This is a genomic window from Geothrix mesophila, from assembly GCF_022808835.1.
GTDB lineage: Bacteria > Acidobacteriota > Holophagae > Holophagales > Holophagaceae > Geothrix > Geothrix paludis.
Genome location: NZ_JAKZLD010000003.1, coordinates 448,105 through 496,483, shown reverse-complemented (window position 1 = coordinate 496,483; position 48,379 = coordinate 448,105). Strand labels below are relative to the sequence as shown.

At 70.8% G+C, this 48,379-nt stretch carries 44 protein-coding genes (1 of these 44 cut by a window edge); 17 read left to right on the top strand and 27 right to left on the bottom strand.

What is annotated here, in order from left to right:
* Positions 1-269: 269 nt before the first annotated feature.
* The gene (locus MLG87_RS12230; protein ID WP_243295450.1) at positions 270-1,364 is read right to left on the bottom strand and encodes a hypothetical protein; all 1,095 of its coding nucleotides are present in this window, start codon (positions 1,362-1,364) and stop codon (positions 270-272) included.
* A gap of 95 nt (positions 1,365-1,459) precedes the next feature.
* On the opposite strand from MLG87_RS12230, the gene galU reads away from it, so the two are divergent.
* Positions 1,460-2,332 (top strand): UTP--glucose-1-phosphate uridylyltransferase GalU, encoded by an 873-nt coding sequence (gene galU / locus MLG87_RS12225; protein WP_243295449.1) that lies wholly within the window; start codon positions 1,460-1,462, stop codon positions 2,330-2,332.
* 5 nt (positions 2,333-2,337) lie between these two features.
* On the opposite strand, the gene MLG87_RS12220 is transcribed toward galU, so the two are convergent.
* From MLG87_RS12220 to mnmG, 4 genes are all read right to left on the bottom strand, one after another.
* Positions 2,338-4,461: a heavy metal translocating P-type ATPase gene (locus MLG87_RS12220; RefSeq protein WP_243295448.1), complete on the bottom strand. Its 2,124-nt coding sequence runs from the start codon at positions 4,459-4,461 to the stop codon at positions 2,338-2,340.
* 18 nt (positions 4,462-4,479) lie between these two features.
* The gene (locus MLG87_RS12215) at positions 4,480-4,686 is read right to left on the bottom strand and encodes a heavy-metal-associated domain-containing protein (protein WP_243295447.1); all 207 of its coding nucleotides are present in this window, start codon (positions 4,684-4,686) and stop codon (positions 4,480-4,482) included.
* Between the two features lie 16 nt (positions 4,687-4,702).
* Positions 4,703-5,203 carry a MerR family transcriptional regulator gene (locus tag MLG87_RS12210; protein WP_243295446.1) on the bottom strand — a complete coding sequence of 167 codons (501 nt, stop codon included), beginning with the start codon at positions 5,201-5,203 and terminating at the stop codon, positions 4,703-4,705.
* A gap of 76 nt (positions 5,204-5,279) precedes the next feature.
* On the bottom strand, positions 5,280-7,163 hold the full coding sequence (gene mnmG / locus MLG87_RS12205) for a tRNA uridine-5-carboxymethylaminomethyl(34) synthesis enzyme MnmG (RefSeq protein ID WP_243295445.1): 1,884 nt from the start codon (positions 7,161-7,163) through the stop codon (positions 5,280-5,282).
* Between the two features lie 129 nt (positions 7,164-7,292).
* Between mnmG and pssA the strand changes: the two genes are divergently transcribed.
* Positions 7,293-8,081 (top strand): CDP-diacylglycerol--serine O-phosphatidyltransferase, encoded by a 789-nt coding sequence (gene pssA, locus MLG87_RS12200; protein WP_243295444.1) that lies wholly within the window; start codon positions 7,293-7,295, stop codon positions 8,079-8,081.
* Positions 8,082-8,142: 61 nt separating this feature from the next.
* Here the strand turns inward: pssA and MLG87_RS12195 are convergent, their stop codons facing one another.
* The 6 genes from MLG87_RS12195 to MLG87_RS12170 all read right to left on the bottom strand — a co-directional run bounded on the left by MLG87_RS12195 (position 8,143) and on the right by MLG87_RS12170 (position 12,277).
* Positions 8,143-8,643 carry a type 1 periplasmic-binding domain-containing protein gene (locus MLG87_RS12195; RefSeq protein WP_243295443.1) on the bottom strand — a complete coding sequence of 167 codons (501 nt, stop codon included), beginning with the start codon at positions 8,641-8,643 and terminating at the stop codon, positions 8,143-8,145.
* Positions 8,644-8,720: 77 nt separating this feature from the next.
* Positions 8,721-10,094 (bottom strand): NupC/NupG family nucleoside CNT transporter, encoded by a 1,374-nt coding sequence (locus MLG87_RS12190; RefSeq protein WP_243295442.1) that lies wholly within the window; start codon positions 10,092-10,094, stop codon positions 8,721-8,723.
* A gap of 9 nt (positions 10,095-10,103) precedes the next feature.
* Positions 10,104-10,460, bottom strand: coding sequence for a roadblock/LC7 domain-containing protein (locus tag MLG87_RS12185; RefSeq protein ID WP_243295441.1), 357 nt, complete (start codon positions 10,458-10,460; stop codon positions 10,104-10,106).
* A gap of 67 nt (positions 10,461-10,527) precedes the next feature.
* Positions 10,528-10,893, bottom strand: coding sequence for a DUF2752 domain-containing protein (locus MLG87_RS12180; RefSeq protein ID WP_243295440.1), 366 nt, complete (start codon positions 10,891-10,893; stop codon positions 10,528-10,530).
* Positions 10,894-10,898: 5 nt separating this feature from the next.
* Complete coding sequence (locus tag MLG87_RS12175) at positions 10,899-11,549, bottom strand: hypothetical protein (protein WP_243295439.1); 651 nt, start codon at positions 11,547-11,549, stop codon at positions 10,899-10,901.
* A 56-nt stretch (positions 11,550-11,605) separates the two neighbouring features.
* A complete protein-coding gene (locus MLG87_RS12170) occupies positions 11,606-12,277 on the bottom strand; it encodes a hypothetical protein (protein ID WP_243295438.1) in 672 nt (223 codons plus the stop codon).
* A gap of 121 nt (positions 12,278-12,398) precedes the next feature.
* On the opposite strand from MLG87_RS12170, the gene bamD reads away from it, so the two are divergent.
* Genes bamD through MLG87_RS12145 form a run of 5 tightly spaced genes read left to right on the top strand, consistent with a single transcriptional unit; the run spans position 12,399 to position 20,745 of the window.
* Positions 12,399-13,877: an outer membrane protein assembly factor BamD gene (gene bamD, locus MLG87_RS12165; RefSeq protein WP_243295437.1), complete on the top strand. Its 1,479-nt coding sequence runs from the start codon at positions 12,399-12,401 to the stop codon at positions 13,875-13,877.
* Between the two features lies 1 nt (position 13,878).
* On the top strand, positions 13,879-15,924 hold the full coding sequence (locus MLG87_RS12160) for a PDZ domain-containing protein (protein WP_243295436.1): 2,046 nt from the start codon (positions 13,879-13,881) through the stop codon (positions 15,922-15,924).
* Between the two features lie 13 nt (positions 15,925-15,937).
* Entirely contained in the window at positions 15,938-16,327 is a 390-nt protein-coding gene (locus tag MLG87_RS12155; protein WP_243288622.1) for a hypothetical protein, read from the top strand.
* A 51-nt stretch (positions 16,328-16,378) separates the two neighbouring features.
* Complete coding sequence (gene aroA / locus MLG87_RS12150) at positions 16,379-17,650, top strand: 3-phosphoshikimate 1-carboxyvinyltransferase (protein WP_243295435.1); 1,272 nt, start codon at positions 16,379-16,381, stop codon at positions 17,648-17,650.
* Complete coding sequence (locus MLG87_RS12145) at positions 17,644-20,745, top strand: sigma-54-dependent transcriptional regulator (RefSeq protein ID WP_243295434.1); 3,102 nt, start codon at positions 17,644-17,646, stop codon at positions 20,743-20,745. Before aroA ends, MLG87_RS12145 begins: the two co-directional genes overlap by 7 nt.
* Positions 20,746-20,913: 168 nt before the next feature.
* On the opposite strand, the gene mutL is transcribed toward MLG87_RS12145, so the two are convergent.
* The 5 genes from mutL to MLG87_RS12120 form a co-directional block, all read right to left on the bottom strand.
* A complete protein-coding gene (gene mutL, locus MLG87_RS12140; RefSeq protein WP_243295433.1) occupies positions 20,914-22,710 on the bottom strand; it encodes a DNA mismatch repair endonuclease MutL in 1,797 nt (598 codons plus the stop codon).
* 211 nt (positions 22,711-22,921) lie between these two features.
* A complete protein-coding gene (locus MLG87_RS12135) occupies positions 22,922-23,374 on the bottom strand; it encodes a hypothetical protein (RefSeq protein ID WP_243295432.1) in 453 nt (150 codons plus the stop codon).
* Positions 23,371-23,889 carry an FMN-binding protein gene (locus MLG87_RS12130; protein WP_243295431.1) on the bottom strand — a complete coding sequence of 173 codons (519 nt, stop codon included), beginning with the start codon at positions 23,887-23,889 and terminating at the stop codon, positions 23,371-23,373. The genes MLG87_RS12135 and MLG87_RS12130 overlap by 4 nt, the downstream gene beginning before the upstream one ends.
* Before the next feature lie 8 nt (positions 23,890-23,897).
* The gene (locus tag MLG87_RS12125; RefSeq protein ID WP_243295430.1) at positions 23,898-25,181 is read right to left on the bottom strand and encodes a porin family protein; all 1,284 of its coding nucleotides are present in this window, start codon (positions 25,179-25,181) and stop codon (positions 23,898-23,900) included.
* Complete coding sequence (locus MLG87_RS12120) at positions 25,178-26,035, bottom strand: FAD:protein FMN transferase (RefSeq protein ID WP_243295458.1); 858 nt, start codon at positions 26,033-26,035, stop codon at positions 25,178-25,180. Before MLG87_RS12120 ends, MLG87_RS12125 begins: the two co-directional genes overlap by 4 nt.
* 200 nt (positions 26,036-26,235) lie before the next feature.
* Between MLG87_RS12120 and MLG87_RS12115 the strand changes: the two genes are divergently transcribed.
* Both MLG87_RS12115 and MLG87_RS12110 read left to right on the top strand, forming a co-directional pair.
* Entirely contained in the window at positions 26,236-28,785 is a 2,550-nt protein-coding gene (locus MLG87_RS12115; RefSeq protein ID WP_243295429.1) for a TolB family protein, read from the top strand.
* A 19-nt stretch (positions 28,786-28,804) separates the two neighbouring features.
* Positions 28,805-29,983 carry a metallophosphoesterase gene (locus MLG87_RS12110; protein WP_243295428.1) on the top strand — a complete coding sequence of 393 codons (1,179 nt, stop codon included), beginning with the start codon at positions 28,805-28,807 and terminating at the stop codon, positions 29,981-29,983.
* A 1-nt stretch (position 29,984) separates the two neighbouring features.
* On the opposite strand, the gene MLG87_RS12105 is transcribed toward MLG87_RS12110, so the two are convergent.
* The 6 genes from MLG87_RS12105 to MLG87_RS12080 form a co-directional block, all read right to left on the bottom strand.
* Positions 29,985-30,566 (bottom strand): YceI family protein, encoded by a 582-nt coding sequence (locus MLG87_RS12105; RefSeq protein WP_243295427.1) that lies wholly within the window; start codon positions 30,564-30,566, stop codon positions 29,985-29,987.
* 62 nt (positions 30,567-30,628) lie between these two features.
* Complete coding sequence (locus MLG87_RS12100; RefSeq protein WP_243295426.1) at positions 30,629-31,399, bottom strand: HvfC/BufC family peptide modification chaperone; 771 nt, start codon at positions 31,397-31,399, stop codon at positions 30,629-30,631.
* Positions 31,392-32,276, bottom strand: coding sequence for an MbnB/TglH/ChrH family RiPP precursor modification enzyme (locus MLG87_RS12095; RefSeq protein ID WP_243295425.1), 885 nt, complete (start codon positions 32,274-32,276; stop codon positions 31,392-31,394). The genes MLG87_RS12100 and MLG87_RS12095 overlap by 8 nt, the downstream gene beginning before the upstream one ends.
* Before the next feature lie 10 nt (positions 32,277-32,286).
* Complete coding sequence (locus tag MLG87_RS12090) at positions 32,287-32,613, bottom strand: hypothetical protein (protein WP_243295424.1); 327 nt, start codon at positions 32,611-32,613, stop codon at positions 32,287-32,289.
* A gap of 151 nt (positions 32,614-32,764) precedes the next feature.
* Entirely contained in the window at positions 32,765-33,199 is a 435-nt protein-coding gene (locus MLG87_RS12085; protein ID WP_243295423.1) for a thiol-disulfide oxidoreductase DCC family protein, read from the bottom strand.
* Positions 33,178-33,447: a TMEM165/GDT1 family protein gene (locus tag MLG87_RS12080; protein ID WP_243295422.1), complete on the bottom strand. Its 270-nt coding sequence runs from the start codon at positions 33,445-33,447 to the stop codon at positions 33,178-33,180. The genes MLG87_RS12085 and MLG87_RS12080 overlap by 22 nt, the downstream gene beginning before the upstream one ends.
* 55 nt (positions 33,448-33,502) lie before the next feature.
* Here MLG87_RS12080 and MLG87_RS12075 point away from each other — a divergent pair, with 55 nt between their 5' ends.
* Positions 33,503-34,447: a ribonuclease D gene (locus tag MLG87_RS12075; RefSeq protein ID WP_243295421.1), complete on the top strand. Its 945-nt coding sequence runs from the start codon at positions 33,503-33,505 to the stop codon at positions 34,445-34,447.
* A 19-nt stretch (positions 34,448-34,466) separates the two neighbouring features.
* On the opposite strand, the gene uvrA is transcribed toward MLG87_RS12075, so the two are convergent.
* Entirely contained in the window at positions 34,467-37,298 is a 2,832-nt protein-coding gene (gene uvrA / locus MLG87_RS12070) for an excinuclease ABC subunit UvrA (RefSeq protein WP_243295420.1), read from the bottom strand.
* 182 nt (positions 37,299-37,480) lie between these two features.
* On the opposite strand from uvrA, the gene MLG87_RS12065 reads away from it, so the two are divergent.
* Positions 37,481-38,392 (top strand): CHAD domain-containing protein, encoded by a 912-nt coding sequence (locus MLG87_RS12065; RefSeq protein ID WP_279341248.1) that lies wholly within the window; start codon positions 37,481-37,483, stop codon positions 38,390-38,392.
* Positions 38,389-40,008: a sensor histidine kinase gene (locus MLG87_RS12060; RefSeq protein WP_243295419.1), complete on the top strand. Its 1,620-nt coding sequence runs from the start codon at positions 38,389-38,391 to the stop codon at positions 40,006-40,008. Before MLG87_RS12065 ends, MLG87_RS12060 begins: the two co-directional genes overlap by 4 nt.
* 165 nt (positions 40,009-40,173) lie before the next feature.
* On the opposite strand, the gene MLG87_RS12055 is transcribed toward MLG87_RS12060, so the two are convergent.
* From MLG87_RS12055 to MLG87_RS12040, 4 genes are read right to left on the bottom strand one after another with little or no spacing between them, the layout of a single operon-like run.
* On the bottom strand, positions 40,174-40,701 hold the full coding sequence (locus MLG87_RS12055) for a GNAT family N-acetyltransferase (protein WP_243295418.1): 528 nt from the start codon (positions 40,699-40,701) through the stop codon (positions 40,174-40,176).
* 17 nt (positions 40,702-40,718) lie between these two features.
* Complete coding sequence (gene murI, locus MLG87_RS12050; protein ID WP_243295417.1) at positions 40,719-41,510, bottom strand: glutamate racemase; 792 nt, start codon at positions 41,508-41,510, stop codon at positions 40,719-40,721.
* Complete coding sequence (locus tag MLG87_RS12045; RefSeq protein ID WP_243295416.1) at positions 41,507-42,376, bottom strand: 50S ribosomal protein L11 methyltransferase; 870 nt, start codon at positions 42,374-42,376, stop codon at positions 41,507-41,509. The genes murI and MLG87_RS12045 overlap by 4 nt, the downstream gene beginning before the upstream one ends.
* 23 nt (positions 42,377-42,399) lie before the next feature.
* Positions 42,400-43,860, bottom strand: a complete 1,461-nt coding sequence (locus MLG87_RS12040) for a sigma-54 interaction domain-containing protein (protein WP_243295415.1) — start codon at positions 43,858-43,860, stop codon at positions 42,400-42,402.
* A 119-nt stretch (positions 43,861-43,979) separates the two neighbouring features.
* On the opposite strand from MLG87_RS12040, the gene MLG87_RS12035 reads away from it, so the two are divergent.
* The 5 genes from MLG87_RS12035 to cobB all read left to right on the top strand — a co-directional run.
* Positions 43,980-44,531 (top strand): thioredoxin family protein, encoded by a 552-nt coding sequence (locus MLG87_RS12035; RefSeq protein WP_243295414.1) that lies wholly within the window; start codon positions 43,980-43,982, stop codon positions 44,529-44,531.
* 349 nt (positions 44,532-44,880) lie between these two features.
* Entirely contained in the window at positions 44,881-45,414 is a 534-nt protein-coding gene (gene thpR / locus MLG87_RS12030) for an RNA 2',3'-cyclic phosphodiesterase (protein WP_243295413.1), read from the top strand.
* A gap of 22 nt (positions 45,415-45,436) precedes the next feature.
* The gene (locus tag MLG87_RS12025; protein ID WP_243295412.1) at positions 45,437-46,081 is read left to right on the top strand and encodes a hypothetical protein; all 645 of its coding nucleotides are present in this window, start codon (positions 45,437-45,439) and stop codon (positions 46,079-46,081) included.
* Positions 46,081-47,700: an alkaline phosphatase family protein gene (locus MLG87_RS12020; RefSeq protein WP_243295411.1), complete on the top strand. Its 1,620-nt coding sequence runs from the start codon at positions 46,081-46,083 to the stop codon at positions 47,698-47,700. Before MLG87_RS12025 ends, MLG87_RS12020 begins: the two co-directional genes overlap by 1 nt.
* Positions 47,701-47,709: 9 nt before the next feature.
* Positions 47,710-48,379, top strand: the 5' portion of a protein-coding gene (gene cobB, locus MLG87_RS12015; RefSeq protein ID WP_243295410.1) for a Sir2 family NAD+-dependent deacetylase. Its footprint extends 35 nt past the window's final position; the window shows 670 of its 705 coding nt (coding positions 1-670); it begins with the start codon at positions 47,710-47,712; its stop codon lies off the right edge, out of view.

The window sequence follows — 48,379 nt, the reverse complement described above, 5'->3', positions numbered from 1 at the left end:
GTCGTATTTCTCTGAATCCCACGGACCGTCCTAGAACGTCCCGCGGAACCCTCAAAGGCTTCCTATCTTCTATCCGGTTTTCAAAGACGCCCACCACGCTTCCGCATTGCCTCAGCATGATCCAGAAAAACCTTCCGGCCCTTCCCGGCACTCCGCAGCCTCAACTGCGCAGGACGTTTAGATTACCAGGGGAGCGCTTCGGCGCAAGCGGAAATTTTTCAGAAGGGGCGCGCCAATGTTGCATCTCTGGGGAAAACCCCAGGTGACGCCTAGGAAATCCCCAGTTTCAGAAGGGTGCGCCGCTTGCCCGATTCCACCGCGGGCTGGTCGAAGGGGTCCACTTCGAGGGCCACGCCGCACAACCCGACCACCAGCTGCCAGGCCATGAGAAAGGCGCCCAGGGATGCCTCGTCAAGCGTCTCCAAGTGCCAGTGGATGACCGGCACACCGGCGTCTTCGAGCGCCTCGCGCGTTCCCTCCGCCTGGGCGCGGACCACCTCCGCACCGCCCCGTCGGCTCAGTCCCGGGAAGGGGCATTGGACCGGAGGATCGGAAGGCTCCACCACATCTCCGGAACCGACGGTGACCATCACCACGCCGACGTTGCGCGGACCGTCAAGCCAGCGCTGAAGCTGGGCATGCTGGTCCTGGGGGCCCACAGCGCGGATGGGCGTGAACCCGCGCCGGCTGCCGTTCTTCGCCTGCTTGCCGAGGCTCTCCGCGATCAACTGCACCCACCATCCGCCCACAGTCTCCAGGCGGGTGGCGTAGGGCATCATCACCCACTGATCCACGCCGCTCAGATAGCCCTTGGTCAGCGTTCCGACCATGTCCCACACGCGGCCGCCCCACAGACCTCGCCCTTGCTCCACCTGCGCCAGCACCTCGCGGGCGCCGGCGAGGAAGCGGCCGGCATCCCGGGCAGCCCAGTGGAGCGGAAGCGTCCCGATGGGCGTGAAGGCCGAGTAGCGCCCGCCCACCTCCACCGGGATCGGCAGCAGCGTCCACCCCTCGGCCCGGGCCAGCTGGGCGAGCGGGTTCTCGTCGTCCTGGGTGATGGCGATGGGCGCCCGATGCCAACGGCTCCACGCCTCTTGGGCGCGCAACCTTCCGATCCAGCTCCACAGCTCCAGCGTGCGTCCGCTCTTGGAGGCGAACACCAGCTGATCCTCCGGTTCCAGGCGCAGGCCATTGGGTTCGGGCGAGGTCAGGGGCTGCCAGCGAAGGCGGAATGGCGCATCCGCCAGAGCCTGGATGAGCGCCTCCGCCGGAAGCACGGAGCCTCCGATCCCGCACCAGAGCAGGCGGCCGGGCCCCAGGGACGCCGGCAGGGCCGGGCCTTCCACCGACCGCCATCCCGACATGGGATGTCCAACCATCTGTCTCCACAACGCCTTCGGGTCCATCCCGGATCCTCCCATCGCAGCCATCTTAGGCCATCATGATCCACGGAGCCCCTATGCGAACCCTCCGAAAAGCCGTTATTCCCGTGGCCGGGCTGGGCACGCGGTTCCTGCCCGCCACCAAGGCCCAGCCCAAGGAGATGCTGCCGCTGGTCGACACGCCCGTGATCCAGTACGTGGTGGAGGAAGCCATCCGCGCCGGGGTGGAGAGCATCGTGCTGGTGACCGGGCGCGGGAAGGGCGCCATCGAGAACCATTTCGACGTCGCCTACGAGCTCGAGGACACCCTGCGCCGGCGCGGGAAGCATGACGACCTCGACCTCGTGCGGGACATCACCCACCTCGCGCAGTTCGCCTACGTGCGCCAGGGCGAGCCGCTGGGCCTCGGCCACGCGGTGCTCTGCGCCCGCCATGCCGTGGGCGATGAGCCCTTCGCGCTGCTCCTGGGCGACGATGTCTTCGACGAGCGCGATTCGGCCCTCCAGGCCCTCATCGCGGCCTATCACGCCACCGGGAAGTCGGTGGTGGGCGTCCAGGAGGTTCCGGAGGATCACGTCTCGCGGTACGGCATTGTCAGCGCTCCCCGCGACCGCGAGTCCATCTGGGACGTGACAGCGATTGTCGAAAAGCCGAAACCCGAGGACGCGCCCAGCCGGTGGGCCGTGGTGGGGCGCTATGTGCTCGAGCCTCGCGTGTTCGATCACCTGGCCGCCCTCAAGCCCGGGGTCGGCGGCGAATACCAGCTCACGGACGCCCTGGCGCTCCTGGCCAAGGAGGGCCGCCTGGTGGCGGCCCCCATCCCCGCACAGCGTTTCGACACCGGGAACAAGCTCGACTACCTGAAGGCCAATGTGGAATTCGCCCTCAAGCGGGAGGATCTGCGGGATGACTTCGCCGCCTACCTCAAGGAGCTGGCGAAGCGCCTCTAGCGTTTCTACCGCCGCAGGCGCAGCGCATTCAGGACCACGGTCAGGGAGCTGAGGCCCATGGCCAGTCCCGCCAGCATGGGCCCGCCGAACCGCTCCAGCTGGCCGGAGGCGGCCAGGGGCACCAGCACCAGGTTGTAGCCGAAGGCCCAGCCGAGGTTCTGGCGGATCACCCGATGGGTCCGCAGGGCGAGCCGCCGCGCGGCCAGGATGGGATCGAGCCCCGGCCGCAGCAGCACCAGGGGGGCTGCTGCCATGGCCGCGCCCGTGCCTTGCTCGCCCGCCCCTGAGCCCATGGCGATGCCGCAGTCCGCCTGGGCGAGGGCCGGCGCATCATTCACGCCGTCGCCCACGAAGCCGACCACGGCGCCCTGGACCTGGAGGTCCCGGATCCGCGTGAGCTTGTCCTCGGGGCGCAGGCCCGCGGACACGGAAGCGATGCCGGCGGCCTCCGCCATGCGGGCGGCCGGCTCGGGACGGTCTCCGGTGAACAGATGGAGGCGCAGACCCTGTTGCTTGAGCTGCCCGACCACCGAGGAGCTCTCGCTCCGGAGCCTGTCGCCCAGGATGAACACGCCCTTCAGGCCCGAGCCGTCCGCCAGGCCCACCGCGATCCCATCCTCATCCACGGCGGGGAAAGTCACCCCGAGGAACGCGGCGCTGCCCAGCCGCCAGGCCGTTCCTTCGATCTCGCCGCTGACCCCTCCGCCGGGGTGGGCCCGGAAGGCGGACACCTCCTTCAAGGCACCGCCATGAGCCCCATGGGCCACCACCAGACCCCGGGCGATCGGGTGCTCGGAATCCCGCTCCAGGCTCGCCGCGAGTCGCAGCAGGTCCGCGTCGGCCATGTCCGAGGTTCCCACGATCCGGCGCAGCCGGGGTCGCCCTTCCGTGATGGTTCCGGTCTTGTCGAAGGCCAGGTCCGTGGCCTGCCCCAGGGCCTCGAGGGCAGCGGCGTCCCGCACCAGCACGCCCTTTCGCGCCGCGGAACCCAGGCCCACCATGACCGCCACCGGCGTGGCGAGGCCGAGGGCGCAGGGGCAGGCGATCACCAGGAGGGTGACGGCCGGCCGCCAGGCCTGGGCGAGGGCCCCGGTGGCCAACCACCACCCCGCCAACGTCAGCAGGGCAAGAACCAGGATGGCGGGTACGAAAACGGCGCTGATGCGATCCGCCAGATCCTGGGCCGGGGCCTTGGAGCCTTGCGCCTGCGCCACCAGCGCGGCCATGCGGGCCAGCTGGGTCTGGGCCCCCACGGCCTGGATCTCCATCTCGAGCATGGAGCCGTGCACCACGGTCCCCGCCACCAGGCCTTCGCCAGCCCCCTTGGGCACGGGAAGGGGCTCGCCGGTGAGCATGGATTCATCCACCTCCGCCTGGCCGGCGGTCACGCGGCCATCGGCCGGCACCGCGTGACCTGGGAGCACCCGCACCCGGTCGCCGGGATGCAGGTCTCCCACCGGGACCTCCACCACGGAGCCATCGGCACCGAGACGCAGGGCCGTGGGCGGCGCGAGGGCCAGTAGTTCCTTCAGCGCGTCCGTGGCCTTGGCCTTGGCGCGCGCCTCCAGGTACTTGCCCGTCAGCAGGAAGGCCACCAGGGCGGCCGCCGTCTCGAAGCTGAGGTGGTGGGCGCCATTCAGCCATTCCGCCACGGCGAACAGCCAGGCAACACCCGAGCCCAGGGCGATGAGCGTGTCCATGGAGGCCTGGCCATGCCGCGCCTGGCGTCCCGCCCGGACGAAGAAGCCCCAGCCCGCCCAGAAGACCACCGGCGCCGAGAGGACCGCCTGCAGCCAGCCCGGCAGGTGGAGCCCCAGGCCGGGGACCATGGCGAGCAGGAGCGGGGCCGTGAGGATGAGGGCCACGAGCATCCGGTTCCGGGCCGGCGCCGGATTGTCGTCTGCCTGTGCGACGACCTGATCGGCCTGGGGCCGGCCCAGGCCATAGCCCGCATCCTCGACCTGGGCCGCCAGAGTCTCGAAGCTGGCCTCGCCTTCCACCGTGGCGGTGGCGGTGGCCAGGTTGACGGAGGCGGTCCGGACGCCGGGCGTGGTGGCCAGGGCCTTTTCCACATGCCGCACGCAGGACGCACAGGTCATGCCCGTGACGGTGTAGGTCTCGACGCTCATAAGCCTTCCAGAAGGGGCCTAGGCCTGCTTTGACATCTGGTAGCCGGCCTCGGCCACCGCCGCGGCCAGGGCTTCGAAGGTCGCGGTGCCGCTCACGGTGGCGGCGTTTTGGGAAAGGTCCACCACCACGTCCGTAACGCCGGGCGTGGCGCGCAACGCCTTGTCCACGTGACGGACACAGCCGCCGCAGGTCATGCCGGTCACACGATAGGTCTGGGTGTTCATAGGTTCTCCCGGAGGTTCAGGCCCGCAGCTCCGTCAGGGCGGGCAGGCGCTTGGCTTCAGCGAGCAGGGTTTCCATCAGGTTGCAGCCGAGGTCGCTGCTCTGTCCGTCTGGGGTGCCAAGGGTGATGCGGAGGATCTCCACCAGCAGCTGGATCTCGGCCAGCTTGCTTTCGAGGGCCCTGAGCTTGCCACCCAGGGCGTCGCGCACATGGGCGCAGGGCGCGCTGTCCTGCCGCAGGGCCCGGAGCAGTTCCTGCACCTCGTCGAGGGTGAACCCCGCGGCCTGGGAGGCCTTCAGGATCCGCACCCACTGGATGGCCTGGGGGGGGAACAGGCGGTACCCCTTCGGAGACCGGGGCAGCTCGCCGAAGACCCCGGCATCGGCATAGAAGCGCAGGTTCCTGGCCGTCAGGCCCGAACGGGCCGCAAGCTGGCCGATCTTCAGCATGCGTGGCGCGGCAGACCCCGGAGCAGAGGCCGGAGCAGGTGCGGGGTGGAGGTCAACGATGGTCGACATGGGACCCTCCCGAAGACGAACACCCCCAGTCTAAGCTTCCAGTTACATGGAAGATCAAGGATAAAATCACAAAAAACTATATGCGCGAGGAACGATGAATATGCAGGTGCAGCAGGGTCACGGCGGCCGGCGTGATGCCGGGGATCCGGCTGGCCTGCCCCAGGGTCTCGGGTCGGTGCAAGATCAGCTTCTCCAAGACTTCCTTCGACAGGCCGTGGAGGTGCTCGATGCGGAAGTCCGCGGGAATCCTCACATGGTCCCAGGCCCGGTGGCCTTCGAGGAGGCGGGCCTCCCGTTCGCGGTAAGGGGCGTAGCGCAGCTCGAAGAGCAGCAGGTCCCGCTCCCGCGCCGGATCCCATCCGGGTTCCGGATCGGCCCACCCGTCCAGCAGGGCCAGGCAGGCTCCGGCCTGCTCGGGTCCCATCTGCTGCCGGCGGAGTAGGTCCGACAGGGACAGCCCGGCCTCCAACCGCAGCCCGGCAGATGCGGCCACGGGTCCGAAAGGGCTGGTCTGGGTCACCCAGGCGGTCTCGCACTGGACCCGCAGCCGTTCCCGCCGCGCCACCTTGGCCTCCACCAGGGCCAGTTCCCCGGGCTGGAGGGCCCCCAGGTCCCGGGCGACGGCGAGAAGGCGGGCGTCCGCCAGATCGCAGGCCAGGCCCAGGCGGTGCTCGGCCCGGGCCGTGAGCATGCGGTAGGGCTCGTCCGTGCCCTTGGTGACGAGGTCATCGATCATCACGCCCAGATAGGCCTGGTCCCGGCCGAGCACCACCGGTTCCCTGCCTTCCAGCCAGCGCGCGGCGTTGATGCCCGCCAGCAGGCCCTGGCCCGCGGCCTCCTCGTAGCCGGTGGTGCCGTTGATCTGGCCCGCGAACCAGACGCCCTCCAGGCCCGTCACGGAGAGGTCCTGCCGAAGCTGCAGGGGATCGAAGCTGTCGTACTCGATGGCGTAGCCGGGACGCAGGATCTCGGCGGCTTCGAAGCCCGGGAGGCTCCGCACCATGCGGAGCTGCACGTCCGGCGGCATGGAGGTGGACAGGCCCGCCAGGTAGATCTCCTCGGTCTCCAGGCTCTCGGGCTCCACGAAGATCTGGTGACGCCCCTTGTCCGGGAACTTCACGAACTTGTCCTCGATGGAGGGGCAGTACCGGGGCCCGATGCCTTCGATGTGCCCGCCGTAGAGGCTCGACTTCGGCAGGTTCTCCCGCACGATGGCCTCGGTTTCCGCCGTGGTGTGCACGATGTGGCAGGGCACCTGGGACTGGGGGATCCCTGGGCTGAAGAAGCTGAAGGGTCGCGGCGGGTCGTCGCCGGGCTGGACCTCCAGCCGCGCGAAGTCGATGCTGGCCTTGGCCAGGCGCGGGCTGGTGCCCGTCTTCAGGCGACGATGGCGCAGGCCCAGGCTTCGCAGCTGCTCCGCCAGATGGGTGCTGGCCGGCTCGCCCGCCCGGCCCGCCTCCAGGCGACGGGCTCCGATGAGCACCTGTCCGTTGAGGAAAGTGCCGCTGGTGACCACCACGGCATCGCAGGGCAGTACCGAGCCGTCCAGCAGCTCCACGCCGCGCAGGCCCCGGGTGCCTTCGGACCAGAGGAGGGCCGCCGCGATGCCCTGGCGGAGGCGCAGGTTCGGCGTGTGCTCCAGCAGGGCGCGGGCGGCGATGCGGTACTTCACCTTGTCCGCCTGGGCCCGGGGGCCGCGCACGGCCACGCCGCGGCTCTCGTTGAGAATGCGGAAGTGGATGCCCGTGGCGTCGATGAGGCGACCCATGGCGCCACCCAGGGCATCCAGCTCGCGCACCATGTGGCCCTTGCCCACGCCGCCGATGCTGGGGTTGCAGCTCATCTGGCCGATCTGGTCCAGGTTCATGGTGAGGAGGGTCGTGGGCGCGCCCAACCGAGCGGCGATGTGCGCAGCCTCTATGCCTGCGTGTCCTCCGCCAATCACCACCACCTGCTTCACCCGGGCCTCCGAAGGGTGACAGGATACCCTCCCCAATCGGCGCGCTCGGGAGCCGCCGGGATGTGAGAAAATGGCCCCATGCGACCCCGCCTGAGCCCAGAGGAACGCCGCGACCGCCGGAAGCGCGCCATGCGTCGGTCCATGTTCGTGCTGCCCTCCAGCATCACCATGGCCTCCATCTTCTGCGGCTTCTCCAGCGTGGTCATGTCCATCAACGCCGCCGGCGCCACCCCCGAGCGCTATTTCCTCTGGGCCGCGGGCCTGCTGGTGCTGGCGGGGGTCTTCGACGGCCTGGACGGCCGGGTGGCCCGGGCCACCAACACGGCCACCGAATTCGGCGTGCAGCTGGACAGCCTGGCAGACGTGGTCAGCTTCGGCATGGCCCCGGCCATCCTCGCCTACCGGTACGGCTTCTTCCACCTGGGCATCCAGGATTCCCACCTGCGGGCCGTGGGCTGGGCGGCCTGCTTCGTCTTCACGGCCTGCGGCGCCCTGCGCCTGGCGCGCTTCAATGTGCAGGTGGGCGCCGTGGATCCCCGCTACTTCGTGGGCCTTCCCATCCCGGCCGGGGCGGCCTGCGTGGCCTCCGTGATCATCTGGAGGCCCACGCCCCCTGCGGTGGCCCTCCAGGCCTACGCGTTCGCCGCGGAGCTGTTCCTGGTCGGCCTCCTGATGGTCTCCACGATCCGCTTCCCCAGCTTCAAGAAGCGCGCTGGCAGCCCCCGCGCCGCCATGCTGACCAGCTTCACCATCGTGCTGATCTTCGCGCTGATGATCCTTCTGCAGCAGCGGTTCTTCGTGGGCTTCTTCGCCGCCTACATCACCCTGGGCCTTCTGCTGAACCTGGCCTGGAAGGCCGGCTGGCGCGGGATCGAGCCGCCGAGGGACGGAGCCGAGGATCTGGCGCACGTCCACTGATCGGGATCGACGAAAAGGGGCTGCCAGGCAGCCCCTTTTCTGTCGATGTCCAGCCGGGAGGTCAGAAGGTGGTCGCGCCCGGGGGCACCGACACGCCCACCACATTCGCGACCTTGACGTTGGCCAGCAGTCGGCCCCCGGTCCCGGGTCCGATGGCCAGGACGGCCCCCTGCTTCACGGCCGCCTCGGTGGTGGCCACGGTGGGGATCTTCTGGATCGCCATGCGCTGGATGATGAAGCTGGCCACGGACGAGCCGTCCCCCGCCACATGATCGCCCGCCAGGAGCACGACCGCGTCCGGCTTCCGGCCCGACAGGGCGGCGACCGCCCGGCCCACGTCCTGGGGCCCCTTGACGTCCACGACCAGGACCTTGAAGCCGTCCCCGGCCGCGGTCAGGGCCGCGACGGCCTTCTTGCTGCCTGCCGCGTCGCAGACCACGGCGAGGGTCTTCACCTGGGGCCAGGCCTTCCCCATGGTCCCGACGAGGGCGTCATAATCCCCGGCCGCGAGCGGCAGAGAGACGAGGGCGCACGAGCACACCAGGGTCCTGAAACGGGCCATCCAAACCACCTCCAGCCCTTCCACTCTATCCCTGGATAACAGTTGTTGGAATATCGATTTTTTCGTATTGTTTTTTTCTAGGTCAAGATCCCCGCGATGCAGGCGCTCAGGAAGTTGGCCAGGGTGCCAGCCAGCATGGCCCGCAGGCCCAGGCGGGCCAGGTCGCCCCGGCGCTCGGGCACCAGGGCCCCGATGCCCCCCACCTGGATGGCGATGCTGCTGAAGTTGGCGAAGCCGCAGAGGGCGAAGGTCGAAATCAGCCGGGCCTTGGCGGAGAGGTTGCTCATGGCGCCCAGGTCCAGGAAAGCCACGAACTCGTTCACCACCATGCGCTTGCCCAGGAGGGACCCCACCTGGCCGGCCTCGATCCAGGGCACGCCCATGAGGTAGGCGAAGGGCTTGAACACCGTGCCCAGCACCACCTCCAGACTGAAGCCTGGATGGATGGCCTTCATCAGCCCGTTGATCAGGTAGATCAACGCGATGAAGGCGATGAGCATGACCGCCACATTGAAGGCCAGCTGCCCGCCCTCGAAGGCGCCCCGGGCCGCCGCGTCCAGCACATTGGCGTCGTGGGTGGGGATGTCCACCTTGACCTCGCCGGCGGTCTCGGGGGCCTCGGTCTCGGGCTCCAGGAGCTTGGCCATCATCACCGCCCCGGGCGCCGTCATGATCACGGCCGTGAGCAGGTGCACGATGTCCACGTGGGCCACCTGGACGTAGGCCACCATGATGCTGCCGGACACATGGGCCATGCCGGCGGTCATGATCACCATGAGCTCGCTGCGGGTCATGCGGGCCAGGAAGGGGCGGATGGTGAGGGGCGCCTCGGTCTGACCCATGAGGATGCTGGCGGCCACACTCACGCTCTCGGCCCCCGAAACCTTGAGGAAGCGCCCCATGGCCCGGGCCGCCGCGCCCACCACCCACTGCATGACGCCGACGTAGTAGAGCACTGCGAAGATGGAGGCCACGAAGATGATGGTGGGCAGCACGGCGAAGGCGAACACCATGCCCACCTTGCCGCCTGGCCCGTCGGAGAGCGAGCCGAAGACGAAGCTGGCGCCTTCGTGGGCGTAGGCCATGAGGTGCTCGACCACCACCCGCATCTTGTCGAAGGTGGAGCCCACCAGGTTGCCCCGGAGCAGCCCCAGGACGATGACGCCGAACAGGCCCCAGTTGAGGGGCCTGTTCTCGTAGGATGCGAACCGCCGGAGCAGCATGGGCGTGAACATCAGCAGCAGCACCACCCAACCGGCCCCCTTGGGGAAGGGCAGGAAGGACAGCAGCCCCGCGATGGCGGAGCCCTTGAGGACGATCAGGGCGAAGACCCACTGGAGCGTGAGGCCCCAGGCGATGGTCCGCCAGTGGATGGCGTCGCGCTTGTGCGACAGCGCGTACGCAATGGCCATGAAGGCCACGATTCCGGCCAGACCCATGAGGCGTTCCATCGGGGCTCCCTACAGTTCGGCGTTCAGGGCCTCGACGGCCTTCTCCATGTAGAACCGGGCCCGGCCCAGCAGGCCGTCCCGCTGCATCACCAGCACCAGCGTGCACTGCTCTTTGGCGCCCATCATGAGTATCCAGTGCTGTTCCGTGGCGAAGGCCACCTGCTTCACCTCGCCGCGGTCGAACTCCTCCACCGCCTGCTGGAGGTGCCGCTTCACCACGTGCTGGTAGGCTCCGAGAAGCTGCAGCCCCTCATTGGAGACCTGGATGGTGCGGGAGCAGATGGGATCCCCGTCGCGATCGTTGAAGGTCGCGGCCAAGGCCTCGGGCACCTGTTCGATGAGCCGATCCAGGAGTTTCTGGAACATGATGGGACTCCGGCAATGCGTGCTGACAGCATGACCGCACTGGCTGGCCATGGCAAAACCCGGGCCCCTAGATCCCCCGGGCCGCCTGGAGCGCCCAGATGCCGGCCAGCAGAAGCCAGGCCCCGAGCCGGAGGCCCCGGGAGTCCGGAAGCGGCGGGTAGGGATCGCCCCGCCAGGCCCGGCGGAGGTCCCAGAGAACCGCCACGGGCGCCGCGACGGCGAGGATCGCCAGGGCCGGGTACCAATGGAGGGCCGCCCCCCATTGGCCCTGACCCAGGGCCAGGGTGCCTCGCGTCAGCCCGCAGGTGGCGCAGGCGACTCCCGTGAGGCGCTTGAAGGCGCAGCCAGGAAGCAGCTCGGCCCAGGGGGCCAGGAAGCCCGCCAGCCGGACGCCCAGCCCCAGGCCCAGGACGGTCAGGACGATCCAGGGCACCCGCCTCACGCGGCCACCCGCAGCATCGCCAGCAGGACCACCGCCAAGCCGAGCGCGCAGATCCCAAGCAGGACGGCATGGATCACGGTGGCGGCCACCCCCCGCCAGACGCCGCAACCGTGCCGGGCCCCCAGGGCGAAGCCGCGGAAGAGCCACAGGTAGCCGTCCAGGAGGAGCAGCGGGAGGGACAGCAGCGTGCCCAGGACGGGGACAAAACCCAGCAGGCCGATCAGCGTGCCCAGGGCCGTGATGCGCAGGGCCTCGGCCTCGGCCACCAGGGTGGTCCGGAAGCCGCGCTTCGCCTTCAGCCCCCCCACCAGCCACAGTCCGGCGTGGTCCCAGACGGCGTCATGGATCCAGGTCCCCAGCACACCCAGGGGCACGATCAGCAGCAGCCAGGGCCAGATGCGGCCGAAGACCGGAGGAGGCGGAAGGGACCGGAGCAGCTCCCGCAACACGTCCGGATCGGCGCCCAGGGCCTGCTCCAGCCAGGCTGGCGGGGCGCTGCGCCGAAGCTGGGCATAGGATTCGAGCGCCCGCCAGACCGTCAGGCCGGTGTTGGCCAGGGACAGCGGCACCCACACGGCCAGCATCCGGACCAGGGCCCGGCCCAGGGGCGGCGGCGGCTCGGTGAACGCCTCGGAGGGTCGGACCAATGCTCGAATAGGGGCCCAAAAAGGCGCCCGGATCACGTCCGTGAAGGGACCCCCCATCACTTCCTCAGGAACAGGGTCTCGAACTCGCGGAGGGCGATGGCGTCGCCGTCCCGCTTGAGGGGGCCGTGGAAGTCCTGGGGGCTCAGGTCGGCGAACTCGCCAAAGGTGGCCACGTTCCCGTTGATGTAGGCGATGAACTCATCCTGCCGGTGCTTGATGTAGCCCCGGAAGGGCCGGGCGATGGCCCCCAGGAGGGCGGAATCCAGGGCCGTCCAGGTCTGGAGGTGGGTCTCGAAGCCGTTCTTCCCCTCCCAGTAGCGGTACGAGGTGAGCATCTTCGCCTTCACGGCGAAGGGGGTCTTCAGACGGCCTTTCTCGGCCACGCCCTCCACCAGGTAGACCCGATGCCCAGGCCGCCGGTACACCAGGCGGAGCGTGCCCTTCAACCCGTGCGCGTCGTCGATGCTCCAGGACCCGTCCGGATGGATGAAGGCGTAGAAGCCCGGCACGAACTGGCAGTGGCGCCACATGGCCGAGGCCAGCCGGGGATGGTCGAAGAGCTTCTCCATGCTCGCCAGCCGCACATGCTTGGGCTGGGTCTGCGTCTCGAAGATGAAGTCGGCCCGATCGATGATGTCCTGGGCCTCGGCCTGGGCCGCCGGGGGGAGCTGGGCCAGGAAGGCCGGCGGCTGGGCTTGGAGGCAGACGGCCAGGAGGGCGAAGATCACGGCACGCATATCCAAGAAGCTAGCACCTCCCCGGGACGACCGGGGCCCCAACGGCACCACCGGTTGGCCCCGAACCGGATCCCGGGTCGCGGCTATGCTTTTCCTCTGTCCCGAGGCTTCCATGCTGCCCGCACCTCCCTGGTCCCGCGTCCCGGTCGCCCTGCTCTGCGCCCTGCCGGTCCTGGTCCAGGTGACCGGGCGAGCCCAGGGAGGCGATCTGGCCGAACGTCTGTACCAGAGCGGCGAACGCGCCTACGCGGCCAAGGCCTATCAGGAGGCGGCGGACACCTGGACCCAGCTGCTCCAGTCCGCCCCCGGAAGCGTGTTCGCCCCGCGAGCCCTCCTGGGGCTGGCCCGGCTCCAGGTGGAGGTGAACCACAAGCCCGAGGCCGCCATGCCCTTCCTGGACCGGCTCAAGGCGGACCACATCCGGACCCCTGAAGCCGCGGAAGGCCTGCTGCTGAGAGGGACCCTGCTCGCCCGGCAGGCCCGGCGCCCCGCGGAACTCAAGGACGCCATGGCGGAGTTCAACCGCGTCATCGACCTCTTCCCGGAGTCCCCGGCCGTGCCCGAGGCCAGGTTCCGGCTGGGCCGCGCCTGGCGGGACCAGGGGCAGTGGGGTCGGGCCCTCCAGCTCTTCGTGGAGTCCTTCCGCCTCCATCCGGACGCCGCCGTGGCGCCTCGGGCCATGCTGGAGGCCGCCGAGACCATGGACCTCCTGGACGATCTCCCGGGCTGCCTCCGGATGCTCCAGCGGCTGCGAACCCTCGCCCCCCACACACCCGAAGCGGAGGAAGCCGCTTGGCGCACGGCCGTGCGGGTGAGGCACCGGCTCCAGAAACCGCCCCTGACCAACGAAGGCTCCTGGCCTGCGGGGCGCGTGAAGTGGCTGCGGACGCCGATCCTTCTGGCCACCGCGCCGGACGGGGATCTCCTGATCTACCAGAACGACCTGGATCGTGCCTTCCGGCTCCACGGCGGTGAGCTGACCCCCACCGGTCCCGCCGCGACCGGAGCCAAGGCCATGGTCGTCTCGCCCGCCGGCGAGGCCTGGCTCCTCTCCAAGACTGGCCTCGCGCGGGAGCAGGCAGCTCCCATGCCGCTGAACAACCTGGGCGCCCTCAGCGGGGCCGCCCTGGACCATTGGGGGGCGCTCTGGGTGGCGGATGCGAAAACCCCGGCCCTGACCGTCTTCAACCCGGATGGCACCTCCCGCACCGTGGCCTCCCCCACCGCCAACGCCCTGGCGGCCCTGCCCACGGGCGGCATGGCCATCGCCTCGGACGCGGATCGCAAGCTGCTCTTCCTGGATGCCGACGGCCAGCCCCGCGTCGTGGTCCCCTACGGCAAGGACCTCCCGGCTCCCTTCCGGTACGTGGTCGCCCTGGCCTCGGACGGGGCAGGGCAGGTGGCGGTCCTGGTGGACGGTGGCGACTTCGGGGAGGGCGTCCTGATCCTCGATCCCCATGGCACGGTGCTTCGCCAGGCCACCTTCAAGAGCCTGGGCATCAGCGGCCGCATCACGTCGCTCGCCCTGGACCGCTCCGGCGGCCTCATCCTCTGCGACCGCCGCAACGACCTCCTGTACCGGTTGAACTGACATGCGCCTGCGCCGACTCCTCCCCTTCGTCTTCCTGCTGAACCTGGGCCTCGGCGCCCAGGATGCGGCCCTCAAGGACACCTTCCTCCAGGCCAAGGCCCTCTGGGCCACCCAGGGGGATCGCGAGGGCGCCAGCACCCGCTTCGAACAGGTGGTCGCATCCCTGTCGCCCAAGGCCGCCGCCCTGGATCCCACCTGGGCCCAGGTGCTTTGCGAAAGCTACAACTGGCTGGCGGTGCTGGATGACCGCAGCCCCCAGACCAAGCCCCGGGCCCAGGCGCGCCTCCAGGCGCTCATCGACCTGAACCCGGACTTCGAGGTGGATCGGACCCTCACCTCCCAGCGCCTGGCGGCCCTCTTCGACCGCCTGAGGGCGGAGAACTACGCCCCCGTTCGGTTCAGCTACGCACCCGAAGGGGGGACCCTGTCCGTGGATGGCCGTCCGGGATCTCCCCAGGCCCGCCGCTTCCTCCCCTTCGGCTCGCACAAGCTGACCTACAGCCGCCCGGGCTACGCGCCCGTCGACCTGATCCTCGATCTCGTCTCCGGGGAGGCCAAGACCGCGGACTTCAAGCTCACGCGCATCTCCTCCACCGTGGCCCTGTACGTGCGCCCGAGCGGCGCAGAGGTCCTGCTGGACGGCCACAGCCTCGGCCGTGCCAAGGGCCAGGCGGGCCCCGACGCCGCCCCCCTGGTGACGCCCCTGGGCCTGCGCCCGGAGGATGTCTCCGAACCCTTCATCATCGGCGAGCTGGCCCCGGGCAAGCACCAACTGGAGCTTCGTGCCCCCTGCCACCGAACCAAGGTGCTCGAGATGCAGGCGGACCTGGCCACCCCCTTCGCGGACCACACCCTGGAGCCCATCCGCCTGGACCCCTCCAAGGGCAGCCTGTCCGTCCATTCGGACTGGCCCGGTGGTGAGCTCTTCCTCTCCGGCCAGAGCCAGGGCCCCCTGCCCGTGGCGCAGCTGCCGGTCTGCTCGGGCCCCTATGATCTGCTCGTCCGCTTCCCGGCCGGCGGCTTCTCCCGGCGCATCACCGTGGAAGAGGGCAAGGCCCTCGCGGTGGAGGCCCGGCCGAAGCCACGCCTCGCCTTCCTGGGCCTGGAGGGGGAGCTGGAATTCACCGGCCGGGCCCGGCTCCTGTCGCGGCTGGAGGACCTCGGCGACCGCCTGCAGCAGGTGGCCTATCTGCCCGCCCACCCTGGCGAGACGCCCCAGGAGGCCCTGGCGCGGGTGAAGGCTTCGCGGGAGGCCGAACTCGTCCTCTCTGCCGCCCCGATGCCAGGGAAGGTGATTCACCAGGTGGAGCTTCGGATCGCGACCCTCGAGGGCGAGGAGGAGCGGCTGCTGGTGAAGCCCCTGGAGGAGGATCCCCTGGGCCCCCTGGTGGCCCGTCTCAATGCCATGCCCCCCCTGCACGAGCCTGGTCTGGGCCTGGCCCTCCTCGACCTCCCCGGAGAGCCGGGTCCCTGGGTCCTGTCCGCCTCCGAGGCCGACCAGAAAGCCGGCATCCAGGTCGGCAGGGCCCTCACCCTGGCCAACGGCAAACCCGTGGCCTCGGTCCAGGCCCTGCGCCAGGTGCTGGCGGCCTCGAAGGGAACCGTGACCCTCAGCCAGGGAGGTTCCCCTGTGAGCCTTCCGGTCCAGGACGAGGCCCTGGAGCTTCCCCTGGGTTCCCCGGCCCTCTGCTACCCGGCCATCCTGGCTCGCCTGCGGCTGGATTACGCAGGGGCGAAGACGGGCGCCAAGGCGGACGAGGCGAACCTCATCCGGATGAACCTGGGCCTGGGCCTCATGCACTTCCGCCGGTACGACAAGGCCATCGAACAGCTGCGGGATGCCCGGCTCGGCACCACGAGCGGCGTGAGCCAGGGCACCCTCGACTACCACACGGGCCGATGCTTCCTCCGCCTGGGCAGCGCCTACCAGGCCGAAGCAACGCAGGCATTCCGGCAGGCACTGAAGTATCCTCAGGCAACCCTGCTCGGCCCCGATGGCCCCCTGGTCGCCCCTCTGGCCCGGCAGGCCCTTGAAGACCTGAAGTAGCTTGGAGGAACCCATGAAGCGTCAGCGCGGCGAAGGCAAGATCGGCTGCATCGTCTCCCTGCTTGTGTTCGGCACCCTGGCTGCCGCCGGCTACAAGGCCTTCCCCGTCTACTACAGCGACAGCGAGCTGGTGGATGCGTGCGGATTCATCGCCAGCAGTTCCGCCAGAAAGCCCGTCGAGACCGTCGAACGGGAGGTGAGAGACAAAGCCCGAGAGTTGGCCATCCCGGAAGTGTTGGCGGACAGGAGCACCGTCCGAGTCGTCAAGAGTGGCAGCGGCGAAGCCGGCACCTGCACCATCACCCTCCGATACAAGCGCACCATCGACTTCTACGGCGCCTACCAGTGGACCAAGGAGACCGACAAGCGCATCTCCAAGCCGATCTTCGAGAACATCGGCTGATCCCGCCTTCGATGGGCTTGCGGCGGGGGGCCGGGCACGGCACCCTGCCATATGCTCCTGTCACTTCCTGAAGACACCTCCCTGCCCGGGGGAGCGGCGCTGCACCCGGTCCGGGTGCCCGGATCGAAGTCCGTCACCAACCGGGCCCTGCTGCTCGCGGCGGTGGCGCCGGGCACCAGCCGGTTCCGCGGGGGCCTGGAGGCCGAGGACACCCGCTGGATGCGGCGGGCCCTGGCGGACCTGGGGCTCGGCGTCCGGGAGGAGGACGGCGCCTGGACCATCGATGGAGGCGGCCATCCCCGGACCTCCACCCCCCTCTGGCTCGGCGCTTCCGGCACGACCCTGCGCTTCCTCCTGCCCTGGCTGGCCCTGAAGGCCGAGGGTCCTGTGCGGCTGGAGGGCGACCCGCGGCTCTTCGAGCGTCCCCTGGGGCCCCTGCTGGTTCCCCTGAAGGCCCTGGGAGCCGCCTGGGAACCCGATGCGAAGGGCGCCTGGCTGCGCCCCGCGCCGCGCACCCCGGAGCGCCTGGACCTGGAGGTGGACGCCCGCCTCAGCAGCCAGTTCCTCACGGGGCTCGCCCTGACCGCGGCGGCCCTGCCCGGCGGCGGCACCCTGCGCTGGACCGCGGTGGCCAGCCCCAGCTACCTGGCCCTCACCACCCAGTGGCTCCGGCGCTTCGGCTGCGAAGCCCGCCTGGAGGAGGGCCGATGGCTCATCCCCGGCGGCGCCCTGACCCCGCGAGACCTCGATCTGCCGGGCGACTGGAGCGGCGCCGCCGCCTTCCTGGCCGCCGCCGCCGTCACGGGCCGGAGCCTCCATCTGGCGCCCCTGGACCCCGACGACGCCCAGGGTGACCGCGCCATGGTGGCCATCCTCCAGGCCGCGGGCTGCCGCGCCCGCTGGACCGGTCCCCAGAATCTGGAGCTGGAAGGTCCCCTCCAGCGCGGCCTGGACTGGGACCTCACGGACTGTCCGGACCTGGGCCCGGTGCTGGCGGCCCTGGCTGCTCTGGCGCCAGGTCCCTCGGAGCTGCGCGGCCTCCACACCCTGCCCCTCAAGGAGTGCGACCGTTTGGACGCCTCGGCAGAGCTGGTGCGCTGGCTGGGCGGGCGGGTCGAGGTGATCGGCGATCACACCCTGCGCGTCCAGCCCGGCCCGCGGCCCGGGCCCCGGGCCCCGTTCGACCCCCGGAACGACCACCGCATGGCCTTCGCCGCCGCCGTGGGCGGCCTGCACTGCGGCGGCGAGATCCGCGACCCCCACTGCGTGGCCAAGACCTTCCCGGACTTCTGGGAGGCCTGGCGCGGGATGCTGGGGTGCTGAAGGCCTCCTGGCTGGGCCACTGGAAGGCTCCCTGGGGCCTGGACCGGGGACGGCGCTGGGGAGATCCGGCCTGGGCCCTGGCTGCCATCTCCCAGGCCTGGATGCTGGGGGGGCGCGAGGGGCGCTGGCCCCGGCTCGCCCAGGAGGCCCGACGCCCCTTCGGTCCCCAGGTGACGGCGCCGCCCACGGCCTTCGGCCCCCGCCCCGATCCTGCCTGGTTGGCCCTCCTGCGCCACGGCAGCCCCGCTGTGCCGGCGGACCGCCGGGGCGCCCGGGAGAGCGAACTGTCCGCCTGGGCCTGGGAAGCCCTGCTGGAGGGGGATGGCGGTCCGTGGATGGCGGCGGGATCGGTCCTCCTCGACCGGTCCCAGCGCCTGCGCTGGATTGCGGTCCTGGGGGCCGTGGAAGAGGGCGGCCGCCTCGTGCTCCCGCCCTTCCTGGAGATCCTGGTGCCTTCCGACCTCCACTCCCTGCCGCCGGAGTGGTGGACGTTCCTGCTCCGGAGCCAGGACGCAGAGGGACGCCTGCTGCCGGAAGGCGCCCTGGATCCGGCACTGCCCTGGCCGCTCCTGCAGGCCCTGGCCGGCCCGCTGGCCCTCGACGAAAGGTGCGAGGATCTGACCCCGCATCACGGTGCACCCTGGCTGACGGAGCTCGCCTCGGGACGGCGTGTGCTGGATCCCCGCCTGCGGGCCTGGGCCCGGGGCATGGGCGCCTCGCCGTCGGGTCTCGACCCCTTGGCGCCCACGGGCCTATCCGGCGGCGGGCTTCCGGATGCATCCCTGGCGGCCTTCCTGCGCCTGGAACTGACTGAGGACCACCCAGCGGACTGGCGCAGCGCCCTGGAGGCGGATATTCACGAGACCCTCCACCGGCCCACGCCACCCGCTCCTTCGGGCCATCCCGCCTGGGATCGGATCCGCATGCGCTGGGGCGGCGAGGCGGCCCCGCCGGCACCGGGCTACCCGGATTGGGGCACGTCGGCCCATCCCTGCGCCGACCCCTTCCACTGGATGGCCGAGGGCCTACGGGCGGATCGGGCCTGCGATCCGGAGGGCTCCCTGAGGGCCTTCACACTGGCCCACGCCCACTTCCTGCGGCTGGGGGCGGCAGGCTGGGCGGAGCGGGCCGCCTCCAACGCGGCGCACCTGGCCCTCAAGTGGGCGGACCTCCCGGCCCATGCCCGCTGGGCCGCCCTGCGCGGTCCGCTTCCCCAGCCCTGGCAGGACCTGGAGGAGGCCCAGCTCGCGGACGTGAACCTCGACCCGAACGCAGCCCTCGCGCGGATCCGCCGCCTGGTGGAGGCCCATCCCGAAGTTCCGGCAGCCTGGGGCCTCCTGGCCCTGCACGGAGCGGATCGGGAGCGATGGGACCTGGTCCGCGAGGCCCTGCCCCAGGTCCGGACCCACCCCTACGCCCGGTTCCTGGAAGCCGCCCTGGGTCCGCTGACGGAGCCGCCCCCGGTGGATGCGGATCCCGAGACCCGCCTCAGCTGGGAGGCCCACCGGCTCTTCCGGGGCACGGGCGATCCGGGCGCCTTCTGGACGGCCTGGCGAGGCTGTCCCACCCAGATCATGCGCCTGGAGCTGGGCCTGCAGGTGCTGGAGCGGCGGCCGGACCTCCGCCGGGCCGAGCATCTGCTGGCCATCCAGGCCATCGCCGATCGCGCCCACGCGCCGCGCCACCAGGAGCGCCTGGCGATTCTCTGGCCCCCGGCGGAAGCGGCGCCCGCCCAGGACGCCGCGGCTTTCCTGGATCGCTGGTTGGCGCAGCAATCCACCCCCACCTGGCTGGTCTGGGGAGCCGGGGCGGAGGTCCGTACCCTGGGCGCCGGCGACCCGCCTCCCGAGGGGGCCCTGGGTCGGCTGGCCCGGGAGGGCGGCCTCGCCCCCTTCCGCCAGGACGGCTGGGTCTGGCGAGGCCACGCCCTGCTGTGGGAGGGCTGCCCCGTGGGCGGCATCCTGCTGGCCCAGGCGCCGGACGCCGCCCCCGCGACTCCGGTGGAGCCCCTGCTTCTGGCCCCCTGGCTGGCCCGGCTCCAGGAGGTCCGGCCTCTGGAATTCCCGGAGGATGGCGGCCTGCTGCTCACGGATGGCAGCGAGCCCATGGCTTCGGTGCTGCGCGAGCTGGACCGCGTGGCCGCCTCGGATCTGCCGGTGCTGATCCTTGGGGCCACGGGCACGGGCAAGGAGCTGGCCGCCCGGGAGCTGCACCGGCGCGCGGGCCGCTCAGGCCCCCTGGTGGCCGTGAACTGCTCGGCCTTCGCCGAGGGCCTGCTGGAATCCGAGCTCTTCGGCCACGTGAAGGGCGCCTTCACCGGGGCCGATCGCGACCGGCGCGGCGCCATCGAGGCCGCCCGGGGCGGGACCTTGTTCCTGGACGAGGTGGCGGACCTCTCCCCGCGCCTCCAGTCCCTGCTGCTGCGGGTGCTCCAGGAACGCGAGATCCGGCGGGTGGGCTCGGACCAGGTCATCCGCGTGGACGTGCGCTTTGCCGCCGCCACCCATCGGGACATCGAGGCCCTGACCGCCGCGGGCACCTTCCGGCGCGACCTGCTCTACCGCCTCCAGGGCGCGACCTTGCGCCTGCCGTCCCTCTCGGCCCGGCGCCACGAGTTCGCCTTCCTGCTGCCCCGCCTGGTGGTGAAGGCGGCGGCCTCGGCGCGGCGGCCCGTGCCCGCCCTGGCGCCCGGCCTGCCCCAGGCCCTGGCCCGCTTGCCCTGGCCGGGGAACGTGCGGGAGCTGCTGCACGCGCTGGAGCGAGGCCTCCTCCGCTGCGAGGGAGGCACGCTGAGGCCGGCGCACCTGCCGGAACTGAGCGCGCCGACCGTCCAGGCGCGGAGCTGGGAGGAGGCCACCCAGGCCTTCCAGCGGCGGCTCCTGCTGGACACCCTCCAGGCCTGCGGGTTCCGGGTGGCCGAAGCTGCCGAGACCCTGGGCCTGGCCCGCCCGGCCCTCTACGCCACCGCCAAGCGCCTCGGCGTGGACCTGGTGGCCGAGCGCAGCCGCGCCGCTAGCCCCAGCCCAGGCGCTGGCTCAGGGAGCGGACCGGCTACAGCCGCCGCCCGAAGCTCCGCTCCAGATCGTCGAGGGTGAGCTTCTTCAGAATCGGCCTCCCATGCGGACGGGACCCCGTCCGTGAGGGGCGAAGGCCCGAGCGGGAGCATCGTGCGGGGCACGATGCGATCCGGGGGTGGTCGGCGGAGCCGCGCGGGGGTGTCTCCCCCCGCGAGCGCTCGCGCGAGTGGCAGGCCGCCGATCGGGCTAGATTCGCCGCCCGAAGCTGCGCTCCAGGTCGTCGAGGGTGAGTTTCTTGAGGATCGGGCGGCCGTGGGGACACGTGTTGGGCACCTCGCAGGCCAGCAGGTCGCGGATGAGGCCCAGGGCCAGGTCCGGGGGCAGGGCGTGGTGCTTCTTGATGGCGGCGCGGCAGGCCAGCTCGGCGTTGAGGTCCCGGCGGAAGGCGTCCAGGTCCACGCGTCCCTCCCGCTCCAGGCGGGCCAGCAGATCCTCCAGCAGGGCCTGAGGGTCACGGTCCGCCAGGAAGTCCGGCAGGCCGCGCACCACCAACGCGCCGTCGCCGAAGGGCTCGGCCTCCACGCCCGCCGCCTCCAACTCCGAGAAGAAGGGTGTGAGCCGCGCCAGAGCCTCCGGTCCCACCTGCACCACCCGGGGCGGCATCAGGGGCTGGATGGCGGGGGCGTGGCGGCGCAGGAAGAGCCGCTCGAAGAGCACCCGCTCGTGGGCCACATGCTGGTCCACGATCCACAGCTCGGGTCCCCGCTCCCCTTCGATTTCCGCCAGAAGATACGTCTGCTGGAAAGAACCCAGGTAGCGGATGGCACCACGGGGGTCCAGGTTCTCGGCAACGCCTGAAGACATCGGCTCGTAGGCGTAGACCGTCTCCAGGGGCCGCGTGTTGAACGCAGCATCAAGCGCCGAGTAGGCCCCCAGGGCCCCGCCGGAGTGATCGGACCAGAGCCGGGGATGCTGGGCCGCGGCCCGGCGCGAGGGGTCGAGCTCGAATTCGGCTTCCAGCGGTTTCGGCGGCAACTCCAGCACCGAAGCCAGTCCGCCGCGGAGCTGCGCCCAGGCCTCCTCGGCCCCGCCCCGCACCCAGGCGAAGATGCGCTGGGGCTCGCGGAAGCGCACCTCGGCCTTGGTGGGGTGCACGTTCACATCCACGGCCTCGGGGGGCAGCTCCAGGAAGAGCACAGCGGCCGGGTACGAACCCTTGGCGAAGGTGCCGGACCAGGCTTCGGAGAGCGCCGCCAGCAGCAGGCGGTCCCGCACGGCCCGGCCGTTCACGAAGAGGTAGAGATGATTGCGGTCGCGGAAGCTGAGGTCCGGCGGCGAGACGAAACCCCGCAGGCGCCAGGGGAGCTCGCCATTCACGAAGGGCACCAGGCGGCCCAGCTTCTCGCCCAGCAGGGGCGCCAGCCGCCGGCCCGCGTCCGCCACCGGCGGCAGCACCAGGGGCGCGCCACGGTCGGGGCGCACGGTCCAGTGCACACCGGGGGAGCTGAGGGCCAGCCGCGCCACGGCGCCCCAGAGCTGGGCGTGCTCGGTGTCCGTGGATTTGAGGAAGCGCCGCCGCGCCGGCAGCTGGGCGAAGAGGTCGCGCACGGTGACGGTGGTGCCCCGGCTGCGCGAGACGGGCAGCACCTCCTTGATGACGCCGAACTCACAGCGCAGGCGGTGGCCCGCGCCCTCGGATTCTGCGCTCGCGAGGTCGAAGCGGCTGACGCTGGCGATGCTAGGCAGGGCCTCGCCGCGGAAGCCGAAGGTGCCGAGGTGGCCCAGGTCGTCGGCCGTGCGCACCTTGCTGGTGGCGTGGCGCTCCAGGGCCAGGTACAGGTCGTCCCGGGCCATACCCGAGCCGTCGTCGGCCACCTCCAGCAGACGCTTGCCCCCCTCTTCCCAGGCGATCTCGATGCGCCGAGCGCCCGCGTCCAGGGCGTTCTCCACCAGCTCCTTCAGCACCGAAGCGGGCCGCTCGACAACCTCGCCCGCCGCGATCTGATTCGCGACGTGATCGGGGAGGATACGGATCTTGGACATCGGATCAGTCTAGATGGGGCAGAGGCGCGCGGGTTGTCCTCTGGCAGCCCGCGATCGCAGGCTCCGCTGGAGCCTGCTCCTGCTCCCGCTGCGCCTCCGGCTTGCGATCGCAGAGCGGGGCCCCCCCTCGCCCGCCGCGATCTGATTCGCGACGTGATCGGGGAGGATGCGGATCTGGGCCATGGCCTAGAACGCTATCAGCTATCGGCTGTCAGCTGGCCCTACGTTCGGCGGTGGTCCGCAGCTCCACCTGGGCGTGAGGGACGAAGAGGTGGCCCAGGTAGGCCAGGAGGAAGAGGCCCGCGCTGAGGCCGTGGGTCCAGCTGAAGACCGTGCGCCAGACGGGGGTGGTGACCACCTGGACCGCGTAGCCGGACAGCACCATGGGCGCGATGAGGAAGGCGGCGCCCAGCCCCGTGCGGCGGCCCTCGGAACCCCGCCGGAGCTTGGCCTGCAGGTGGCCGCGCACGGTCATGCCCAAGGCGAAGAGGAGGAGGGGGGCCGTGAGCACGTGGAGGTGCTGGGCCGCCGGGAGCCAGGGGTGGGGCTCGGGGCCGAACTCGCCCATGCGCACGCCGAACCAACGCAACAGACCGTCCATGAGCCCCGTCCCCGAGGTAAGCAGGGCCGCCAGGTGCAGGCTCCAGCGCTCGAGCGGGCTCATTTCCCCTCCCGGTAGAGCACCTGGTGCAGGGCCAGGCAGCGGCGGGCCGCGTCCGTCATGGCGTTCGCGGTGAGCGTGGCACCCGACAGCGGGCGGATGGCGCCCTTGAGGGTGAGCTGCGGGTCGAGGCCCTTCCCCTCGAACTGCCTCACCCAGGCCTCCTTGGCCATGTATTCGGCGGGTTCGTGGAAAGCCACGGCCTCCACGCGGAGGATGCGGCCTTCGGGGGAGATCGCCACCAGTAGCGTCTCGTTCAGGGTGCGGACCCGGTGGGTGTCGAAGAAGCCGACACCCACCAGGGTTCCGTTCCGCCGCGCCTCGTAGGCCACGAGCCAACGTCCCGGCACCTCCACCTGTGCCAGCCCCTTCACGCGCCCAGCCTGGGCGTCGCTGAGCACGAACTCCTTCCGGGCGAGCTGGGCGCCCGGAAAGGCCAGGGCCAGGGCCTCCTGCGTGGTGGGCAGGGCGGCGAAGAGCGGCAGGGAGAAGGCGAGGGGAGCCAGGATGCGGATCATGGGAGGCCTCAGAAGGTGTAGCCCAGGGCCAGGCTGAACTGGTCCCGACCCGTATGGGCGCGGTTCTCGTCGCGGGTCCAGTCGGCCTTCACGGCCACCTGCGGGATGGGCTTGTAGGCCACCCCGGTGGTCAGCAGGGTGCGGTCCCGGCTGCCGTCCGCGAAGACGCCCGCCGCCACCTGCTGCTGGGCGTCGATGCGCTCGTAGCGGACGTAGGGGATGAGGGCCTGCCGCGAGCCGCGGAGGAGGTCATAGCCTGCCTCCAGATAGCCACCCCACTGCTTCGTGCCCACTTCGCGGGCCGGATCGGCGACATCCAGGGCCGCCACGGCCCCGGCGGTGTTGGTGGTGCGGGTATAGAGGCCGCGGACCTGGAAGCCCTGGGCCCGGTATTCGGCATGGGCGTCCCACACGGTGGTGGTGAGCGCCGCGCCCGTACCGGTCTGGTTGCTGTTCCCCGTGTAGAAGCTTCCGCCCAGGAGGATCCCGGGCCGCGGCGTCCAGTCCAGGCGGCCCGTCCAGGCCAGGCTCTGCGCATTGGCCTCCTTGCCGGCCTGGCGCCCATCGCGGATGCCGTCCGCACTGAATTTCGAAGCGTCCAGGCCGTTCATGAGGTAGACGCGATAGGTCAGGTTGCCCGGCAGATCGCCGTGGATGCCCACGCCGTTCTCGTGCCAGGTGGCGGGAATGAGCGTGCGCTCCACGACGGGGCGGCGGGCGCCCAGAAAGGCCGGGGGCTCGTGCAGCTCATTGATGAAGCCCATGGGCACCAGCATCTGGCCCGCGCGCACGTTGATGGCCTTGTTCAGCAGGAAGTCCAGGTAGGCGAACTCGACGATGGCCTCGCCCTCGGGATGCTCATCGCTGTAGCCGCCATGCTCGAACTCGATCTCGGAGTTGAACACGATGCGGTCGTTGAACTTGTAGCCTGTGTAGAGCACCATCCGCAGCGCATCGGCCTTCTTGTCCGTACCCACGTGGGTTCCATCCTGGAGGGTCGCGGCCTTGTCCTCGTAGAGGAACTCGCCGTACCCGCCGATGCTGAGGCCCGACGGCACCGCGTAGACCTTGCTGGCGCCCGCGCCCAGACCGAAGCGCCCTTCTTCGGGCACGGCCGGCATCACGCTGCCGGTCTTCTGGCTCTCGAGTTCCCGGGACATGGCGTCCAGGCGGCGCTCCAGGTCGGCGATCCGCTGGTCGGCACTGGGGCGCTTCTCCGTGTCCGGCTTTTCCTGGGCGAAGGCGGGCGCGGCCAGCAGCGCGCACATGAGGGGGGTGAGCAGGGACTTCATCGGGGCTCCCGGGGGATCAGGGTGGGGTGGAAGGTTCGGAAGGCCGGACTCATCCGGACCGTTCCGTCGTTGAGGAGGAAGGCGGCGGCAACGCCCTGGCGCTCGGCCCAGGCCAGGCCCGCGTCGGGGCCCATCACGTAGAGGGCCGTGGACAGCACATCGGCGGTGAGGGCGTCCGCGGCCACCACCGCGGTGCTGCCCCAGGCGGGACACGGCTCGCCCGTGCGGGGATCGAGGATGTGGCGCCCCCGCTCGGAGGTGCCGCTGCAGGAAAGCGAGGCCTCACGCAGGGAGAAGGTGAGGCGGGCCCGGCGGCGATCGCGGGGATCGGCCACGGAGGTCTCCACCGGCGCACCCCAGGCCAGCAGCTGGCCGCCGAAATCCAGCAGGCCCACGGGCGTGCCCGCCGCCTGGCGCAGGCAATCCAGGGCGTAGCCCTTGAGGAAGCCGCCCTCTTCCACGCCCGCTTCGGGAAGGGCCAATCGGGCAGTGCCTGCGGTCCGATCGAGGATCAAGAGGGAGGCGCCCGAGGCGCGACGCGCGGCCGCCAGGACTGCCGGCGCCGGCGTCCGGCCCCCCTCCCGGATGCCCCAGGCCCGCATCAGGGCCATCAGGACGGGGTCGAAGGCCCCGTCCGTGCGCGCCTGCCAGCCCTTCATCCGCCTCAGCAGGTCGAGCCACTCGCGGTCCAATGCCACGGGCCGGCCCTGGGCCGCGTTCAGGCGACTCCAGGCGGAGGCAGGGTCCCAGGTGGAGCAGGCTGCCTCGAGGCGGGCGACCTCCGCCAGCGCGACCTCCGAGGCCCGGCCGAGGTCCCCGGGGCCCTCCAGGTGCAGGCCCAGCTCGGTCCCCATGGCGAGCACGCGACGATCCAGGACCGGCCGCTCTGGAGCAGCCGAAGCCGGCGCGACCTGGGTGGGCATCGGAAGCGGAAGGGGTGGCATCACAAACATGAGAATGAGTCTCACAACAATCGATTTCATATTTCAACCCAAAATTTGAGATGAATTCTCAAAATATGATCCCGGTCACATCCTGGGTTCACACTGGGGCCATGCGCCTCCGGACCCTGACACCCGCCCTGGCCCTCTTTTCCGCCCTGATCCAGGCGGCCCCGGCCCGGGTCCAGGCACCCGACGCGCGCTGGCTCACCTTCGCCACGGCGCACTACCGCATCCACTGCCCGGCCGCCTTCGAGGCCTTCGGCCGGGACGTGGCCTCCCGCGCGGAGGGGGTTCATGCCCAATACCTGGGACTGGTCGGCTTCGCCTACGAAAAGCCGGGGAAACCCATCGACATCCTGATCCTGGATCCCGTGATGGAGGCCAACGGCCTGGCCTTCCCCATCCTTCCGCGCCCCCACGTGGTGCTGTGGAAGACGGAACCGGAGCCCGACTCCCCCATCGGCCACCACCGGGGCTGGGCCGAGCTGCTGCTGACCCACGAGCTGGGCCACATGCACCATCTGCTGCGTCCGGCCCTGAAGCCCAGCCTCTGGCGGCGCTGGACCGAGGTGCTGGGGCCCCTGGCGGAGAAGTCCCCCCGCTGGGTCACCGAGGGCTACGCCACGCTCATCGAGGGCAAGCTCACGGGCAGCGGCCGCCCCCACAGCGCCTTCCGCGCCGCGGTGCTGCGCCAGTGGGCCCTGGAAGGCAAGCTCCCCACCTACGAGGCCCTGAGCGGCACCCAGGGCTTCCTGGGCGGAAGCCTGGCCTATCTGGGCGGCAGCGCCTACCTGGCGTGGCTGGAGACGACCTCCGGCGATCCGAAAGCGCTCCAGACCCTCTGGATCCATCTGGCGGGGAAGCGCGACTTCGACGCGGCCTTCACCGCCACCTTCGGGTTCGGCCCCAAGGACGGCTACCAGCGCTTCTGCGCCGAGCTGACCCACACCGCCCTGGAGCTGGAGCGCTTCGCCAAGGCCCAGGGCCTGCGCGAGGGCGAGCTGGTCAACCAGCTTCCCGGCTGGTCCACGGATCTGGCCCTGAGTCCCGACGGCACGAAGCTCCTGGCCCGGGTGCAGGCCGCCAAGAAGCCCGGTCTCTATGTCTGGGACCTCAAGGCCACGCCCAAGGCCGGCAAGCCCCAGCCCGGCGAACCCCCCGACCGCGCGCCCCTCGTGCCCGTGCTGCCTCCCGCGCGGCGGCTCGGATCCATCGACGGCGCCCTCCCCTGGAAGCCCGTCTGGACGGCCCCGGATGCCATCGCCTTCCAGCTCCGCCTGCCGGATGAGGAGGGGGTCCTGAAGCCCCAGGCTCGGGCCTGGATCTTGGGTGGTGGCGTGCGCCGCGCCTCCACCATCACGACGAAGCCCACCGCCGCGGCCGGCCCCTCGTGGAAGGAGGTGGGCGGCGTGTGGAACGTGGTGGATGCCGCCGGGCGGCCCCTCACGCGCACCCTGGCCGCCGCCTGGAACCCGGTGGCCACGCCGGACGGCAAGTGGATCTACTACACCCAGCTCAGTGCCACGGGCGTCCAGATCCGCCGCCTCGACGCCACCCTGCCGCCCCTGGAACCCCGCGACCTGCCCCAGGATCCGGCGGCCCTGATCAAGGACCAGATCCTCCCCAGGGCCGACGAGCCCAGCCCCCTGCCGCCGCCGGTCCCCGTGGCGCCCCATCCCTACCACGTCGGGGAGAGCCACGAGGCCTTCACCCTGGCGGGCTACAGCGTTACGCCCTCCGGCGAAAGCATCCAGCTCGGCGCCGGAGGCAACGACATCCTGGGCCGCCTGAACTGGCAGGTGTTGGCGGGGCTGGGGGACGGCGCGGGCCCCCGGGGCGGCATGGCCGGAGCCGCCTGGCGCGGCTGGCGCTGGGCGCCCTCGCTCCAGGCCTTCTCCCTCCTGGAGCGCCCCTCCAACCAGCGCTTCGAACCCGTGGCGGGCTTTGACAGCGAGCGCCGGGGCGTGGAGCTGGCCTTCGACCGGGAGGACCTCGGCCGCCCCCACTCCCACATCCGACCCATCCTGGCCTACGAGCGGGTCACGCCCCAGGGCGGAACCTCGATCAGCCGGAGCCTCTGGGGCGTGGAGGCCGGCCTGGGCAGCTCCTGGAGCCGGGACGGACAGGGTCTCCGCGCCGCTCTGGCCGCCCGGGAGCAGCACGGCCGCACGGACGGCCGGAGCTGGACCCTGGCGCGCGCCACCCTCACGCTGGGCTGGATCAACCCCTGGTGCCCCCTCACGGCTCGGCTGGAGGAGGGCCGCGTCGGCGGCGACCCCTCGGCCCTGGACCGTTTCCACCTGGGCGGCGTGGGCACCTCGCTGCTGCCCGGATCCCTGGACGCCAACCGGGTGGACCAGGCGGCCCTGCCCGCCTACACCGCCATGGGCGATCGCCTGCGGCGCCTGCGGGGCGACCTGGGGCTCGGCCCCCTCACGGCCTACGTGGAGCACACGGCCGTGTGGCAGGATCCCGATCCCCGGCCCTCGGCCCAGCGGGTGGCCGGCCTGGAGCTGAACAGCCGGAACCTGGGACTGCCCATGGACGTGGTGCGCCGCCTCGCGGGGAACCTGTCCTTCACCCTGGGCCTGCATCGCCCCTTGGATGGCGCCATGAAGGGTCGTACCGTGGGAACCCTCAGCGTGATCCTGCGGCCGTGATGTCATCCTGGGAATCCTGATGCTCTTCCTCACCGGCCTCGTCCTCATCTTCCTCGTCCAGTGGCTGCACCTGCGCCTGCTGCGACTGGAACTGCCGAGCCGGTACCATCGGGCGCTGCCCTGGATCCTGGGGCTCATCCACATCCCCCTGATCCTCTTCGCCGGGCTCCGCATCATCGGCCTGGGTGGCCACGGCGCCCTGCCCCTCCTGCGGGGCATGGCCCGGGGGGGGTTCTATTTCCAGGCCTTCACGGTCCTCCACCTGCTGGCGGGCATGGCGGCCGAAGGCCTCTGGCACCTGTGGAGCCGCCACAAGCCCGAGCCGCCTGGCGAGGCCGTGGATCCCGGACGGCGCGCCTTCCTGCGGACCGCCGCCCTGGCGAGCACCGGAGCCGCGGTGGCCTTCGGCGCCCGGGGCGCAAGGGAAGCCTATGGCGATCCGATCATCACCCGCCACGAGCTGGCCTTCACGAACCTTCCGCCGGGGCTCGAGGGCCTCCGCCTCGCCCAGCTCAGCGACCTGCATTCCGGCCCCCTGGTGGGCCCGGAGCTGGTGCGCCGATGGCGGGACCTCACGGCCCGGGAGCGGCCGGACCTGCTCCTCATCACCGGCGACCTGGTGGACAGCCGGCCCGACGAGCTGGGGCCGGTGGTCGACGCCTTCGCGGGCTTCCCCGCGACCTACGGGACCTTCGCCGTGCTCGGCAACCACGACTACTTCGACGATCCCCGGCCCATCTGGCGGGACCTGGAAGCCGCCGGCATCCGCTGCGTGGAGAACGCCTCGGCCCTGGTCCGCCGGAACGGCAGCACCCTGGCGGTGATGGGCCTCCAGGATCCGATGGCCCGGAACGGCCGGTTCCGGCGCATGGTCTTCGGGCCCGGTCCCCGGCCCGCGGAGGCCACCCGTGACGTGCCCGTCGACGCCTTCCGCCTCTGCCTGAACCACCGGCCCAGCGAATGGGAGCAGGCCCTGACCGCGGGCGCCCGCCTCACCCTGTCCGGGCACACCCATGGCGGCCAGATCAATCCCATCCCCGGCGTCAGCAGCGCCCACCTCATCGGTCCGCGCACCCAGGGCTTCTACCGCCAGGGCGAGGACGTGCTCTACGTGAGCCGCGGCCTGGGCGTGGTGGGCCTTCCGCTGCGCATCGCCGCTCCGCCGGAGATCGCGATCTTCACGCTGAGGCGGGGCTGACCTACTTCTTCCCCGGCGCGTCGAAGAAGCCCACCAGCATCAGGTCCAGCTCCACCTGCCGCTTCAGGCTGATCTTGGCGGCCACGCTGTCGGCCCCCACGCCGTAGTCGAGGCGATCCAGGGGCAGCGTGGCCCGGTAGGCCCACGTGTGGGCCCCGGCCCCGTTCGTGCCCTCCGCGGGCGTGAAGGGCAGGCTCAGCTCCCGGCTCACCCCATGCATCGTGAGCGTGCCGCGCACCACCACCTTGTCCCCGTCACGCTTCACCTCCCGCGACACGAAGGTGATGGCGGGGTGCTTCGCCACATCGAAGAAGTCCGGGGAGCGCAGGTGCTCGTCGCGCGTGCCATTGGCGGTGTCCACGGAGCGCGCATCGATCTCCAGGCGGACCTTCGCCCCTTCCAGCGTGGCCGGGTCGCCCTGGATGTCGGCCTGGTAGCGCGTGAAGCGGCCCGGGACGTCGAAGAGCAGGGTGGAGGCCTTGAAGCCCAGCACCGTGTGCGTGGTGTCCACCCGGAAGGTCCGGCCCTGGGCCGCGAGGGAAAGGGTCAGCAGAAGCAGGGGCGCGAAGGCGCGGAGTCGCATGGGGACCTCGATGGCTGGGAGATGGGCTAGGGATGACTTGGCGGATGGCTGGGTAGCATGCATCAGCGGGGGGCGCGGAAGCCCAGGACGGCGCCCTGCCGGCGCAGATCCTGGAGGAGGGCGAGCGCCGGGGCCGGATCAGGGTGGCCCAGGGCCGCCGCGGATTCGGCCAGCGGGCGTGTGCGCGCCTGGACGAGCAGGGCCGCGGTGGCCGCCGTGAGCTCCAGGACGCGGGCCTCGCCTTCCCCATCCCGGAACGCCAGGAGGTGGGTGGGCCGCGCCTCGGGCACGGGGGCCGCCTCGGTGGCCCGATGCACGGCGTGGGCATAGGCCACCACCTGGGTCGCGGGGTCAAGCCACACCGCATCCCCGGGACCCGGCTCGTCATGGAGATCCGGAACCGGATCAGCCTCTGGGAAGCGGGCCACCAGCACCTCCAGGAGCTCCGCGTGAGCCAGTTCCGCCAGAAAGGGCCAGCGGTCCTGGCCCCAGCCCGTATCCACGAGCCAGCCCAGGAAGCTGGGGGCGATGTCGCGGTAGTGGGTGCTCCGCACCACCCGGCCCGACAGGAAGGCCTGCACACACTCCTCCCAGACCTCCGCACCCTCGAGCAGGGTCTTCAGCACGGGGAAGGTGGTCTCCAGGGGCTCCAGCAGGCTCAGGCGGGCCAGCTCCCGGTACAGGTCCATGGCCTCGGGCTGGTCGCGGAAGGCCTGCTGGTCGCCCGCCGGGAGCCCAAGGCGTTCCGCCGGCGCGCCGAAGTCCTCCGGCTCGTCATCCAGGATCAGAGAGGCCATGGCCTGCTGGAGGCGGAAGGTGCGGGACTCAGGCACGAGCGGCCTCCGCAGGCGCGGCTTCCGTCTTTGCTGGGGCCAGCGTCGCATCATAGGCGGCCTGGATCCGAACCCGCTCCGCCAGGAGGTCCCCGAAGTTCGGGATGTGGTTGTCCCGCTCCAGCAGGACGGGCACCGGGCGGCCCAGGCGCGCCAGAGTCCACTGCAGGAGCTCGATGACGGGATCGATCACATCCGCGCCGTGGGTATCCACGGTGATGGATCCGAACTTCTTGTGGCCGGCGATGTGGATCTGGGCCACGCGGTCCAGGGGCATGCGGGCCAGCCAGGCCCTGGGATCGAAGCCGAAGTTGAGGGCGTTCACGTAGACGTTGTTCACGTCCAGCAGCCAGCCCACGTCGGCTCCCTCCAGCACCTCGGCGATGAAGGCCGCCTCATCCATCTCGGGCTCGCCCAGGTGGGCGTAGTAGGTGATGTTCTCCAGCAGGAGCGGCACGGGCAGGCGGGCCTGGAGGTCCCGGGCCCGGGCGATGGTGTGCCGGGCCGCCTCGCGGGTGAAGGGCAGGGGCAGCAGCTCGTGGAGGCAGCTGCCGTCCACACCCGTGAAGCAGAGGTGCTCGGAGTGCCAGGGCGTGCCCGCGCGGACCAGGAAGCGGCCCAGCTCCCGCAGGTAGTCCCCGTCCCAGGGGTCGAAGCCGCCCAGGGAGATGGCCAGGCCGTGGGTGAGAACCGGGTCCCGGTCGAGGATGGCGGATGCCAGCCGGTGGTGGCGGCCGCCATCCCCGATCAGGTTCTCCGGGCAGGTCTCCCAGAAGGGGACGCCGTGGTCCTCCCGGGCCGCCACCTCGTCGAGGTGGGCGCGCCGGAGACCCAGGCCCACGCCCTGGAAGGATCCGGGAGATCTGCCCTGAGCCATGCGTCCTCCGCTACTTCTTGTCCGCGGGGGCATCCTTCTTGGAGTCCTTGCTGCCGCAAGAGCCCTTGCCACAGGAGCCGTCCTTCGACCCCTTCTTCGCCTTGGCGTCCTTGCTGCCGCAGGAACCCTTGCCGCAGGAGCCGTCCTTGGCCTTCGCGTCCTTGGCGGGGGCCTTGCCCTCGTCCTTGGCGTCCTTGGCGCCGCAACCGGCGGCGGTGCTGAGAGCGGCGTCCGCGCCGAAGGGCTCGACGGACGTGGCGCCCAGGGTGGCCGGCGCGCCGGCGACCAGGGAGCCGGCTGCGAACAGGGTGGCCGCCCCGATGAGTTTGGTGATCATGGATCCTCCTTGCGGCCAGGGCCGCGCCTGGGGCCGAGCGGCCCCGCTGGTGGGACGAAGTCCCTCCCCCGGAAGCGGGGGGTTGGGACTGTGGTGTTGTCGTCAGCCTTTGGAGTGCCGGGCCGGGGGGCTTTGTGACACTTTAAAATTTCTATGGCTCGAACCGGTCGTCTCCAGGTGTGACGAGGGTGCAGGCCTCCTGCCGCCGCCGGAGGCGAGCCACCAGGCGATAGACCCCATCCCGCAGCGGAACGGGCACCCAGGCCAGAACGGAGGCCACCGCGGGCCACGGCGATCCCAGCCGCCCCAGCAGGTGGAGGATGGCTTCCGAGCGCGACAGCACCGCGCCTTCGGGCGTGAGGACCACCAGGCTGTCCGGCAGGGCCCGGCGCGCCTCGGCGGGCACGGTCCGTTGGAAGGTCGGGCCGTCCAGGGGGGCGAAGCGGAGGCGCCCGAGGGTGTCACGCCGGGCCGCGAAGCGCACCGCCCCATGGCAGAGGCCGCAGCCGCCGTCGTAGAAGACGCGGGTCGGGACCGGGCCTGGGTCCGGGTGTGAACTCGGGCTCAGCCCTTGATCAGCACCCACAGGCCCACCGCGATGAAGGCCATCCCCGCCACCCACTTGATGGCCGTCTCGGGGATGTACTTGAACAGCACGCCGCCCAGGGCCACGCCGATGGCCGTGGCGCACACCAGGGCCGCGCTGGCGGCCAGGAACACGGTCCAGATCTGCCCACTGCGCACCGTCGCCGTCATGGCCGCGAGCTGCGTCTTGTCACCCACCTCGGCGAGGAAGACGGTGGCGAAGGTGGTCCAGAAGAGAGAGCGGTTCATGAGGCCTCGCAGATCGTGACGAAGGATCATGGTACCGGACTGCCATACTGATTAGATGGTGCTCGACCACTTCGACCTTCCCACGACCTACGTGGATACGCCCGAGAAGCTGCAGGAGGCGCTGCCCCTGTGGCACGCGGCGGGCGTGCTGTCGGTGGACATCGAGTGCAGCCTCACGGGCGTGCATCACTGCCTGCTCGCGCTGCTGCAGGTGGCCACCCACGACCAAGCCTGGCTGGTGGATCCGATCCCCCTCGATGGCCTCATGCGGCCGGCCCTGCTCGCCATGGCCCAGGTGCCCTGGATCGTCCACGACTTCTCCGGGGACGGCATCGTGTTCAAGCGCCTCTACGACGTGGTGCCCGCCAGCATCTTCGACACCATGCTGCTCTCCCGCGCCCTGGGCTATCCGCAGCCCGGCCTCAAGACCATGGCCAAGCTCAAGCTCGGCATCGACATCCCCAAGGAGGAGCAGGACTCCAACTGGATGCTGCGCCCCCTGCGCGACACGCAAATCAGCTACGCCAGCCGGGACGCGGCCCTACTGCTGCCCCTGCTGCGCATCCTGGCGGACGAGGCCGACGCGAAGCGCGACCACCCGGAGATCGGGCCGCGCCTGGCGGTCCTGCCCAAGGAGATGCGCCACCTGCTGAAGCGGGTGCGGGCCTACGCCCCCCCCAAGCACGATCCGGTGGTGGAGAAGGTGAAGCACCTGGGCGACCTGGCGGTGGAGCGGGCCCGGAAGCTCACGGCTCTGCGCTGGGCCTGGGGCAACGAAGGCGACGTGGCCGCCGTCATGGAGCTGGGCAACCGCTGGCTCATGGCCCGCCTGGAGCACCCGCCCGCCACCAAGGAGGCCCTGGAGCGCACCATCCCCAACCCCCGCTTCCGCCGCAAGCGCCTGGACGCCCTCTGGGCCGTGTTCGAAGAGGGCGCCCACGAGGCGGTGGAGAACGGCGAGGCCGCCGACGACATCATCTGGGAGAGCGGACGGCGCTGAGGCCGAATGAGGCAGCTGGCTATTTCAGGTAGGGCGCCAGGTACTTCCCCGTCACGCTGACCTTGCGCTTGGCGATGTCCTCGGGAGTGCCCACGGCGATGACGCGGCCACCCTCGCCACCGCCCTCGGGGCCCAGGTCCAGGATCCAGTCCGCGGTCTTGATGACGTCGAGGTTGTGCTCGATGACGATCACGGTGTTGCCCGTCTCCACGAGGCGGTTGACCACCTCCAGCAGCTTCTGGATGTCCTTGAGGTGCAGGCCCGTGGTGGGCTCGTCCAGGATGTAGACCGTGCGACCCGTGGGGCGCTTGCTCAGCTCCTTGGCCAGCTTCACGCGCTGGGCCTCGCCGCCCGACAGTGTGGTGGCGCTCTGGCCCAAGCGCACGTAGCCCAGGCCCACGTCCACGAGGGTCTGCAGCTTGTTGGCCAGCACCGGAATGGGCGCGAACAGCTCCAGCGCCTCCTCCACGGTCATGTCCAGCACCTCGGAGATGCTCTTGCCCTTGTAGTGGATCTCCAGGGTCTCGCGGTTGTAGCGCTTGCCCTTGCACTGCTCGCAGGTGACGTAGACGTCAGGGAGGAAGTGCATCTCGATCTTGAGGACGCCGGCGCCTTCGCACTTCTCGCAGCGGCCGCCCTTCACGTTGAAGCTGTAGCGGCCCGGCGCGTAGCCCCGGGCCTTGCTCTCCGGCAGCTGGGCGAACAGCTCGCGCAGCGGCGTGAAGAGCCCGGTGTAGGTGGCGGGGTTGCTGCGGGGCGTGCGGCCGATGGGGGCCTGGTCGATGTCGATGACCTTGTCCACGGCCTCGAGGCCCTTGATGGCCTTGTGCTTGCCCACGATGTGGACGCCCTGGTGCAGCTGGTTGGCCAGGGCCTTGTAGAGGATCTCGTTCACCAGCGTGCTCTTGCCCGATCCCGAGACGCCTGTGACGCAGGTGAAGAGGCCGATTGGGAAGTCCGCGTCCACCTGCTTGAGGTTGTTCTCCTCGGCCCCCACCACGGAGAGCTGGCCGCGCTTGGCCTTGCGGCGGGTCCTGGGCACGGGGATGGTGTCGCGGCCCGACAGGAAGTCGCCGGTGATGGAGCCCGGGGTGCGGCTGATGTCCTCCGGTGTGCCCTGGGCCACCACGAGGCCGCCGTGCTCGCCAGCGCCGGGGCCCATGTCCACCACGTGATCCGCCGCGAGAATGGTCTCCAGGTCGTGCTCCACCACGAGCACCGTGTTGCCCAGGTCGCGCATCTCCTTGAGGGTGCGGATGAGCTGCAGGTTGTCCCGCTGATGGAGGCCGATGCTGGGCTCGTCCAGCACGTAGAGCACGCCCTGGAGCTTGCTGCCGATCTGGGTGGCCAGGCGGATGCGCTGGCCCTCGCCGCCCGAGAGCGTGGCAGCGCTGCGGTCCAGGGTGAGGTAGCCCAGACCCACGTCATCCAGGAAGCCCAGGCGCTCGCGGATCTCCTTCAGCACCTTCTCGGCGATGACGGCGTCCTTGCCCTCCAGGGCCAGGTCCGCGAACCAGGTCCGGGCCTCGCGCACGCTCTGCGTCACCACCTGGGCGATGTTCAGGCCGCTCACGTAGACTGCCAGCACCTCCGGCCGGAGGCGCTGCCCTTCGCAGGCCTCGCATGGGATCACCTGCATGGACTCCTCGAGCTCGGCCTGGATCTCCTCGCTGGTGGTCTCCCGGTAGCGGCGCTCCAGGTTGCCGATGATGCCCTCGAAGTGGTGGACGAAGTCGTAGCGGCTCTTCTTGCCCTCGTAGGTGAACCGCATCTCCTTCTCGGTACCGTGGAGGAGCAGGCGGCGGATGTCCGCGGGCAGCTTCTTCCAGGGGGTGTCGAGGCTGAACTTCAGCTTGCGGGCCAGCTGGTCCAGCATCTGGGAGCGCCAGCCGTCGTCGCTCACGCTCTTCCAGCCGCTGGCCTGGATGGCGCCCGCGTTGATGGAGAGGGCCGGGTTGGGGACGATCAGCTCCTCGGCGAACTGGCGCTTGAAGCCCAGGCCGTCGCAGGTGGGGCAGGCGCCATAGGGCGTGTTGAAGGAGAAGGAGCGGGGCTCCAGCTCCGGCAGCCCCAGCCCGAACTTCGCGCACTTCGCGTTGTTGCAGGCCAGCTTGCTCGAGAAGAGACGCTCGCTTCCGTCCAGGTCCACCAGGGCGGAGCCCTCGGCGAGGTTGCAGGCGATCTCCAGGCTGTCCGCCAGTCGCGACTGGATGGCGGGGCTCACCTTCAGGCGGTCGATGACCACCTCCAGCGTGTGCTTCTTCTGCTTGTCCAGGTCGGGGATGCCCTCGGTGAGGTCCAGCATCTGGCCGTTGACGCGGGCCCGGATGTAGCCCCGCTTCATGAGGTCCTGGAGCAGCTTCTTGTACTCGCCCTTGCGGCCCCGCACCACGGGGGCCAGGATCTGCAGCTTCGTCCCCTCGGGCTTCGCCAGGATCTGGTCCGCCATCTCCTGGATGGTCTGGCTAGCGATGGGCTCCCCGCAGGCCACGCAGGTGGGCCGGCCCGTGCGGGCGAAGAGCAGGCGCAGGTAGTCGTAGATCTCCGTCACCGTCGCCACGGTGGAGCGGGGGTTCTTGCTGGTGGTCTTCTGCTCGATGGAGATGGCCGGGGAGAGGCCGTCGATGCTGTCCACATCGGGCTTCTCCATCTGGTCGAGGAACTGCCGCGCATAGGCCGACAGGCTCTCCACGTAGCGACGCTGCCCCTCGGCGTAGAGGGTGTCGAAGGCCAGGCTGGACTTGCCCGAGCCTGACAGGCCCGTGATCACCACCAGCTGGTTGCGAGGCAGGGACAAATCGAGGTTCTTGAGGTTATGCTCCCTCGCGCCCTTGATGTGTATATGTTCCATTCCAGGTTCTCTCCGTCTATCGTGCGCGACATCAAGTCGCGCACTCCCACTCACTCGCTCCGCTCGCTCGCGGAGACGGAGCCTCGGTTGTGCTCGCGCGCGCCCTTGATGTGGATGTGTTCCATAGGTCTCCCAGTTTACGCCAATTTTTCGCTTTCACGGAGTGCGTCTAGAATCGTCTGATGCATCCGGCCGAGCTGGCGATCCTGCTCCACCGCGCCCTGGAGGTGCGACTGGCGGCGCTCCAGGCGCTCCTGGCCGTCGAGGGGTGGGCCTCGGAGGAGGAACCCCTGCACCAGGTGCGCGTGGCGACCCGGCGCCTGGGCGCCGTGCTGGACCTGCTGGACCCCGAGGCCTATCCCAGCCACAAGCGGCAGCGGCGGGCCCTGAAGCGGCTCGTGGACACGCTGGGCCTCCCCCGGGAACTGGATGTCCACGCCGCCTGGCTTGAGACGCGCCGGCACACCGTCCCGGATTCCGTCCAGAGTGCCGTGATCGAACATCTGCAGGAGCGGGTGGACCGGGCCCGGACCCGGGCCCGCCGGACCATGCACCGGGAGCTGGAGGACCTGCGCCTGCCGGATCTGGACCGGCTGCTGGAAGTGCCGAGCCTCCCGGCCCCCTTCCAGCGGGCTTCCCTGCAGGAGGCCGCCTGGACCTGCCTCGTGCCCCGCGCCGAGACCGCCCTTGGAGATCTGGCGGCCCTGGCCGCCCGCGAGGACGCCCCCGCCCTCCACAAGGCCCGCATCCGCATCAAGAAGCTGCGCTACACCGTGGAAGCCCTGGAGGGGGCCTTCTCGGCCCTGCCGGAACCCATGCTCAAGGATCTGCGGGCGCTCCAGACCATCCTGGGGGAGTACCACGATCTCGTGGCCCTGGAGACCCTGCTGAGGGCGGAGGAGGAACAGCTCCAGGCCCGGGGCCGCCACCTCCTGGCGAGTGGCGTGCGGGCCCTGCTGGAGGAGACCGGCCGCCTGCGGGGGGCCGCTTTCGACCGTTTCAAAGCCTTCGCCGGAAACCAGGGCCCCGCCGCCTTCGCCGAGGCCGTGCGCCCGGCCCTGGGCCTGCCTGGGCCGGAGGGAACGCACCCATGAGCTTCTGGCGCGTGCGGATCCGCCCCCTGGCCTGGCTGCGCAGCGTGCACGCCAAGCTGTTCCTGCTGCTGGGCCTCGTCACCAGTGTGCTCACGGTGGCCGTGGCCTACTCCATCACCCGCAACAGCCGCCGCGAGCTGGAGAGCTATTCCCGCCAGCTCACCATCGATACCGCGGGCACGGTGGAAACGGACGTGGTGGAGCGGGATCCCGCCTTCCGGGATGCCGACAAGCTCGATCAGCTACTGGAGAGCATCGCCGGCCCCGACCGCAGCATCTTCCAGATCGACGTCTTCAAGCGGGTGGGCAAGAGCAACGAAGTGGAGCTGGTGCGCTCCTCCGGGGACGAGGCGACCGTGGAGTGGGGGCCAGAGATCGGTTCCTACCTGACGCTCACCAAACCCCAGGCGGAGCTGGTGGACCTGAACACCGGCGGCCGCGCCTGGAAGGTCTACCAGCCCATCCGGTCCCACAAGCCGGGCCAGGGGCCCCTCGGGCTCATCCGGGTCTACTGCGACCTGGAGCGCTGGGAGGTGGTCTGGGACAACAACCTCAAGCGGACCTACCGCACCCTGCCGGGGGTCCTGCTGGGCGAATTCATCCTTCTCTGGCTCATCCTGCGGGTGCTCATCAGCGATCCCATCGAGGCCACCGTCCTGGCCATGGAGCAGCTGGAGCGGGGCGAGTCCGGGGCCCGCATCCCCATCCGGCGCAGCGACGAGCTGGGCCTGATCGCCGCGCAGTTCAACGGCATGGCGGTCCAGCTCCAGCGGGCCGGCGAGGAACGCGAATCCCTCATCCGCGAGATCCGCGGCCTCAACGCCAACCTCCAGGACCGCATCGACGCGGCCCTGTCGGAGCTCCAGGCCAAGAACGTCGAGCTCGCCGCCATGGCGGAGCGCAACGCCCTCCTGCGCGAGGAACTGGGCGGCCAGGAGCGCCTGGCGGTGGCGGGCCAGCTGGCGGCCACCTTCGCGCACGAGGTGGGCACCCCGCTCAACCTGGTGAACGGCCACCTCCAGCTCATGGAGGGCCAGAAGGACCTGCCCGACAAGGTGCGCGAGCGCCTGGGCGTCATCCAGGCCCAGATCCAGCGCGTGAGCGGCATCGTCCGCCGCATGCTCGACCTCACCCGCCGCCCCCAGCTCCACCAGGAGGCCCAGGCGTTCGGGGCGCTGCTGGAGGACCTCCATCAGCTTTGGGCGCCCACCCTCACCTCGCATGGCATCACGATGGACGTCGATCTGCCCGCCGGCTGCCGGTTGAACGTGGACCGCAAGCAGATGGAGCAGCTCTTCCTGAATCTCATGAAGAACGCCGTGGACGCGATGCCCGGGGGCGGCGCGGTCCGGCTGTCCGCCAAGCCCGCCGAGGAGAGCACGCCCAATGGCCTGTGGTGGGAGATCCGCTTCCAGGACACGGGGCAGGGCATTCCCGCCGAACTCCTGGGCCAGGTTTTCCGCCCCATGTTCACCACCAAGCCCGAGGGCAAGGGCACGGGCCTGGGACTCAGCATCTGCCGCGAGATCGTCCGCGGCCACGGCGGCGACATCCGCATCGACAGCGTCGCGGGGAAGGGCACCTGCGTGGTGTTCACCCTGCCCGGCGCGGCCTAGGGTCTGTTCTCAAAGTGGATGCGAGCCGCGACGCCGTCCAGCCGCGCGCATGGCAAGGCGGGGGCCGAAGGGCGATGCGGGACATCGTTCGAGGCCCCCAACGCAGCCAGGAGTGCGGCTGGGCGGCGCCCCTTGCGCGGCCACACCCCACTTTGAAAACAGACCCTATGCATTCAAGTGGAGCCTGAACCCGAAGACCGGCAGTGCGCCCTGCATGAAGTCGAGATCCTGCGAGCGCTCGAACCCCATCCGTTCGTAGAGCCCCCACGCGATCCCCATGGCCTCGGTCGTGTGCAGGATCACCTGGGCGTGTCCCCGCTCCCGCGCCAACCCGATGCAGGCCAGGGTGAGGGCCCGGCCGATCCCCATGCCCCGGAACCTCGGGTCCACGCCGAGCAGGCGGATGCCGGAGGCGTTCGTGACCGCCGTGGCGGTTCCGCCGGAGCCGTACTCGGCCATGTCCCCGAAATAGACGACGCCTCCCATCAGCTGGCCCGAGGACGAGACGGCCACGAGCACCTTGGCGTCCTTCCTGTCCGCGAAGGCGCCGATCCGAGCCAGCATCGCGTAGTAGCCGGGCTGCTCTTCCGGCCTGGGGAAGCCCGCCAGGCCCGAATAGACCTCGACCATCAGCCGGCCGAGCCGTTCGGATTCGTCTTCCCGGAGCTCACGGATGCACAGGTCCTGGTTCATCCCTGCTCTCCCCTCCGTCAGATGTCCACCACTTCCACGTCGCCCAGCGCCTCTTCCAGGAAGCGGCTCCCCACCTCCTTCAGGCGGCTGCTGGCGTCTGTGAGCTGGACGCGAAGGCTGCCGCGGGCGCTTTGCGTGCGGTAGCCCAGGCTGCCCTGGAGCAGGCGGTCCACCACCTTGGCGGTGACCCGGCCGCTGTCGATCCAGTGGGTGCCGGGGCGGCAGCGCTCCAGGCTGGGCAGCAGGGTGGGGTAGTGGGTGCAGCCCAGCACCACGGTTCTCACATCGGATGGCAGCAGGTCCAGGTAGCGGCGGCAGACGTTGTCGGTGATGGGATCGTCGAACCAGCCTTCCTCCGCGAGGGGCACCAGCAGGGGGCAGGCCACGCTGTGGATGATTTTTGCCGGATCCCGGCGGCGGATGGCCGCCTCGTAGGCCCCGCTGCCCACGGTGGCCAGGGTGCCGATGACGCCCACGGCGCCGGGTGCCTCCGCCGCGGCCTCCGCGCCGGGCTCGATGACCCCGATGACCGGGCAGGGGCTCACGGCCTGGAGGGCGGGCAGACCATGGGCGCTGGCCGTGTTGCAGGCGATGACGATGAGCTTGGGATCGTGGCGCTGGAGCAGCTCGCCCATCTGGAGGGTGTAGCGCTCGATGGTGTGGTGGCTCTTGCTGCCGTAGGGCAGCCGCGCCGTGTCGCCCAGGTAGATCAGCTCCTCCTGGGGCACCAGCTGCCGCAGGGCGTGGATGACCGTGAGGCCCCCGATGCCCGAGTCGAAGACACCGATGGGGCGGTCCGCACGGCTCATGAGGCTTCCCGCGTGGCCAGCACCGCGATCCACTCGCCTTCCTTCAGCACCTTCTCCGGCTTGAAGCCGTGCGAAACGAGGCTCACCAGGGCCTCGTCCGTGCGCTCGGCCAGGATGCCGCTGGCCACGAGCCAGCCGCCGGGCGCGGCCACCTCCGCCATGCGGGGCAGCAGCTCCTGGATGGTCTCCAGCAGGATGTTGGCCAGCAGGCCCGCGTAGGGGCCCCGCACCTGCGGGTGGTCCAGGGTGCCCACGAAACTGTCGTAGGGCCGTTCGCCCTTCAGAAGGTGGGTGTTCAGCTCCACGAGTTCGGTCATGGCGGGACCGCAGTCGGGATCGATGTCGAAGGCCGTGAGGCCGCGCCCGCCCAGCAGGAAGGCCGCCAGGGAGAGGATGCCCGTGCCCGCGCCGATGTCGAGCACCGGCCCCTTCAGGCGGCCCGCGGCGGCCAGCTCCTCCAGCAGCTCCATGCAGAGGCGCGTGGTCTCGTGCCCGCCGGTGCCGAAGGCGAGGCCCGGGTTCACCACCAGGTCCAGCCGGTCCGCCGGACCGGGGGTCGCGTCCCAGAGGGGTCGCACGTGGAAGCGCGTGCCCACCTCGAAGGCGCCGAAGCCCTCCCGGCTCTTGGCCAGCCAGTCCTCGTCGCCGAAGGCCTCGGCCTCCAGCAGGCGCACGCCGGGGAAGGCCGCCAGGCCCGCCGACTCCGGAGGCGCCTGGTCCGGGGGGAAATAGGCGAAGCAGGCCCGCGGCGGATCGGCCTCGCGGTAGAAGGCAGAGGATCCCCGCGCCTCCAGCCAGGCGCAGAGCGCCTCTTCCTGGGGGTCGGGCACCTCCAGCTTCCACCTCAGATGCGTCGCGTCCGTCATGCCCTCAGGTTAACAGGGGCGCCTCAGGCCTCCGCCTCGGCCCCGTCCGCATCCTCCAGATCCAGCCGCTTCATCTTTTCCAGGAAGGTTGTGCGCTTGAGGCCCAGCAGGTCGGCCGCGCGCTTCTTGTTGCCCCGGGTGATGGCGAGGCTCTGGAGCATGAGGGTCTTCTCCATGTCCGACACCACCTGGTTCAGGTCCATGCCCTCGGGCGGCAGGTCCACCCCGAAGGCCGCCGCCGGAGGCGGGAACGAGGCCGTGGCCGGAGGTACGAAGGCTGGAGGTACGAAGGTGGCCGGCACCACGTTCGGGGCCGGCGCTTCGGCGCCATTCGAAGGAAGCCCCATCCGGTCCGCGAGGAAGGTGAAGTCCTCCCGCGTGAGCACCGGCCGGGTGCCCGAGAGCACGATGGCCCGCTCGATGGCGTTCTCCAGCTGGCGCACGTTGCCGGGCCAGGGCAGGGACATCAGCAGGGGATCCACGCTGGGGTGCAAAGCTTTGGGATAGAGGCGGTGCTCGCGGGCCTTGCGGTTGAGGAAGTGCTGGGCCAGGAAGGGGATCTCCTCCACCCTCGTCCGCAGCGGCGGCATGAGGATGGGCACCACCTCCAGGCGATAGAACAGGTCTTCGCGGAAGCTGCCGTCCTGCACCTTCTTCCACAGGTCCACGTTGGAGGCGGTCACCACCCGCAGGTCCACCTTCACGGGCGCGCCGCCGCCCAGGGGCTGCACCTCGCGCTCCTGGAGCACCCGCAGGAGGCGCACCTGGGCCGCCAGGGGCATGGTCCCGACTTCATCCAGGAAGATGGTTCCGCCCTGGGCTTCGCGGAACTTGCCGGGCGTGTCCTTGCGGGCATCCGTGAAGGCGCCCTTGTTGTAGCCGAAGAGCTCCGACTCCAGCAGGTTCTCGGGGATGGCGCCGCAGTGGACGGCTACGAAGGGCTCCGCGGCATCGGCGCTCATGCGGTGGATGGCCCGGGCGATGACCTCCTTGCCCGTGCCGCTCTCCCCCAGCAGCAGCACCGTGGCCCGGGTGGCGGACGCGGCCCGGGCCCGGGCCAGCACCTCCTGCATGGCGGGGCTGGTGCCGATGAGGCCGAAGGCCAGGGCCTGCGAGGCGCTGAGCTGCGTGGTGTTGCCCGAGCGCGGCCGCAGGCCCGGCATGGGCGGCTCGGGCCCCAGCACGCCCCAGCGCACGCTGCCCAGGGCGCCCCACTCAGTGAGGGCTTTGGAATCCATGGGCGGAGCATCCGGCTTCAAGCCGAGGAGGATGGGCAGGGCCATCACCTCGGCCATGAGGCGCGTCATCTCCGGCGGCGGCCAGGCCCCCTTGGCGCTGATCACCCACAGGTCCGTGTCCCTGGGCGGCAGGGCCGGCGAAGAGCTGTGGTCCACCGTCACATCCCAAAGGCCCGCCCACCGATGCTCCAGCCCCCCCGTGTCTTCGCCGAGGGTGGACCAGTGGAGGCGCGGCAGCTGGGTCATGGGCTCCTGGGTTGGATTCAGCCTAGAGGCAGGGAACGCCGGGTCAAGTCAAAAAAATGACCTCGGCATGGTCTGCTTGCCCCTGGGCGTACATTGGAGGAGCACCCCCGGAGGTCCCCATGGCCCTGACGGAATCCACCATGGTCCCGCTCGGCACGACCTGTCCGGACTTCACCCTGCCGGGGGTGGACGGGCGGCTCTGGTCCCTGCACGACTTCCACTGCCCCGCCCTGCTGGTGGTGGTCATGTGCAACCACTGTCCCTACGTGCAGGCCGTGGACGACCGGCTCAACGCACTGGCGAAGGCCTACCAGGGGCGCTGCGCGGTGGTGGGGATCAATGCCAACGACGCGGAGACCTACCCGGAGGACAGCTTCGAGGCCATGCGGGCCCGGGCCGCAGCCAAGGGCTACGCCTTCCCCTACCTCTGGGACGAGGAGCAGGTGGTGGCCCGCAGCTTCGGCGCCGTGTGCACGCCGGACTTCTTCCTCTACGACCAGCACCGCCACCTGGTCTACCGGGGCCGCCTGGATGACAACTGGAAGGACGCGGTCCACGTGACCCGGCGGGAGCTGAAGGCCGCCATCGACCGCGTACTGGCGGGCCAGGAGCCCCTGGAAGTCCAGCATCCGAGCATGGGGTGCAGCATCAAATGGCGGAACCATCGGTGAGAGTACCTAACAAAACCCCCACGGGGCCGCGCGAGGGTCGCCGGGCGAGCGAGGCGAGGAACGCGAGGGAGGCTCCGGCTCCACGAGCCGTAGGCGAGTGGGAGGCACGCAAGGCGTGCCGTCAGACGGAGGGCGTAGCGGCATCGCCCTCCACCTGGTGGGCCCTGCCCCGCAGGGCCCACCCGCTCGTTCCTCGCGGAGGTGGAGCCTCCCCGCCGGCCCTCGCCCGGAGGGAGAAAGCCAGGTGGGCGCCGCGCGGCGTCAGGTCCCTTGAACAACGAACCACGTTGCCCTGCGGGCCCTTCCTTGCGGTGCATCCCACCTGGCTTTCTCGCGGACCCGTCGGGCTTTGTTAGGCACTCTGCGACTCTTCTTCGCGCTGCCGCTCCCCCCGGCGCTGCAGGCATCCCTGGGGCGCTGGCAGGCGGGACATCCCGGGATCGACCGCTGGTCCCGGCCGGAGGGCCTGCACCTGACCCTGGCCTTCCTCGGCGAGCGTCCGGCCGAAGGCCTGCCCGGCCTCGAAGCCCTGGGCGCCGGGGTCGCCGGCCGCCATCGGACCTTTTCCCTGGCCACGGCCGGACTGGGCACCTTCCCCGCAGGCCCCCGGGCGCGGGTGCTCTGGCTGGCGCTGGCTCCCAACCCCGCCCTCGAGGCCCTGGCCGCGGACTTGCGTGGAGCCCTGGCGGCGGCGGGCGAGGCCTTCGACACCAAGCCCTTCCAGGCCCACCTCACGTTGGCGCGGCTCCGGCGGCCCCGACCCCTGGGGGTGTTCGACGCGCCACCCCCCGCCAGCTTCACGGCGGATCGGCTGGTGCTCTTCGAGAGTGGCCCGCAGGGAAGTTACACGCCCCTGCGGGCCTGGAATCTGCGGACGGTATGATCGAGGTTTTTCCGGAGCCCCGATGCGCCTTGCCGTCCTGCCCGCCCTGCTTGCCACCGCCCTGCCCCTCTCGGCCCAGTGGGATCTGCGCCTGGAGCTGCCGCGGCCCTCGGGGCAGAACCTGCCCCAGACCCTGATCTCGGGCACGGGCCAGCTGGTGGCCGGGGACTTCGACACGGGCAAGGGCTTCATCGCCACCGTGAACCATCAGATCTTCCAGGTGGGCCCCCTGCTGAAGCTGGAGGGCGGCCTGGAATACTCGCAGTTCAAGGCGGACGGCAGCCTGGCCACGGGCACCACCGCCCAGGGCACCGCCCTGAAGCAGCAGGGCGTGGGGGTGGGGCTCAACGCCCAGGTGTGGGTGCCCTTCGTGGGCCTGGCCGGCGAGATCGGCCTCATCCAGCGCTTCCAGCGCTACACCGTGGACACGGCGGGGGCCTCCAGCGCCAAGGACCTGAGCCGCACCTGGCTGCGGGTGGGAGCCCGCTGGCGCATTCCCAGCGTGCTGGTCCATCCCTATCTGGCCGCCAGCTATCAGCAGCCGGTCAGCAAGGATCATCCGGTGCAGCTCGGCAGCGCCTCGGACCTGGGCGCCTACTTCACCGCCCAGGGCAGCGGCCAGGAATTCGAGCGGATGTGGACCTTCGGCGTGGGAGTGACCTTCTGATGCGGCGACTGCCCAATCTCGCCGGCATCCTGGCCGCGACCCTCACCCTTACGCTCACCGCCGCCGAGCGCCCCCGGCTGGTGGTGGCCGTCTCCGTGGACCAGCTCTCCGCCGAGCTGATGCAGACCTACGGGCCCGAGCTGACCGGCGGCCTGGCCCGCCTCATGCGCGAAGGGACTTATTTCACCGAGGCCTACCACGACCACGGCTTCACCGAGACCGGTCCGGGCCACTCCGTGCTGCTGTCGGGCCGGTTCCCGGCGCACACGGGCATCGTCGAGAACCGCTGGTTCGAGCGCGCGTCCGGCCGCTTCGTCTACTGCGTGGAGAACGGGGAGGGCGGCGGCTCCGCCACCTCCACCAACGCGCGCTTCCTGGGCGAGACCCTGGGCGACTGGCTCCAGGCCCAGGCCCCCGGCAGCCGCGCCTTCTCGGTGTCGGGCAAGGACCGCGCGGCCATCCTCATGGCGGGCCGCCGGCCCACGGCGGTCTACTGGTTCTCCGGAGCGGCCGGCTTCATCACGTCTCCGGCCTACGCCGAGCGGCTCCCCGCGTGGATGATGACCTTCGACGCTGGCCTGAAGGAGCGCTTCGCCACGCGTAGCTGGCTGTGGATGAAGGAACCGTCGACCCCCGAGGGCCGCGTGGCCACCTGGACCTTCCCGGGCCAGGTCATCCGCAATGGCGCCCTGCCCCGCCTCGTCCAGGGCGCGGGCATGCCCCTCGACAAGGGCTTCGAGAGCCGGTTCCGCAAATCGCCCTTCCTCGACGAGGTCACCCTGGAGGCCACGGAGACCCTGATGGAGGCGGAGCACCTGGGCCGGGGCCCCGCCACGGATCTGCTGACCGTGAGCTTCTCGGCCACGGACTACATCGGCCACAGCTACGGGATCCTGGGCACGGAGATGCGCGACCAGATCCATCGCCTGGACCGCACCCTGGCCCGGCTGCTGGAGGCGGTGCGGCGCCGGGACCCGGGCGCCTGGGTGGTGCTCTGCGCCGATCACGGCGGCATGGACATTCCCGAAGCCCTGTCCGACAACGGGTTCCCCGCCCGGCGCATCGACGTGCCCGCCTTCCTGAAGGAGCTCCGGGAGGCCCTGAAGGTCGCCTTCAAGGTGGACGCCGACCTCGTGGAGGACTCACCCGAGCCGAACGATCTCTACCTGCGGGAGTCCGCCCTCAAGGCCGCCGCGCTGGACCGGAAGGCCGTGATCGCGAAGGTCCAGGCCTGGCTGCGCGCCCGACCCGAGGTGGCCGATGCCTTCACCGCCGAGGAACTGGCCGCCACGGATCCCGCCGCCGCGGGCAGCCCGCGGGACTCCAGCCTCCGCGTCCTCCTGCGCCGCAGCTTCGCCGCCGGGCGCAGCGGCGACGTGCTCGTGGCCTTCAAGCCCTGGACGGTCTTCGGCGTGCCCCCCACGGAATGGCCCACGGGTCATGGGACCCCCTATGCCTATGACCGGCGGGTCCCGCTGATCTTCTGGGGCCCCTGGAAGGCCGGCGAGCGCCCCGAGCCCGTCCGCACCGTGGACCTCGCCCCCACCCTCGCCCGGGAACTGGGCCTGAAGCCCGGCCCGGTGGACGGGCACCCGCTGGACCTGGCGCCTAAGCGCTAGGATGTCCGCATGGCCCTCTCCCGCGACGCCTCGATCGTGATTCTCACCGGCGCGGGGATCTCCGCGGAGAGCGGCCTGCGCACCTTCCGGGACGCCAACGGCCTCTGGGAGAACCACCGGGTGGAGGACGTGGCCACCCCCGAAGCCTTCCAGCGCAACCCCGCCCTGGTGCACCGCTTCTACAACGCGCGGCGGCGAAGCCTGCCAGGCGTCCGGCCCAATGCGGCCCACGCGGCCCTGGCGCGCCTGGAGTGCGAGTGGCCCGGCGAGGTGCTGCTGGTCACGCAGAACGTGGACGACCTCCACGACCGCGCCGGGTCGCGGAACCTGCTCCACATGCACGGCGAGCTGCTCAAGGGCCGCTGCCTGGCCTGCCGGGCGGTTCTGGACTGGCCCGGCGACATGGATGCCGACAGCCGCTGCCCCGTCTGCCGGCGCGGAGGGATGCGCCCCCACATCGTCTGGTTCGGCGAGGTGCCGCTGGAGATGGACCGCATCTTCGACGCCCTGGAGCGCTGCGACCTCTTCGCGGCCATCGGCACCAGCGGCCACGTCTACCCCGCCGCGGGCTTCGTGGCGGCCGTGGGCCCCGGGGCCCGCACGGTGGAGCTCAACCTCGAGCCCAGCCGCGTGGTGGACGCCTTCCGGGAACATCGCGTGGGCCGGGCAACGGATCTCG

Excerpts from the sequence above, each read along its gene's own strand:
- MLG87_RS12230 (WP_243295450.1), bottom strand. The coding sequence starts at position 1,364 with ATGTCGGGATGGCGGTCGGTGGAAGGCCCGGCCCTGCCGGCGTCCCTG.
- galU (WP_243295449.1), top strand. The coding sequence starts at position 1,460 with ATGCGAACCCTCCGAAAAGCCGTTATTCCCGTGGCCGGGCTGGGCACG.
- MLG87_RS12220 (WP_243295448.1), bottom strand. The coding sequence starts at position 4,461 with ATGAGCGTCGAGACCTACACCGTCACGGGCATGACCTGTGCGTCCTGC.
- MLG87_RS12215 (WP_243295447.1), bottom strand. The coding sequence starts at position 4,686 with ATGAACACCCAGACCTATCGTGTGACCGGCATGACCTGCGGCGGCTGT.
- MLG87_RS12210 (WP_243295446.1), bottom strand. The coding sequence starts at position 5,203 with ATGTCGACCATCGTTGACCTCCACCCCGCACCTGCTCCGGCCTCTGCT.
- pssA (WP_243295444.1), top strand. The coding sequence starts at position 7,293 with ATGCGTCGGTCCATGTTCGTGCTGCCCTCCAGCATCACCATGGCCTCC.
- MLG87_RS12195 (WP_243295443.1), bottom strand. The coding sequence starts at position 8,643 with ATGGCCCGTTTCAGGACCCTGGTGTGCTCGTGCGCCCTCGTCTCTCTG.
- MLG87_RS12190 (WP_243295442.1), bottom strand. The coding sequence starts at position 10,094 with ATGGAACGCCTCATGGGTCTGGCCGGAATCGTGGCCTTCATGGCCATT.
- MLG87_RS12185 (WP_243295441.1), bottom strand. The coding sequence starts at position 10,460 with ATGTTCCAGAAACTCCTGGATCGGCTCATCGAACAGGTGCCCGAGGCC.
- bamD (WP_243295437.1), top strand. The coding sequence starts at position 12,399 with ATGCTGCCCGCACCTCCCTGGTCCCGCGTCCCGGTCGCCCTGCTCTGC.
- MLG87_RS12160 (WP_243295436.1), top strand. The coding sequence starts at position 13,879 with ATGCGCCTGCGCCGACTCCTCCCCTTCGTCTTCCTGCTGAACCTGGGC.
- MLG87_RS12155 (WP_243288622.1), top strand. The coding sequence starts at position 15,938 with ATGAAGCGTCAGCGCGGCGAAGGCAAGATCGGCTGCATCGTCTCCCTG.
- aroA (WP_243295435.1), top strand. The coding sequence starts at position 16,379 with ATGCTCCTGTCACTTCCTGAAGACACCTCCCTGCCCGGGGGAGCGGCG.
- mutL (WP_243295433.1), bottom strand. The coding sequence starts at position 22,710 with ATGTCCAAGATCCGTATCCTCCCCGATCACGTCGCGAATCAGATCGCG.
- MLG87_RS12135 (WP_243295432.1), bottom strand. The coding sequence starts at position 23,374 with ATGAGCCCGCTCGAGCGCTGGAGCCTGCACCTGGCGGCCCTGCTTACC.
- MLG87_RS12130 (WP_243295431.1), bottom strand. The coding sequence starts at position 23,889 with ATGATCCGCATCCTGGCTCCCCTCGCCTTCTCCCTGCCGCTCTTCGCC.
- MLG87_RS12125 (WP_243295430.1), bottom strand. The coding sequence starts at position 25,181 with ATGAAGTCCCTGCTCACCCCCCTCATGTGCGCGCTGCTGGCCGCGCCC.
- MLG87_RS12120 (WP_243295458.1), bottom strand. The coding sequence starts at position 26,035 with ATGGGGACCGAGCTGGGCCTGCACCTGGAGGGCCCCGGGGACCTCGGC.
- MLG87_RS12115 (WP_243295429.1), top strand. The coding sequence starts at position 26,236 with ATGCGCCTCCGGACCCTGACACCCGCCCTGGCCCTCTTTTCCGCCCTG.
- MLG87_RS12110 (WP_243295428.1), top strand. The coding sequence starts at position 28,805 with ATGCTCTTCCTCACCGGCCTCGTCCTCATCTTCCTCGTCCAGTGGCTG.
- MLG87_RS12105 (WP_243295427.1), bottom strand. The coding sequence starts at position 30,566 with ATGCGACTCCGCGCCTTCGCGCCCCTGCTTCTGCTGACCCTTTCCCTC.
- MLG87_RS12095 (WP_243295425.1), bottom strand. The coding sequence starts at position 32,276 with ATGGCTCAGGGCAGATCTCCCGGATCCTTCCAGGGCGTGGGCCTGGGT.
- MLG87_RS12090 (WP_243295424.1), bottom strand. The coding sequence starts at position 32,613 with ATGATCACCAAACTCATCGGGGCGGCCACCCTGTTCGCAGCCGGCTCC.
- MLG87_RS12080 (WP_243295422.1), bottom strand. The coding sequence starts at position 33,447 with ATGAACCGCTCTCTCTTCTGGACCACCTTCGCCACCGTCTTCCTCGCC.
- MLG87_RS12075 (WP_243295421.1), top strand. The coding sequence starts at position 33,503 with ATGGTGCTCGACCACTTCGACCTTCCCACGACCTACGTGGATACGCCC.
- uvrA (WP_243295420.1), bottom strand. The coding sequence starts at position 37,298 with ATGGAACATATACACATCAAGGGCGCGAGGGAGCATAACCTCAAGAAC.
- MLG87_RS12065 (WP_279341248.1), top strand. The coding sequence starts at position 37,481 with ATGCATCCGGCCGAGCTGGCGATCCTGCTCCACCGCGCCCTGGAGGTG.
- MLG87_RS12060 (WP_243295419.1), top strand. The coding sequence starts at position 38,389 with ATGAGCTTCTGGCGCGTGCGGATCCGCCCCCTGGCCTGGCTGCGCAGC.
- MLG87_RS12055 (WP_243295418.1), bottom strand. The coding sequence starts at position 40,701 with ATGAACCAGGACCTGTGCATCCGTGAGCTCCGGGAAGACGAATCCGAA.
- murI (WP_243295417.1), bottom strand. The coding sequence starts at position 41,510 with ATGAGCCGTGCGGACCGCCCCATCGGTGTCTTCGACTCGGGCATCGGG.
- MLG87_RS12045 (WP_243295416.1), bottom strand. The coding sequence starts at position 42,376 with ATGACGGACGCGACGCATCTGAGGTGGAAGCTGGAGGTGCCCGACCCC.
- MLG87_RS12040 (WP_243295415.1), bottom strand. The coding sequence starts at position 43,860 with ATGACCCAGCTGCCGCGCCTCCACTGGTCCACCCTCGGCGAAGACACG.
- MLG87_RS12035 (WP_243295414.1), top strand. The coding sequence starts at position 43,980 with ATGGCCCTGACGGAATCCACCATGGTCCCGCTCGGCACGACCTGTCCG.
- MLG87_RS12025 (WP_243295412.1), top strand. The coding sequence starts at position 45,437 with ATGCGCCTTGCCGTCCTGCCCGCCCTGCTTGCCACCGCCCTGCCCCTC.
- MLG87_RS12020 (WP_243295411.1), top strand. The coding sequence starts at position 46,081 with ATGCGGCGACTGCCCAATCTCGCCGGCATCCTGGCCGCGACCCTCACC.